The sequence below is a fragment of the Ensifer sp. NM-2 genome (genome assembly GCF_003024455.1).
Classification (GTDB): Bacteria; Pseudomonadota; Alphaproteobacteria; order Rhizobiales; family Rhizobiaceae; genus Ensifer; species Ensifer canadensis.
Genome location: NZ_PVZR01000012.1, coordinates 56,165 through 113,835 on the forward strand (window position 1 = coordinate 56,165; position 57,671 = coordinate 113,835).

The 57,671-nt window shown below is 62.3% G+C and carries 42 protein-coding genes, 1 tRNA gene and 1 pseudogene (2 of these 44 running past the window's edge); 16 read left to right on the forward strand and 28 right to left on the reverse strand.

The features are described 5' to 3' along the window. The 9 genes from glgA to C6558_RS22490 all read right to left on the reverse strand — a co-directional run. Positions 1–876: the 5' portion of a glycogen synthase GlgA gene (gene glgA, locus C6558_RS22450; protein WP_025424849.1), read on the reverse strand. The gene continues 567 nt to the left of window position 1, outside the view; the window shows 876 of its 1,443 coding nt (coding positions 1–876); its start codon is at positions 874–876; the stop codon falls past the left edge of the window. An 11-nt stretch (positions 877–887) separates the two neighbouring features. Next, on the reverse strand, positions 888–2,150 hold the full coding sequence (gene glgC / locus C6558_RS22455; protein ID WP_025424848.1) for a glucose-1-phosphate adenylyltransferase: 1,263 nt from the start codon (positions 2,148–2,150) through the stop codon (positions 888–890). 432 nt (positions 2,151–2,582) lie between these two features. Beyond that, positions 2,583–4,793, reverse strand: a complete 2,211-nt coding sequence (gene glgB / locus C6558_RS22460; protein WP_057217968.1) for a 1,4-alpha-glucan branching protein GlgB — start codon at positions 4,791–4,793, stop codon at positions 2,583–2,585. Next, the gene (locus tag C6558_RS22465; protein WP_107027701.1) at positions 4,790–7,255 is read right to left on the reverse strand and encodes a glycogen/starch/alpha-glucan phosphorylase; all 2,466 of its coding nucleotides are present in this window, start codon (positions 7,253–7,255) and stop codon (positions 4,790–4,792) included. The genes glgB and C6558_RS22465 overlap by 4 nt, the downstream gene beginning before the upstream one ends. A gap of 224 nt (positions 7,256–7,479) precedes the next feature. Next, positions 7,480–8,733, reverse strand: coding sequence for a TadE/TadG family type IV pilus assembly protein (locus tag C6558_RS22470; RefSeq protein ID WP_081788819.1), 1,254 nt, complete (start codon positions 8,731–8,733; stop codon positions 7,480–7,482). A gap of 176 nt (positions 8,734–8,909) precedes the next feature. Further along, the gene (locus C6558_RS22475; protein ID WP_025424844.1) at positions 8,910–9,788 is read right to left on the reverse strand and encodes a transglutaminase family protein; all 879 of its coding nucleotides are present in this window, start codon (positions 9,786–9,788) and stop codon (positions 8,910–8,912) included. A 16-nt stretch (positions 9,789–9,804) separates the two neighbouring features. After that, on the reverse strand, positions 9,805–12,213 hold the full coding sequence (locus tag C6558_RS22480; protein ID WP_057217966.1) for a circularly permuted type 2 ATP-grasp protein: 2,409 nt from the start codon (positions 12,211–12,213) through the stop codon (positions 9,805–9,807). Next, complete coding sequence (locus C6558_RS22485; protein ID WP_057217964.1) at positions 12,214–15,540, reverse strand: DUF2126 domain-containing protein; 3,327 nt, start codon at positions 15,538–15,540, stop codon at positions 12,214–12,216. It lies immediately after the preceding gene. 132 nt (positions 15,541–15,672) lie between these two features. Further along, positions 15,673–16,707: an aldo/keto reductase gene (locus C6558_RS22490; RefSeq protein ID WP_025424841.1), complete on the reverse strand. Its 1,035-nt coding sequence runs from the start codon at positions 16,705–16,707 to the stop codon at positions 15,673–15,675. A 110-nt stretch (positions 16,708–16,817) separates the two neighbouring features. Here C6558_RS22490 and C6558_RS22495 point away from each other — a divergent pair, with 110 nt between their 5' ends. Next, positions 16,818–17,726 (forward strand): LysR family transcriptional regulator, encoded by a 909-nt coding sequence (locus C6558_RS22495; RefSeq protein WP_025424840.1) that lies wholly within the window; start codon positions 16,818–16,820, stop codon positions 17,724–17,726. 28 nt (positions 17,727–17,754) lie between these two features. On the opposite strand, the gene C6558_RS22500 is transcribed toward C6558_RS22495, so the two are convergent. From C6558_RS22500 to C6558_RS22515, 4 genes and pseudogenes are all read right to left on the reverse strand, one after another. Further along, entirely contained in the window at positions 17,755–19,515 is a 1,761-nt protein-coding gene (locus C6558_RS22500) for a GGDEF domain-containing protein (RefSeq protein WP_025424839.1), read from the reverse strand. Between the two features lie 296 nt (positions 19,516–19,811). After that, positions 19,812–20,582, reverse strand: a complete 771-nt coding sequence (locus tag C6558_RS22505) for a VOC family protein (RefSeq protein WP_025424838.1) — start codon at positions 20,580–20,582, stop codon at positions 19,812–19,814. Positions 20,583–20,661: 79 nt separating this feature from the next. Next, positions 20,662–21,122: pseudogene (locus C6558_RS22510) on the reverse strand (DUF1579 domain-containing protein). Between the two features lie 123 nt (positions 21,123–21,245). Continuing rightward, positions 21,246–21,974, reverse strand: coding sequence for a thioredoxin family protein (locus tag C6558_RS22515; protein WP_025424837.1), 729 nt, complete (start codon positions 21,972–21,974; stop codon positions 21,246–21,248). A gap of 61 nt (positions 21,975–22,035) precedes the next feature. Here C6558_RS22515 and C6558_RS22520 point away from each other — a divergent pair, with 61 nt between their 5' ends. Next, positions 22,036–22,482, forward strand: coding sequence for a MarR family winged helix-turn-helix transcriptional regulator (locus C6558_RS22520; RefSeq protein ID WP_025424836.1), 447 nt, complete (start codon positions 22,036–22,038; stop codon positions 22,480–22,482). A 12-nt stretch (positions 22,483–22,494) separates the two neighbouring features. Here C6558_RS22520 and C6558_RS22525 read toward each other — a convergent pair whose 3' ends face one another. Then, on the reverse strand, positions 22,495–22,956 hold the full coding sequence (locus tag C6558_RS22525) for a MarR family winged helix-turn-helix transcriptional regulator (protein ID WP_025424835.1): 462 nt from the start codon (positions 22,954–22,956) through the stop codon (positions 22,495–22,497). Positions 22,957–23,335: 379 nt separating this feature from the next. Here C6558_RS22525 and C6558_RS22530 point away from each other — a divergent pair, with 379 nt between their 5' ends. Beyond that, positions 23,336–23,740 carry a GFA family protein gene (locus C6558_RS22530; protein ID WP_025424834.1) on the forward strand — a complete coding sequence of 135 codons (405 nt, stop codon included), beginning with the start codon at positions 23,336–23,338 and terminating at the stop codon, positions 23,738–23,740. Between the two features lie 59 nt (positions 23,741–23,799). On the opposite strand, the gene C6558_RS22535 is transcribed toward C6558_RS22530, so the two are convergent. After that, positions 23,800–24,228: a lipocalin-like domain-containing protein gene (locus tag C6558_RS22535; protein ID WP_025424833.1), complete on the reverse strand. Its 429-nt coding sequence runs from the start codon at positions 24,226–24,228 to the stop codon at positions 23,800–23,802. A gap of 162 nt (positions 24,229–24,390) precedes the next feature. After that, positions 24,391–26,229 carry a dihydroxy-acid dehydratase gene (gene ilvD / locus C6558_RS22540; RefSeq protein WP_057217962.1) on the reverse strand — a complete coding sequence of 613 codons (1,839 nt, stop codon included), beginning with the start codon at positions 26,227–26,229 and terminating at the stop codon, positions 24,391–24,393. Between the two features lie 301 nt (positions 26,230–26,530). On the opposite strand from ilvD, the gene C6558_RS22545 reads away from it, so the two are divergent. The 6 genes from C6558_RS22545 (at position 26,531) to C6558_RS22570 (ending at position 33,089) form a co-directional block, all read left to right on the forward strand. Next, positions 26,531–27,037 carry a hypothetical protein gene (locus C6558_RS22545; protein WP_057217960.1) on the forward strand — a complete coding sequence of 169 codons (507 nt, stop codon included), beginning with the start codon at positions 26,531–26,533 and terminating at the stop codon, positions 27,035–27,037. Between the two features lie 11 nt (positions 27,038–27,048). Then, positions 27,049–27,987 (forward strand): 4-hydroxy-tetrahydrodipicolinate synthase, encoded by a 939-nt coding sequence (gene dapA / locus C6558_RS22550; protein ID WP_057217958.1) that lies wholly within the window; start codon positions 27,049–27,051, stop codon positions 27,985–27,987. Positions 27,988–28,105: 118 nt separating this feature from the next. Continuing rightward, positions 28,106–28,288 (forward strand): hypothetical protein, encoded by a 183-nt coding sequence (locus C6558_RS22555; protein WP_025424829.1) that lies wholly within the window; start codon positions 28,106–28,108, stop codon positions 28,286–28,288. A 36-nt stretch (positions 28,289–28,324) separates the two neighbouring features. Beyond that, entirely contained in the window at positions 28,325–28,600 is a 276-nt protein-coding gene (locus C6558_RS22560; RefSeq protein WP_057217956.1) for a hypothetical protein, read from the forward strand. Between the two features lie 233 nt (positions 28,601–28,833). Further along, the gene (locus C6558_RS22565; RefSeq protein ID WP_057217954.1) at positions 28,834–32,112 is read left to right on the forward strand and encodes an adenylate/guanylate cyclase domain-containing protein; all 3,279 of its coding nucleotides are present in this window, start codon (positions 28,834–28,836) and stop codon (positions 32,110–32,112) included. A gap of 299 nt (positions 32,113–32,411) precedes the next feature. Further along, complete coding sequence (locus tag C6558_RS22570) at positions 32,412–33,089, forward strand: peroxiredoxin-like family protein (RefSeq protein ID WP_025424826.1); 678 nt, start codon at positions 32,412–32,414, stop codon at positions 33,087–33,089. 121 nt (positions 33,090–33,210) lie between these two features. Here C6558_RS22570 and C6558_RS22575 read toward each other — a convergent pair whose 3' ends face one another. The 4 genes from C6558_RS22575 to cpdR1 all read right to left on the reverse strand — a co-directional run bounded on the left by C6558_RS22575 (position 33,211) and on the right by cpdR1 (position 36,256). After that, a complete protein-coding gene (locus tag C6558_RS22575; RefSeq protein ID WP_057205636.1) occupies positions 33,211–33,903 on the reverse strand; it encodes an alpha/beta hydrolase in 693 nt (230 codons plus the stop codon). 415 nt (positions 33,904–34,318) lie between these two features. Then, a complete protein-coding gene (locus tag C6558_RS22585; protein ID WP_057205638.1) occupies positions 34,319–34,981 on the reverse strand; it encodes a lysozyme inhibitor LprI family protein in 663 nt (220 codons plus the stop codon). Between the two features lie 565 nt (positions 34,982–35,546). Beyond that, positions 35,547–35,621 (reverse strand) — tRNA-Val (locus tag C6558_RS22595). Positions 35,622–35,893: 272 nt separating this feature from the next. Beyond that, positions 35,894–36,256 carry a response regulator CpdR1 gene (gene cpdR1, locus C6558_RS22600; RefSeq protein WP_025424823.1) on the reverse strand — a complete coding sequence of 121 codons (363 nt, stop codon included), beginning with the start codon at positions 36,254–36,256 and terminating at the stop codon, positions 35,894–35,896. 195 nt (positions 36,257–36,451) lie between these two features. On the opposite strand from cpdR1, the gene C6558_RS22605 reads away from it, so the two are divergent. Together C6558_RS22605 and hisN are read left to right on the forward strand one after the other, a co-directional pair. Beyond that, the gene (locus C6558_RS22605) at positions 36,452–37,333 is read left to right on the forward strand and encodes an N-formylglutamate amidohydrolase (protein ID WP_025424822.1); all 882 of its coding nucleotides are present in this window, start codon (positions 36,452–36,454) and stop codon (positions 37,331–37,333) included. 419 nt (positions 37,334–37,752) lie between these two features. Beyond that, positions 37,753–38,526 (forward strand): histidinol-phosphatase, encoded by a 774-nt coding sequence (hisN, locus tag C6558_RS22610; protein ID WP_057205640.1) that lies wholly within the window; start codon positions 37,753–37,755, stop codon positions 38,524–38,526. A gap of 24 nt (positions 38,527–38,550) precedes the next feature. Here the strand turns inward: hisN and C6558_RS22615 are convergent, their stop codons facing one another. Continuing rightward, positions 38,551–39,516, reverse strand: a complete 966-nt coding sequence (locus C6558_RS22615) for an alpha/beta fold hydrolase (RefSeq protein WP_057217952.1) — start codon at positions 39,514–39,516, stop codon at positions 38,551–38,553. 394 nt (positions 39,517–39,910) lie between these two features. Here C6558_RS22615 and C6558_RS22620 point away from each other — a divergent pair, with 394 nt between their 5' ends. After that, the gene (locus C6558_RS22620) at positions 39,911–40,372 is read left to right on the forward strand and encodes an Hsp20 family protein (protein WP_025424819.1); all 462 of its coding nucleotides are present in this window, start codon (positions 39,911–39,913) and stop codon (positions 40,370–40,372) included. Positions 40,373–40,523: 151 nt separating this feature from the next. On the opposite strand, the gene C6558_RS22625 is transcribed toward C6558_RS22620, so the two are convergent. Then, a complete protein-coding gene (locus tag C6558_RS22625) occupies positions 40,524–41,513 on the reverse strand; it encodes a bile acid:sodium symporter family protein (RefSeq protein WP_025424818.1) in 990 nt (329 codons plus the stop codon). Positions 41,514–41,608: 95 nt separating this feature from the next. Here C6558_RS22625 and C6558_RS22630 point away from each other — a divergent pair, with 95 nt between their 5' ends. Then, a complete protein-coding gene (locus C6558_RS22630) occupies positions 41,609–42,466 on the forward strand; it encodes a LysR substrate-binding domain-containing protein (RefSeq protein ID WP_057217950.1) in 858 nt (285 codons plus the stop codon). A gap of 100 nt (positions 42,467–42,566) precedes the next feature. On the opposite strand, the gene C6558_RS22635 is transcribed toward C6558_RS22630, so the two are convergent. After that, positions 42,567–43,613: a low specificity L-threonine aldolase gene (locus tag C6558_RS22635; RefSeq protein WP_057205649.1), complete on the reverse strand. Its 1,047-nt coding sequence runs from the start codon at positions 43,611–43,613 to the stop codon at positions 42,567–42,569. A 557-nt stretch (positions 43,614–44,170) separates the two neighbouring features. Between C6558_RS22635 and gltB the strand changes: the two genes are divergently transcribed. Together gltB and C6558_RS22645 are read left to right on the forward strand one after the other, a co-directional pair. Then, positions 44,171–48,895, forward strand: a complete 4,725-nt coding sequence (gene gltB, locus C6558_RS22640; RefSeq protein ID WP_025424815.1) for a glutamate synthase large subunit — start codon at positions 44,171–44,173, stop codon at positions 48,893–48,895. A 104-nt stretch (positions 48,896–48,999) separates the two neighbouring features. Next, entirely contained in the window at positions 49,000–50,457 is a 1,458-nt protein-coding gene (locus C6558_RS22645; protein ID WP_025424814.1) for a glutamate synthase subunit beta, read from the forward strand. A 217-nt stretch (positions 50,458–50,674) separates the two neighbouring features. On the opposite strand, the gene C6558_RS22650 is transcribed toward C6558_RS22645, so the two are convergent. Both C6558_RS22650 and C6558_RS22655 read right to left on the reverse strand, forming a co-directional pair. Continuing rightward, entirely contained in the window at positions 50,675–51,895 is a 1,221-nt protein-coding gene (locus C6558_RS22650) for a DUF459 domain-containing protein (protein WP_234907903.1), read from the reverse strand. A gap of 101 nt (positions 51,896–51,996) precedes the next feature. Then, positions 51,997–53,217, reverse strand: a complete 1,221-nt coding sequence (locus tag C6558_RS22655) for a lytic murein transglycosylase (RefSeq protein ID WP_025424812.1) — start codon at positions 53,215–53,217, stop codon at positions 51,997–51,999. Between the two features lie 394 nt (positions 53,218–53,611). On the opposite strand from C6558_RS22655, the gene galU reads away from it, so the two are divergent. Next, the gene (gene galU, locus C6558_RS22660) at positions 53,612–54,499 is read left to right on the forward strand and encodes a UTP--glucose-1-phosphate uridylyltransferase GalU (protein WP_025424811.1); all 888 of its coding nucleotides are present in this window, start codon (positions 53,612–53,614) and stop codon (positions 54,497–54,499) included. Between the two features lie 114 nt (positions 54,500–54,613). Here the strand turns inward: galU and C6558_RS22665 are convergent, their stop codons facing one another. The 3 genes from C6558_RS22665 to C6558_RS22675 all read right to left on the reverse strand — a co-directional run. Then, entirely contained in the window at positions 54,614–56,059 is a 1,446-nt protein-coding gene (locus C6558_RS22665; RefSeq protein ID WP_025424810.1) for an outer membrane beta-barrel protein, read from the reverse strand. Between the two features lie 152 nt (positions 56,060–56,211). Beyond that, positions 56,212–56,670: an NfeD family protein gene (locus C6558_RS22670; protein WP_025424809.1), complete on the reverse strand. Its 459-nt coding sequence runs from the start codon at positions 56,668–56,670 to the stop codon at positions 56,212–56,214. A gap of 3 nt (positions 56,671–56,673) precedes the next feature. Continuing rightward, positions 56,674–57,671 carry the 3' portion of an SPFH domain-containing protein gene (locus C6558_RS22675; RefSeq protein ID WP_025424808.1) on the reverse strand. It continues 1 nt past the right edge of the window, so the window shows 998 of its 999 coding nt (coding positions 2–999); the start codon is cut by the window's right edge — 2 of its three bases fall inside, at positions 57,670–57,671; it ends in the stop codon at positions 56,674–56,676.

Genomic DNA, 57,671 nt, shown 5'->3' on the forward strand with positions numbered 1-57,671 from the left:
GCCGTTACCCTGTTCGAGCCCGAAGCGTTCCTCCAGCGCCCGGCGGTTGGCGGCGCGCTGCTTCAATGTCGTCGCGCTGAAATGCTGGGCGATAAAGGGGTCGCTGGCCGGATCCCAGACGTCGGCGTCGATGCCGTTGACGATGCCGGAGAGGTCGGAAACCCTGCTCTTGAGCAGGCCTTCAAAACCCATGCCGAAGTCCGGAGTCAGGATCTCCTGCGCATAGGATGGGCTGACGGTGGTGATCGCATTTGCGGTCTGCAGGCCACCTTTGAGGAAGCCGACATCGCCGTAATATTCGACGAACTGCGTCGAGAAGGCTTCGGGCGGAAGTGCCAACTCGGCGAAGATTTCCGGCCCAAATTGCCCCTGGAAGGCGATGTTGTGGATCGTCAACACTGTCGGCGTCGAGGCGGCGCGGCCAAAGCGCATATAGACCGGCGTCAGTGCCGTCTGCCAGTCGTGCACATGGACGATATCGGGCTTCCAGCCGGACACGACATCGCCGGCGGCGATTTCGGCCGCAGCCAGCGACAGGGCGGCGAAGCGGCGAAAGTTGTCGACATAATCGCGGCCGGTGGCGTCGACATAGGGGCCGCCGTCGCGCTCGTAGAGGGCAGGCAGATCGAGCACCAGCAGGTCGAGGCCGTCAAGATCGGCCGCGAGAACCGAGGCCGGGCTGCCGAACAGATTGGCAAAACTGCCGACCTTCTTTTTCTTCTTCAGTTTCTGCAGCACCGCGGGATAGCCGGGCACCAGGGTGCGGGTGCGGATGCCGTGCGGCGACAGTGCGGCCGGCAGGGCGCCGACGACATCGGCGAGCCCCCCGGTCTTGACCAGCGGATACACTTCGGACGCAACGGAGAGGATGTTCATCAGCGGCGGACCTACATTCCCAGTTTGTCGATCATTGTCTGGGTGATCAGGCAAACGCCGTTTTCCGAACGGCGGAAGCGCTTCGCATCCAGTTCCGGGTCTTCACCGACGACGAGGCCCTCCGGAATGACCACGCGGCTGTCGATCACCACGTTGCTGAGCAGCGCGCGGCGACCGATCTTCACATCGGGCAGTATGACGGCATTTTCCAGTCGCGAATATGAATTTACTCTGACGCCGGTGAAAAGCAGGCTGCGATTGAGGGCAGCGCCCGAGATGATGCAGTCGCCCGACACCAGCGACGAGGTCGCGGAGCCGCGGCGGTTCTCGTCGTCATGCACGAACTTTGCCGGCGGCTTGATCTCGGCGAAGGTCCAGATCGGCCAGGTGCTGTCGTAGATGTCGAGTTCGGGCGTTACATGCGTCAGGTCGATATTGGCCTGCCAATAGGCATCGATCGTGCCGACGTCGCGCCAGTAGGCTTCGCGTTCGAAGTCCGAGCGCACACAGGACTGGTTGAAGCGGTGGGCGACCGCCTTACCGTTGTCGACGATATACGGGATGATGTCCTTGCCGAAGTCGCGGCTCGACTTCGGATCGGCCGCGTCGCGGCGCAACAGATCCATCAGGAACTTGGTGTGGAACACGTAGATGCCCATCGAGGCGAGCGCCATCTCGGGATTGCCGGGAATGCCCGGCGGATCGGCCGGCTTCTCGACAAAGGCGATAATGCGATCCTTGTCGTCGACATGCATCACACCGAAGCCGGTCGCTTCCATGCGCGGCACTTCGAGGCAGCCGATGGTGACGTCGGCGCCGGAATCGACGTGCTGCTGCAGCATCAGTTCGTAGTCCATCTTGTAGATGTGGTCGCCCGCCAGGATGACCATGTATTCGACGCCGTGATCCTCGATGATGTCGATGTTCTGGTAGACCGCGTCGGCGGTGCCTTCGTACCACTGCGTTTCGGAAACGCGCTGGCTTGCCGGCAGGATATCGAAACTTTCGTTTCGCTCGGGGCGGAAGAAGTTCCAGCCGCGCTGCAGGTGGCGGATCAGCGAATGGGCCTTGTACTGCGTGGCGACGCCGATGCGACGGATGCCGGAGTTGAGGGCGTTCGAGAGTGCGAAGTCGATGATGCGGGCCTTGCCGCCGAAATAGACGGCCGGCTTTGCCCGTCGGTCGGTCAATTCCTTCAGGCGGCTGCCGCGGCCGCCAGCGAGAACATAGGCCATGGCATCACGGGCCAAGGGTTGCGTACGCTTTTCCACCATTTGTCCTCCCCAAAATCATTGTTCTTCGGGATCGTCACGGCGACCTTTGGCGACGCCTTGCGGCCCTCGAAATTTCTTCTTGCACTCCCGCCGTCCGGTTCACCCCGTCGGGCTGGAACACTCTGCAGCGCCGCGCGTCTTATTAGACTTAGACGCGCAAAGGTCGCTGTAGCACTTTGAATTGCTGCATGTTTTTATCCTTAAATCGAATAGGATTTAAGGAAACATGCAGCAGCATTTCCGATTTGAACCAAGTCGAAGAAACGCTCTATCCCTTTGTTTTTGCGCATTTCCTGACGGAAAACCGCTTCGCACTTCCTGGAAATGCTCTAGAGCGCCGTGCGTTCAGATGAACGCACAAAGGACGCTCTAGCACTTTGATTCTAGAGCATCTTATCCGCTTTCAGTGATTCCACTTGAAAGCGGGATGCTCTAGTCCTGCTCCAGCATCAGCGTTGCCAAAGGCGGCAAGGTGATGGTGGCTGCTATTGCTCCTGTCTGATCCTTTTGTGCCTGAACGGCGCCGCCGTTGCCCTTGCCACTCCCCCCATAGATTTCCGCATCGGTGTTCAATATTTCCTTCCAGCGACCCGCGACCGGAAGCGGGATCGTGTAGTTTTCCCGATAGACGGGCGTGAAATTGGTGATGACGGCGACGAGCTTTTCACCCGGCGCCTTGCGCAGCCACGCAAAGACCGAGTTGTCCCGGTCGTCTGCGAGCAGCCATTCGAATCCGTCGCCTTCGCAGTCGCGCGCATGCAGCGCCGGCTTCGAGCGATAGGTGCCGTTGAGATCGCGCACCAGTCGGCGCATGCCCTCATGCAGGTGATATTCCAGCAGGTTCCAGTCGAGCGCGCGCTCCTCCGACCATTCGCGCCACTGCGCAAACTCCTGCCCCATGAACAGGAGCTTCTTGCCGGGGTAGCCCCACATGAAGCCGTAGTAGGCGCGCAGGTTGGCGAACTTCTGCCAATCGTCGCCGGTCATCTTGGCAATGAGCGAACCTTTGCCGTGCACGACCTCGTCATGGGACAGCGGCAGCACGAAGTTTTCGCTGAAGGCGTAGAGCAGCCCGAACGTCAGGTCGTTGTGGTGGTGGCGACGGTGGATCGGCTCGCGCGACATGTATTGCAGCGTGTCGTGCATGAAGCCCATGTTCCACTTGAAGCCGAAGCCGAGACCGCCGGCATGGACCGGATGGGACACCTTGGGCCAGGACGTCGATTCCTCGGCGATCGTCAGGATGCCTTTGTGGACGCCGTAGATTTCGGTGTTCATCGTCTGAAGGAAGCGGACCGCCTCCAGGTTCTCGTTGCCGCCGTATTCGTTCGGCACCCATTCGCCGTGTTTGCGCGAATAGTCGAGGTAAAGCATCGAGGCGACGGCATCGACGCGCAGCCCGTCGACGTGGAATTTCTCCGCCCAATAGAGCGCGTTGTTGACGAGGAACGACAGCACTTCCTGCCGACCGAAATTGTAGATCGCCGTATTCCAGTCGGGGTGGAAACCCTGGCGCGGATCCTCATGCTCGTAGAGCGCGGTGCCGTCGAACCAGCGCAGCCCGTGCTCGTCGGTCGGGAAATGCGCGGGCACCCAGTCGAGGATGACGCCGAGGCCGACTTTGTGGCAGCCGTTGACGAAACGCGCAAACCCTTCCGGCTCGCCGAAGCGTGCCGTCGGCGCATAGAGGCCTGTCGTCTGGTAGCCCCAGGAGGGATCGTAGGGGAATTCGGAGATCGGCAGGAATTCGATATGGGTGAAACCCATGTCGACGCAGTAGGGGATCAGCCGGTCGGCGAGCTCATCCCAGGACAGCATGTCGCCATTGTCGCGGCGCTGCCACGAGCCGGCGTGGACCTCGTAGATCGAGATCGGCTGGCGGCGGGCGTCAGTCGATGCCCAATGGGCGCGGTGCGCCTCGTCTTCCCACACCTGTGCGATCTCAGGCGTCGTCACCGAGGCGGTGTTGGGCCGAAGCTCCGAACGGCGTGCGAAGGGATCCGCCTTCAGCGGCAGCAGCGTACCTTGGCGGTCAAGGATTTCGTATTTGTAGGCAAGGCCCGCCTCGACACCGGGGATGAAGATTTCCCAGATGCCGGTGTCGGTCCGCAGCCGCATGACATGGCGCCGCCCGTCCCAGCCGTTGAACTGGCCGACCACCGACACGCGCTTGGCGTTCGGGGCCCAGACGGCGAAATGGTAGCCTTGAGCGCCTTCATGGTCGGTCGGATGGGCGCCCATCTTGTCGAACAGCCGGAGATGCGAGCCCTCGCGGATGTAGTAGTCGTCCATCGGTCCGAGTACGGGGCCGAAGCTGTAGGGATCGACGACGATCCACTCGCCGCCATCGTTGCGGGCGCGATAACGCACCGGCTGGATCTTGCGCAGCGAGACCGGTCCCTCGAAGAAGCCGGCGTCGTCGCGCCGCTCGAGGGTTCCGAGTTCCTTGCCCGCCAGCGTTTCCGCAACGACGCTAGCGGCATCCGGGATGAAGCAGCGGGCGACGTAGTTTTTTCCCGCCGGATGCACGCCAAGAACGGCAAAGGGATCGTCGTGCGTGCCCGAAAGAATGGCCGCAATGGCCGGCATTGACAGCAGGGCTGCGGCTGCGGGTTCCGGGTCCTTGCCGGCCGAAGGGGTCATCCGGCTCTCCAAATTTCCCCGGCATATTGCCGGATGGTCCGATCGGACGAGAACCAGCCCATGCGCGCGGTGTTGCGTACGGCCTGCGAATACCACGCCGACGGCGTCGTCCACAGCTGGTCGATTTCACGCTGCGCCCGGGCATAGGCTTCGAAGTCGGCCGCGACCATGAACCAGTCGTGATTGTAGAGGCCATCGACGAGGCTGGTGAAGCGGTTGCGGTCATCGGGCGAAAACACACCCGAAGCGATCGCCTGCAACGCCTGCGACAGCTCGCGCGACCCTTCGATGATGGCGCGCGGATTGTGGCCTTCGGCGCGGGCGTTGGTGACTTCCTCGGCCGTCAGGCCGAAGATCTTGATGTTTTCCTCGCCGACCCAGTCGCGCATTTCGACATTGGCGCCGTCGAGCGTGCCGATCGTCAGCGCACCGTTCAGCGCAAACTTCATGTTGCCGGTGCCGGAGGCCTCCATGCCGGCCGTCGAGATCTGCTCGGACAGGTCGGCTGCGGGGACCATGATCTCGGCCAGCGAGACGTTGTAGTTCGGTACGAAGACGATCTTCAGAAGACCGCGCACCGCCGGGTCGTTGTTGACCACGCGGGCGACGTCGTTGGCCAGTTTGATGATCAGCTTGGCGTTGTGGTAGCTCGGCGCCGCCTTGCCCGCGAACAGCTTGACGCGCGGCACCCAGTCGAGCTCGGGATGCGAGCGGATCTGGTCGTAGAGCGCCACCGCCTCGATGATATTGAGGAGCTGGCGCTTGTACTCATGGATGCGCTTGATCTGGATGTCGAACATCGCCGACGGGTCGAGCCTGAGGCCGAGGCGGCTTTGCACAAGCTGCGCCAGCTTCACCTTGTTGGCGCGCTTGACCGCGGCAAAACGCTCCTGGAAATCCGGTTTGTCGGCGAAGGCATCGAGTGCCTGCAGCGCCTCGGTATTGTCCATGAATTCGTCGCCGATCGCCTCGCGGATCAGGCTGAACAGGCCGGGATTGCACTGCATCAGCCAGCGGCGGGGGGTGATGCCGTTGGTCTTGTTGTTGATGCGATCTGGATAGAGCCTGTGCAGGTCGGCAAAGACCGTTTCCTTCATCAGCTCGGTGTGCAGCGCCGACACGCCGTTGATCGAATGGGAGCCGACAAACGCAAGGTTGCCCATGCGCACCCGGCGGTCGCCGCTTTCGTCGATCAGCGAGATGTTGCGGATTTCCTGGTCGGTGGCGCCCTTCTGCTTGCGCGCCTCGATCAGGATCTTGGCGTTGATCGCATAGACGATCTGCATGTGGCGCGGTAGCAGACGTTCGAAGAGCGGCACGGGCCAGCTTTCGAGCGCTTCGGGCAAAAGCGTGTGGTTAGTGTAGGAAATGGTCCGGCGGGTGATCTCCCAGGCCTGTTCGAAATCTAGGCCGTGCAGATCCGTCAGCAGCCGGATCAGTTCGGCAATCGAGACCGCCGGATGCGTATCGTTGAGCTGGATCGCGACGGCATCGGGCAGCGAGGTGAAGTCGGGATACTGCTGCAGGTGGCGGCGCAGGATGTCCTGCAGAGACGCGGACGAGAAGAAATATTCCTGGCGCAGGCGAAGCTCCTGGCCGGCGGGCGTCGCGTCGGCGGGGTAGAGCACGCGGGTCAGGCTTTCGGCCTTGTTGCTTTCGCGCAGCGCGCCGATGTGGTCGCCGGCATTGAAGGCATCGAGCAGGATCGGGTCGATCGGCTGCGCCGTCCAGAGCCTGAGCGTATTGACGCGCTTGGCGCGCCAGCCGACGGCAGGCGTGTCGAAAGCGGTGGCGATCACACGCTCGGCCGGCTTCCACACGAAGCGCTGGATCTCCTCGTCGACATTGGCGGTTTCGACAACGCCGCCGAAGCCGATCTCATAGGAGCTTTCGCGCCGCTCGAACTCCCAGGGATTGCCATGGGCAAGCCAGGTCTCCGGCAGCTCTACCTGCCAGCCATCGGCCATCTGCTGGCGGAACAGGCCGTGCATGTAGCGGATGCCGTAGCCATAGGCTGGAACGTCCACCGTCGCCATCGATTCCATGAAACAGGCTGCAAGACGGCCGAGACCACCATTGCCGAGTGCTGCGTCGGGCTCGAGCAGGGCGATGACATCGATATCGACACCGAGCGAGGCGAGCGCATCGCGCATCTCCTCCATCAGGCCGATATTGGTCATGGCATCGCGCATCAGGCGGCCGATAAGGAACTCCAGCGACAGATAATAGACGCGCTTGGCACCGGTCGCGTAGGTCTGGCGGGTCGAATCCATCCACTTGTCGGTGATGCGGTCGCGCACCACGAGGATAGCCGCGGTCAGCCAGTCATGCGGCTTGGCGACCTTCGGATCCTTACCGATACGATACTTCAGGCGTTCGAGAATTTCGACGGCAAGCTGATCGGGTTCGGAAGAACGAAGTGCGGGCTGCGGCAGTTCGTTGGCGGAAATCTTGTTCATCATCAGAACTGTCTTACCCTTTTGCGTTGGGAGGTCGCAGGCCGGAACCGACCGGGGATGGGCAATTTATGCATCGATCCGAAGCGCTTGCAACAGCTGTTTTTAAAAGGATTAGAATTGCCTGAATAGAAGGGATACGCGACGAAGAGCCATGGGCTTGACGATTGCGCGAACGAAAAATGCCGCCCGGCGGGACCGGGCGGCACAGTGGTGCGCGCTTTTGTTGTTTACTTGGTCAGGCGGGTCGCCATGGCCGAAGCCTTCTCGCCGATCGCCTTGAAGGCCGCGATCAGGTCGGCGGCTTCTTCCGCCTGGAAGTAGTTGGCGGTGGTGGTGGCGCAGGACTTGAGCAGTGCTTTGCCGCGGTCCGGTGCCATGAAGGCGACGGTATAGACCTGGATGTTGTTCTTGCGTGCCGTATCGCACCACGTCAGTGTCGTCGTGTCGTCGCTCGTGTTGTTGTTGTCGCCGTCGGTCATGAACACGATGTATTTTGTCGGTACCTGACCGTTCTTGGCCTTGTGCGCGGTATTTTCCGTCGCGGCAGTGACCTTGTTGTATGCGGTCTTAAAGGCATTGCCCGATGCTGTGCCGCCGGTTGCAACGAGGGCGTTGACATAGGTTGCCGTTCCCGTCGTGCCCCAATCGAGATTACCGGCCGTATCCTGCGCCGAATTGTAGGAAACGGCTGCCGTGCGGACATAGAGATCCTTCGGGTCGGCAATCTTCAACTGCGCGAGCAGATCCTTGACCGCGGTCTTGAGCGCATCGACCTTGGTGACGTAGCAGGGCTTGGTCGCCTTCAGGTTCGGATACTTGCTCCAGTTGTCCTCGGTGTAGTTGGCGCACGACGTTTTCGTCGTGTCCAACGCGTTGGTCTTCCAGGCCATCGAGCCGGAGCGATCGAGCACGAGATACATCGACAGCGCGTTCTTGGTTTCGGTTGCGCTGTCCGCGGTGGCCCGGGTTTCGAGCTGGGTCCATTTCCGCCCGAGCAGGCGGGTCATCGCGTTGAATTCGATCGTGTGCTTGTTGACGATCGAGACTTTGAAGGTCTTGCCCGTCGCGCCGTTGCTGCCCTCGATGATGTCGACGGTTGCCTCATCGACGGGCGGCTTGTCTTCTGCGGCCGGATCGGCGGCGGATTTGAACGATGCCGCAGTTCCGCCATTCTCGCCCCAGCCGTCAGTGGCACTGCCTGCGGCCGTGGACTGAGCCTTCAGGAAGTTCAATGCGATTTCCTTGGCCTCTTCCGGCGTAGGCGGAGTTTTCGACACCAGTGCAGACGCTGCGGCCAACGCTGCGGCGTCGGCCGCATCTTGCATCTGGTTCTTCATCGTCACCATGTTCGCCAGGTCGATGGCGACGCCACCGGCCGCAAGTATCAATGGCGTTGCCAAAGCCGCCATCATGCCGAAATTGCCGCCGCGGTCCTTCAGCATAGCCATGAAGGACCGGTTGATCGTGGATCGTTTTCCCATCTCTGCACACCCCAAGGAACGCGTTGCAAGCTTGAGGGGGACATTAGCGGGGGTGACTTACGATATCGTTCAGGCGATCGATTCAATTTTAGCGGAATGCAGGAAAACCAGTGGTTACAGCGGGTTCACGCGACACGGAGGCGTGCGAAAACGGGAACGTCGTGTCTCAAATCGGGTCAGGTGACCGGAATGACGTCAACGGCCTGTTCGGTCTTCTGCCCGCCATAGCTCTTCAGCACGCCGATGACGGGTGCAACGTCGCCGTAGTCGCGACCATGACCGACGACGATATGGTCGGTTCCAGCAGGGATATTGTTGGTCGGATCGAGTTCAAGCCAACCAGCGGTGGTGCCACACCAGATACGAACCCATGCGTGCATGGCGTCAGCCCCTTCCAGGCGCTCCTTGCCGGCGGGAGGAATCGTTCTCAAGAATCCGCTAACATACCCAGCGGGAATGCCGAGGCTCCTGAGCGCCACGATCATCACATGGGTGAAATCCTGGCAGACACCGCGTTTGAGTTCGAATGCTTCCGCCGGTGTGGTGCTTACCGTCGTCGCCTCGGCGTCGTAGACGAAGTCCCGGTGGATGCGGGCGCAGATTGCCGTTGCGATCTGGCGGATCGTCATCCCGGGAGTGACCACGGCTTGTGCGTAGGCCGCAATCTCCGGGACCTCCGTCAGAAGCGGACTGGGGCCGATGAAATGATGCGGCGCTTCCGGGTCGACGGACCACGAGGCGGCGAGCTCCGTCGGCAGGCGCGACAGATCGGCCGAAAAGTCGGCCGTCAGCGGCAACGGCTCCACCTGCACCCGCGCCTGCATGCGGATCACGAGGTCGTCATGGGCGGAGCGAAACAGGATCGCGGTGAAGGGATTGGCGAAGAAATCGACGCTTTCGGAGCGTTCCGCCGGCATCGGGTGACAACTGAGCGAGCCGACGACGAGCCGCTGCCGGCCGGGCAGCGTCGCCGGCATGACGCGCACGAGGTGGCGCCCGCCGGACACCGGCACTTCGTAGCCGTAGGTGATCTTCAGGCTGATATCATAGAGCATGGGTGTATCCTGCCGGTCAGCCGAGATAGGTGTTGGCGAGAATATTGGAGAGCGCTTCCAGGTCCCGCTCCAGCCTGTTGTAGACGCCGAGGTTCATCGCCTCCGGCGTCATGACCGCAAGGCCGGAATGCAGGCGCATCGCCTCGCGGTAGAAGGGCGACATCTGGCCGTTGACATAGGCGTTCGGCAGAAGCTCCACCTCGGTCTTGATCTCGTTCAGCTGGTAGAGCACCGAGCGTGGGTTGAGCGGGTCGAGCGCCAGCAGGTCGGTCACGGTGAGTGCCGCGGTGTTGACGTTGTAGCGCCGGCGGTGGGTCATGACGCTGTCGCCGATCTCAAGCAGCATGTCGTAGGCGCCATCGGGGGCGTCGGGGCCGGACATATGACCAAGCAGCCGCGTCATGTGCAGCCCACGTTCGATGTAGCGGCCGATCGACAGAAAGCGCCAGCCGGTAAAGCGATACATGTTTTCGTGCACGAGACCGGCAAACCCAGCGAGCTTGCGCAAAAGCACGGTCATGGCGCGGGTGGCATCGTCGCCCGACTGCACGGTCGCATGAAACTTTCGTGCCGTCTGCGACAGATCGTTGAGCGCCAGCCAGCCGTCCGGCGAGAAGCGGTCGCGGATGTTGCCGGCGCTGAAGAGCGCGCTTGCGATATTGGCCAGCAGGCTGTCGGGCACCGCCTGGCGGGTATCGATATCGAGGGCGGCAAGATAATCGGTGACGTCCTGAAGCAGCGGCAGGCTCGGGTCGGCAGTCTCGGCAAACCGGCCGTGCCAGGCGCGCAGGATGCGCAACGCCCCTTCCGCGCGCTCGATATAGCGGCCAAGCCAGAACAGGTTGTCGGCCGCCCGGCTCGGCAGGCTTCCCGGCATGTTGCGGGTGAAGCTTTCCTCGGCCGGCAGCAAGGTGGTGCGTTCGACCGGCCGGTCGCTGACGATCCAGACGTCGGCCGCCGTGCCGCCGGCCTGCATGGCGATCGCGGCAACATCGTCGCCGGATCCGATGCGGGCAAAGCCGCCGGGCATGATCTGCCAGCCATCGCGGGTGCGGGCGGCAAAAACGCGCAGGCTCATCGGGCGCGGCGTCAGGCGGCCGCGCACCCAGGCCGGCGTGGTCGACAGCGTGACCGCCTCCTGGCCGACAAGTTTTCCGGCCTCGGCATCGAGCCAATCGGAGATCGACGCCTTGTCCTTTTCGCCCAGTGACGCTCCGAGCACCGACTGGCCGTTGTCGTCGAAGAACGGGCGCGTCGCATAGGCCGGGCCGATGACCATGCGCTCGATATTGGCGGCGACCTGCGCACGCTCGGATGTCTGGCCGCACCACCAGGTGGCGATCGATGGCAGCTTCTGTTCCTCGCCGAGTAGATGCCGGCAGATGGCCGGCAGGAAGGCGAGGAAGGCGCGCGTTTCGACGATGCCGGAGCCGAGCGCGTTGACGATCGCGACGGAACCGGCCCGCAGAGCCTCGACGATGCCGGGGGTGCCGATGTGCGACGACTGGTTCAATTCCAGCGGATCGGCGAAGGCGGCGTCGAGGCGGCGCCAGAGCACGCCGACCGGCTTCAGCCCGGCGACCGTGCGCACCATCACCCGTCCGCCGACAACAGTCAGGTCTTCGCCTTCCAGAAGCATGAAGCCGAGATAGCGGGCGATATAGGCGTGCTCGAAATAGGTCTCGTTGGCGATCCCGGGCGAGAGCACGGCGATGCGATCGTCCGGATGCAGCTTGCGCGCCTGCAGCGTGTCGCGGAAGGCGCCGAAGAAGCCGGCGAGGCGATGCACATGCGTTTCGGCATAGAGATTGGAGAAGGCACGCGTGGTGGCGACCCGGTTTTCCAGCGCGAAGCCGGCACCGGACGGCGCCTCTGTGCGATCCGAGAGGACCCACCAGTTACCATCAGGCCCACGGCCGATCTCGAAGGAGATGAATTGCAGGAAATGGCCATCGGCCGGTTTGACGCTGACGAGCGGTCGGAGAAAATCGGGGTTGGAGGCGATCAATGCCGGCGGCAGCAGGCCTTCGCGCACCAGGCGGTTTTCGCCGTAGACGTCTGCGACGACCTTCTCCAGAAGTTCGGCACGCTGGACGAGGCCTTGCGAGACCGTCGCCCATTCGTGCTCGTCGATCAGGACCGGGATATGCGACAGCGGCCAGCTTCTCTCCGAGCTGTCCTTGCCGCCATAGACCCGATAGAAGACGCCGGCGTCGCGCAGATAGCGGTCGGCGCGTGCGAAGCGATTGACAAGGTCCGTTTCGTCGAGGCGGCCGAGCGTCGAAAGCAGCCGCTGCCAGACGGGCCGGACATTGCCGTGCGCGTCGAGCATTTCGTCGGCGATGCCTGGAAGTGCACGGTAGCCGAAGACCGGATCGTCATCGATGCCCAGCCGGCCTGCCGCTGCTGTCTGCTTCTTCGCCATTTACGCTCCTGGCGGACGCCTGAGATCAAGCGTCATCGGAAATTCCATCGACGGGCTTTCCGGATGAAGCAGGTAGCCTCCCGGGGTGTGGCCCCAGGGCTCGAACCGCGCCAGTCGCCGCGCTTCTGCCTCGTTGCCGTTGACCGGAAATGTCTCGTAACTGCGCCCGCCCGGATGGGCGACATGGTAGACGCATCCGCCAATCGCCCGATTCGACCATGTATCATAGATATCGAATGTAAGGGGAGTGTTCACGGGCAAAACCGGGTGAAGGCCAGCGGCCGGTTGCCAGGCCTTGTAGCGAACGCCGGCAACGGCGCTGCCATTGACACCCGTCTTGGCGAGAGGCACGGGACGGCCGTTGCAGGTGACGGTGTAGCGCTCGGGATTTGGCGTGTCGAGCCTGACCTGCAGCCGCTCGACGGAGCTGTCGACATAGCGCACGGTGCCGCCGATCGCCCCCTGTTCGCCCATGACATGCCAAGGCTCCAGTGCCTGACGGATTTCCAGCCTGCCGCCTTCGTATTCGACCTCTCCGCAGAAGGGGAAGCGGAATTCGAGCTGGGCCTCGAACCATTCCGGCCGAAGATCGAACCCATGGGCGCGCAGGTCGGCGAGCACTTCGAGGAAATCCTGCCAGACGTGATGCGGCAGCATGAAGCGGTCATGAAGTGCCGTGCCCCAGCGCACGAAGCGGCCGTCGAGTGGGTGCTTCCAGAAACGGGCGATGAGTGCGCGCACCAGCAGCTGCTGGGCAAGCGACATACGGGCATTGGGCGGCATCTCGAAGCCGCGGAATTCGACGAGGCCGAGGCGACCGGTCGGCCCGTCCGGCGAAAACAATTTGTCGATGCAGATTTCGGCACGGTGGGTGTTGCCGGTGACGTCTACGAGCAGGTTGCGGAACAGCCGGTCGACCAGCCAGGGCAGGGGCGGCGGTGTTGCGGAACCCGGCAGCGGGACCTGCGCGAGCGCAATCTCCAGCTCGTAGAGCTGATCGTGCCGAGCCTCGTCGATGCGCGGGGCCTGACTGGTCGGCCCAATGAACATGCCGGAGAACAGGTAGGAGAGCGACGGATGGCGCTGCCAATAGAGGACAATGCTCTTCAACAGGTCGGGCCGGCGCAGGAACGGGCTGTCATTGGGATTGGCGCCGCCGACGACGACGTGATTGCCGCCGCCAGTGCCGGTGTGGCGGCCGTCGATCATGAACTTGTCGGCGCCGAGCCGGCTTTGACGTGCCTCTTCGTAGATCGCGGTGGTGATATCGACGCACTCCTGCCAGCTGGCGGCCGGATGGATGTTGACCTCGATGACACCGGGATCGGGTGCCACGCGGATGACATTGATGCGCTCGTCGTGTGGCGGCGCGTAACCTTCTATGTGAAGCGGCAGGCCGAGTGCGGCGGCGGCCCGTTCGGTCGAAGCGATCAGGTCGAGATATTCCTCGATGCTCGTCGTCGGCGGCATGAAGACGCAGAGCCTGCCGTCGCGCGGCTCGACACTGATCGCCGTGCGCACCAGCCCGGCGATCTCGTCGCGTGGCTGGGGTTGCGGGGTTTCAGGCGCTTCCGAGGCCTGGAAGCGCGAATGCTGCGGGCGGGCGCTGGTTTCGGCGAAATCGGGCAGATCGTCGCGCGGAACGGTCGGGTCGACCGGATGGATATAGGGATAGGCGGACGGAGCGACATAGGGCAGGGCGCCGAGCGGCAGGCGATAGCCGACGGGGCTGTCGCCTGGAACGAGGAAGATGCGGCCGCGGCGGGTCTGCCACTTCTCGCTCATCCACCGCACGCCGGTGGCACGCGCATTCCAGGCCTGCACCGGCAGCACGTAGCCGGTCGGTGCCGTCAGGCCGCGCTCGAACACGCGGGCCATGCGGCTGCGTTCCTCTGGATCCTTCAGCTTGGAATTGGCCGGATCGACGTTGTCGGGAAGGTTTGCTTCCTTGAGCAGCCAATCGGCCGGGTCTTCGAAAGCCGGCACGACCATCTCAGTCGGCACGCTCAATTCGGCTGCCACCACATGCAGCAGGCGTTCGGCATCTTCTGCCGTCACGTCATGCTGGCCGTTCTCCTCGGCAATGAGATCGGCCTGACGCCAGATCGGCACGCCGTCCTTTCGCCAGTAGAGCGAGAAGGTCCAGCGCGGCAGGCTTTCGCCCGGATACCACTTGCCCTGGCCGTAATGCAGAAAACCGCCGGGCGCGAAGCGTTCGCGCAGCCGACGGATGAGGATATCCGCCTTCTCGCGCTTGGTCGGCCCGACAGCTTCGGTGTTCCATTCCTCTGCTTCGAAATCGTCGATCGATACGAAGGTCGGCTCGCCGCCCATCGTCAGGCGCACGTCGTTTTCGGACAGCACCTGGTCGACTTGCTCGCCGAGCGCGTTGAGGGCCTGCCAGCTTTCATCGGAGAACGGCTTGGTGATGCGCGGATGCTCGGCGACGCGCGAGACCTTCATGTCGAAGGCAAAGTCGGTACGAGTTTCAAGATCGCCGAAGAAGCCGCCGGAAATCGGGGCGGCGTTGCGGTAATGCGGCGTGGCGGCGAGCGGAATATGGCTTTCGCCGGTCAGAAGGCCGGAGGTCGGGTCAAGCCCGACCCAGCCGGCGCCGGGCAGATAAACCTCGGCCCAGGCATGCAGGTCGGTAAAATCGTGTTCGGTGCCGGACGGGCCGTCGAGCGCCTTGAGATCGGGCGCCAGCTGGATGAGGTAGCCCGAGACGAAGCGGGCGGCATAACCCAGATTGCGCAGGATCTGGACGAACAGCCAGCTCGAATCGCGGCACGACCCTCTGGCCGACGTCAGCGTTTCCTCCGGCGGCTGGACACCCGGCTCCATGCGGATGACGTAGCCGACGTCCTGCTGGAGCCGGGCATTGAGGCCGACGACCATGTCGATGGTCCGTTGCCTTGAGCGGTCGACGGTCGCCATGAACGCGGACACAGCCGGCCCCATCGGTTCCGGCGTCATGTAGATCTTCAGGTCGTCGATCAGGTCCTCAGGATAGGCGAAGGGCCAGTGCTCGGACTCTTCCTCGATGAAGAAGTCGAAGGGGTTGTAGACGGTCATGTCGGCGACGAGATCGACTTCGACCTTCAGTTCGGTCACCGGATCCGGAAAGACGTAACGGGCGAGATAGTTACCGTAGGGGTCCTGCTGCAGATTGACGAAGTGGTTGGCAGGCGAAACTTTCAGCGAGTGGCTGATGACCTTGGTCTTGGAGTGGGCCGCCGGTTTCAACCGGATGATCTGCGGTGAAAGCCTGATCGGGCGGTCATAGGTATAGTGGGTCAGGTGGTAGATACTTGCCTTGATCGACATACCGGATTTTGTCCCCTTGATGGCAAGTCTAGCGCCGCCATTCAAAGGAAGTTTGTGCAATGCGAAGGGAGAAAGCAAGCGCGAAAGACAGCGCCGGATTTCTCCGGCGCGTCGATCGGCGGGCGGAGGCGTTCACACTGCCGGCGGGTTCAGGCGGGCGAAGCCTTCCTGGAGGTGATAGGGGAAGTGCGGGTAGGTGGGCGTCTTCTGACTGGCCTTGTCGAGCCGTGCAATCTGGTCAGGTGTCAGCGACCAGCCGACGGCACCCAGGTTCTGGCGCAACTGCTCTTCATTGCGGGCGCCGATGATGACGCTCGACACCGTCGGGCGCTGCAGCAGCCAGTTGATGGCGATCTGCGGGATGGTCTTGCCGGTCTCAGCCGCCAGCTCGTCGAGCACGTCGACGATATCGTAGAGCTTGTCGTCATCGACCGGCGGGCCGAAGGAGGCGGTATCGTGCAGGCGGCTTCCTTCCGGCCAGGGCTGGCCACGTCTGATCTTGCCGGTCAGGCGGCCCCAACCGAGCGGGCTCCAGACGAGTGCGCCGACGCCCTGGTCGAGCCCAAGCGGCATCAGTTCCCATTCATAGTCGCGTCCGACCAGCGAGTAATAGACCTGATGGGCGACGTAGCGCGGATATCCTTGTTTTTCCGCCGCGGCGAGCGACTTCATAAGCTGCCACCCGGCGAAATTGGAAACGCCGACGTAGCGCAGCTTGCCGGCGCGCACCAAGGTATCGAGCGTCGAAAGCACCTCTTCGACCGGCGTGCCGGCATCGAAGGCGTGCAATTGCATCAGGTCGATGGTGTCGGTGCCGAGGCGGCGCAGGGCATCGTCGATCCCCTTGATCAACCGCGAGCGCGACGAACCGGCATCGTTCGGACCGTCGCCCATCGGCAGTGACATCTTGGTGGAGATCAGCACGTCGTTGCGCCGTCCCTTGATGGCTGCGCCGAGCACCTCTTCGGAGGCACCGTCGGAATAGACGTCTGCCGTGTCGAAAAGATTGACGCCGGCCTCGATGCAGATGTCGACAAGACGGCGTGCCTCGGCATTGTCGCTGTTGCCCCAGGCGCTGAAAAGCGGGCCCTTGCCGCCGAAGGTGCCGGCGCCGAAACTGAGCGCTGGAACCTTCAATCCTGATGAGCCAAGCCGTCTGTATTCCATCATTCTAACTCCTCGTTGCGTTCGTGCCTGCATTGGCAGGAGGAAGGTGGTGTCTCTGGCATTTGAGAGGTAGACCGTCTGCAGGAACATCATTTGTGAGTTGAAGTCACATGTCGCGAAATTCGATCAACCGATCCGGCGAAATGGCCGTCTTCGTCAGGGCTGTCGAGCTCGGCGGCTTCTCGGCGGCGGCACGCGAATGCTGCATGACGCCATCGGCGGTGAGCAAGCTGGTGCAGCGGCTGGAAGAAAGGCTCGGCGTTCGGCTGATCAACCGGTCGACGCGGCAACTGCAATTGACGCCGGAGGGCTGCGCCTTCCACGAGCGAGCGGCCCGCATTCTCGCCGATATCGATGACGCGGAGAGACAGGCGGCTGCTGGCGATGCACCGGCGGGCCGCGTTCGTCTCAACGCCAGCGCATCGTTTGCCACGCATGTGCTGATGCCGCTGCTGCCGGAATTTCTGAGCGCCTATCCGGAGCTTTCGGTTGACATCATCCAGACCGATGCCGTCGTCGACCTCATGGCGGAGCGCGTCGACATCGCAATCCGCGCCGGTCCGCTCAAAGCCTCGAGGCTGATTGCACGCAAGCTCGGCAGCACGTCGATGACCATCGTTGGGGCGCCGTCCTATCTCGAGCGCTGCGGCAGGCCCGAGAGCCTTGACGCGCTGATGGCGCACAATCGCCTAAGCCTCAGCTATATCAGGTCCGTCGACGGCTGGCCGCTATTGTCCAATGGCGAAGCGATATTGCTGCCGCCGAGCGAGAAGCTGCGCGTGAGCGACGGGGAGGGGTTGCGCCGGCTGGTGCTTGCCGGCGTTGGACTGGCACGGATGGCGACCTTTACCGTTAGGGATGACATCGATGCCGGCCGGCTGGTGCCGCTGGTCGAGCATCTCAATCCGGGGGACCGCGAGACCTTTCACGCCGTGTTTCAGGGCCAGGGCGGGGCGCTTCCGTCCCGCGTCAGGGTGATGCTCGATTTTCTGGCAGCGCGAGCACGGTTGTCCGGGTGACGAGGAGACGGGGTGTCCGGCTGTCGGGTCAGCCGCAGACGCGATTGCGTCCTTCGGATTTCGCGCGGTAGAGCTCGGTGTCGGCGCTTTCGATCAGGCCTTTCCAGCCCGGATTGGCGTCGGCCCCGGCGACGCCGAAGCTTGCGGTGACGTTCAGCTCCTTGCCGTCGGCAAAGGTGATTGGCGCGCGCGCAAGATTGGACCTGATGCGTTCGGCAAGGGCGCGCGCTGCCTCGAGATCGTCGCCTGGGGTAATGACGGCGAATTCCTCGCCGCCGAAACGCGCGACGAGATCGGACGAGCGCACGGAATAGCGGATGATGCGGGCGGTTTCCTTCAGCACGATGTCGCCGACAAGATGGCCGTGGGTGTCGTTGATCTGCTTGAAGTGATCGATGTCCATGAGGATCAGGCAGGCGTTCTTGTCGTTACCCGCCGCATCCTCGGCGCCGCCGATGAGTTCCAGCGCGCGACGGTTGAGCAGACCGGTCAGTTCGTCGGTCTCGGCCTGGCGTTCGAGGTGCTTCATCAGGAGCGTGCGCTCGTCGAGCCTCTGACGCAGCACGTCGATCGCATCGAACAGCCGTCCCATTTCGCCTTCGCCGCCCTTGCCGCTCAATCGGGCGATCGGGCGGTCATGGGCAAGCTCGATGATGCTGTGGCGCGCAAGCAGCAGCGGCTCGAAGACCAGCGATCGCGCGCGGCGCATGAGAACGAGAAGAACGATGAACAGGGCGAAGGTTGCGGTGGTGGCGATCGCCAGCTTGACCGAAGCCTGCGTCTTGCTGCTGGCGAGCCTCTCGACCGTGGCATCCATGAAATCGCGGCGAAGGATCTCGAGTGGCTTCATCTTCGGAACGTAGCGGTCGGTGAATTGCTCCGCTGTCATCGGGTAATGCCCGGTATGCCTGCCGACCGAAACGACGCTGTCGACGATGGCAAAACCTTCGCCGAAGAACTGGTGCTCGATCGCAGCGATATCGGCGATGTTCTTCGGCTTCAGCCCGGGCAATGCGCCCGGCTTGCCGACGACGGACCAGATTTCCTGCAGGCGACCGCGGGTTCGCTCGCTGTCGGCGATGTTCTTGGCTTCCAGCGGTCTTCCGACCGCGACCGGAGCCATGACCTGGGACGCGAGCCGACCGCCATCCTCGCGCAGATTGGCGAGCATATGGGCGGCGATGGCGATGCCCGCCAGATCTGGATCGGTGTTGGTCAAGCGCTGGATGTTCCAGTCGAAGGCGGGGCGCATTGCGTCGATCACCGCAAACATGCCTTCGATCGCCATCTGGATTTCCTTGAGGTCGCGGCGTTCCGGCGGCAGGGCGGCGATGCGATCGATCTCGGCACGGCCGAGCTGAAGGCGACGCTGGACTTCGGCAAGAATGGGAGAAAGTGCCGTCGCCGGCTCCGACCGGCTGCCATCGGTCGCGCCGGCGACGATCTCGGCAAGGGCTGCGTCGCTGCGCGCCCGAAACTCGACAAGGCGCGCCTGAACCGGAGAACCCGGGCCGACGCCGATGCCCATCACCCCATTCGACGGCCCACGCTCGGCCGAGAGATAGGTTGCCGTGTTCAGAACACGACAGAACGCGATGACTTCCGCAAGGTTGCGTCGAGCAACAACGAAGTCGGAATAGGACGCGGCGATGATTTCGGTGGCAAGCACACCCGTACAGGCGACCACGATGGCGATCAGCCACTGCAGTTTGCGGCGCAGCATCTTCGCTGAGCGAAGGTTGCGACCGTTCTCGCCGCGCTGGAGCTCATTGTTGGTGTGATTGGTCATTTGCGCGAAGTTGGTCCACCAATGCTACCGGCTATCGTGCCGGAGTCGCGACAATTTCTTGTCGCGGAGAAGGAATGCTTTCCGCGATCAGTGATACATGCCGCATGTACTATCGCATAAGGTGTTAAATATCCCTGAAATACCCTAAAATACCATGGGTTAAACCGCAACTGAGGGATGCGTGCGGCGCACGCCGGGCGCCGATTGCAGGGCGCCTGCCAGATGAGCGGTGATCATCGGCCTGCCTGGAGCCCATCGATGGACGTCAGGCAGGTCCGTTTCGATCGCGATTGCGTTCAGCCTCTCTGGCCGGCAAGAGCGAAGAGTGCGCCTTGCGGGTCGAGCGCCTGGATGATCCAGGCTCCGCCCGGTACTTCCAAGGGCTCAAGGACGATCTTGCCACCACCGGATTTGATACGCTCTATGGCCGTGTCGAGCGCTGCGACGTTGATGTAATAGAGCCAATAGGGGGACGGGATGTCCTTCGGCTTGGTCATCATGCCCCCGGCCTGCACGCCGTCGATTGCAAAGATCTGATAGGTGCCCATTTCCCCCATATCCATGGCGTGATCCTTGGTCCAGCCGAAGACCTCGGCATAGAAGGGGAAGGCCGTGTCGAGGTCGCCGGACATCAGTTCATGCCAGCCGATCTGGCCCGGCATCATTGGGTCAACGGCGGGCGGCGGGTCGCCGATGCCGGTAAACAGGGCGAAAACCGCGCCATGCGGGTCGGTGGCGATGGCGAAGCGGCCGATGCCGGGGATGTCGTCGGGCGCACGGTGGATCTTGCCGCCCTTGGCAGCAACCGTTGCCGCCGCCGCATCGACATCTTCGACACCGATATAGCCGAGCCATGCGGGGGGCACGTTCATCTCGAGCGCGCCTTCGGGCATGGTCATCAGGCCCGCGACTTGCCGCTCACCTTTCGTAAACAGGGTATAGCTGACGCCGGGCATGCCGGCGTCGCGGGCGTCCCACCCCACGACGTCCTTGTAGAAGGTTTCTGCCGCCTTGGTGTCCGTCGTCATCAGTTCGTACCAGACGAATTTGCCGTGATGGCCTGCCATCTTATGTCCTCCGGTTGCGATGTTGGAAGCCGGCGCCGAACGAGGCCGGCGAGGCCAAGCGATGTGTTTTAAATCCCCGTCAGAGGCGGCTGTACTCCGCCGTCATCAGTTCCTTCCAGGCCCCCTCAACCGTCCTGACATGGGCCGTCAACAGGCGCCGGGATTGGCCATGGTTATGGCGTCGCGATACCTGGCCTTCCTTCCTGGAGCGTCGAAGTCCGGGCCATCGCAATAGAGCGACAGCGTCAGCCCGTCAGGTTCGAGTTCGCCGTCATAGATCCACATGTGGGTCATCATCGAGCCGACCCAGGTTCCAACGAAGCGTCCGGTTTCGGGGCTGTAGCCAAGTGTCATCAAGGTCTGGCCGAAGCTGCCGTCTGGCATCGTGCCCTGGCCTTCGCAGACCGCCCAGAGCCCCTGAAGGCTGCGAACATGCTCTGTCCATGGGGTGCCTGTTTCCGGCGCGCCGGATGTGCGCACCTGCCAATCGCCGAGCAGTTGCTCGAGCCAGCGATGCGCTTCTTCCGGTTCTGCCTTCACCGAAGCTTCCTCTCCCCGGGACGCGTGAAAATCGATCAGAGATACGAGTGGATCAGAGATACAAGCGAAAAGAAACGCGCCCGGTGCCGAAAGGTTCCGTTCCGGGCGCAGTTGCCGGGAGGCTTAGCCGGCTTTGCGTCTGGGCATATCGCCATATTCGTCATGGCGGCGCACGAAACCCTGTGTGCCCTCCTCGTTTCGTCCCTTCGGCGCGCGGTCGAGAAGCATCAGCGTGCCGACCATTTCCTCAAGCCCGCGGGCATAGGTGGAATAGGTGTGGTAGACGGTGCCGTCGTCGGTCTTCTGAAAGGCGCTGAGGCCGGGCAGTTCCTCGTGTGCGTTGGCACTTTCCGTCTCGGTGAAGTTGTAGACGACCTTGCCCTGAGCGAGTTCGGCCGGCGTGAAGGCGACGTGAAAGTCGCTGTTGAAGCCGTTGCCCTCGGCCGAAGCCCAGGGGAAACGCCAGCCCATGCGTTTCTTGTAGGCTTCGAGCTTCGAGAGGGGCGCGTTGGAGACGGCGGTCAACGTCACGTCGTGGTGATTGAGGTGCGGCAGCATGCCGTCGAAATGGTCGACGAGGAACGAGCAGCCGGGGCAGCCGGCCTCCCAGGTCGGGCCGAACATGAAGTGATAGACGACGAGCTGGCTGCGCCCGTCGAAGAGTTCGGCCAGGGACTTCTGGCCATCAGGCGTGTCGAAGACGTAGGATTTTTCCATCTTCACCCAGGGCAAGGCGAGGCGTGCCGCGTTGACCTTGTCTCTGAGGTGGGTGTGTTCTTTTTCCAGATCCAGAAGCGCTTTTCGCGCTTTCAGCCATTCCTGCGACGATACGACTGCATGATCCTGTCTCATGCCCGCTCCTCCTTCCAACGTTGCACTTGACTAATTACGTTGATATCAACATTAATCAGTCATGTCAAAAGTACCCGTCATTCCGTTCGAGACCACATTGTTCGTGAAGGACACCTGCCTGTGCCTGCATGTCCAGCGCGCGGCCCGTGCGATCGCCCGCCAGTTCGACGATGCCTTGCGGCCGCTCGACATTACCAACGGCCAGTTTTCCCTGCTGATGTCGCTCAATCGTCCGGCGCCGCCGAACATGGGCGCGGTAGCGTCGCTGCTTGCCATGGATCGCACGACGCTGACGGCAGCGCTGAAGCCGCTGGAGCGGCGCAGGCTCGTCGAGATTTTCGCTGACGAAGAGGACCGACGGTCGCGTCGGCTGCGGTTGACGCCGGAGGGCGAGCGCCTGCTGGCACGGGCTGTCCCGATCTGGAAGGCGACCCACGCGATCGTGGGCGTGAGGCTCGGTGAGGGCGGGCCGGAGCGTCTGCGCTCCGATCTCCTGCAGTTTGCCTGATCGATCCTGCTTCTAGCCCGTCGCCTGGCGATCCCGCAGCAGGCCGATGGCTTCACCGATCAATGCGGTTGCTCGCTGCAACTGCTCCTCTCCGAGTTCCGCGCCAACGGCATTCGCCCAGACGGCCTGCCTGGCCTTGATTTCATCCAACACCTCCTCGCCGCGCGGCGTCGGTACCATCAGCTTTGCCCGCTGGTGTGCCGGATTGTCGCCATAGGCGATCAAGCCCTCTTCTTCGAGCAGGTCGGCGATGCGCTGTACGCCCTGTCGCGCAAGGCCAAGCGCGCGGGCGGCATCGGCAACTGACATCGGTGCGTGGCTTGCAGCCGCCAACACCTGCCAACGCGCACTGGTCTGGCCCGAGGGTTTGGCGAGCGTGTCGCCCGCCGCCGTCAACGGACCGGCCAGGCGAAGCACCGAGATGGCGAACTGGGCGAAGGCGTCGCCGGCAGGGGTGCGAACAGGGTCATTCATGTTGGAAGAGACTACCATTGCGCGATGGTGAATAATGACAGCATGTTGTCATGGAGGCGTCCTCGTCGCAAGCGTTTTGATAGTACGAAGGGAATCTTGCCTGCCCTGACGACCTCGACCCTTCGGCGCCGGCGGGGGCTCCCGTCGTCTATACGGACGGACGCAACGACAACTGGGCCAGTGCCCCTTCGGGGATCCGGCGTCTCTAAATTCGGTGCATCGTTTGAGTATCGTGCTCGGTCCGTCTGCTTTCCCTACTTTCAGCATTCCATCGTAGAGCGCAATTGACAATATGTTGTCATTGTGGGAGGGGTAAATGACAGTAAGTTGTCATGTTGGCGCCTTGAGAAGGCGCTGTTTTGGTCTGGGAGTATAGTCAATGAAAATGACCTATCGGGGAAGCTGCCATTGCGGAAAGATCCGCTATGAGGCCGACATCGATCTCGACGCCGGTACGGGCAAGTGCAACTGCTCGATCTGCTGGAAGAAGCGTTACTGGGGCGCGATCGTGAAGCCGGATGCGTTCCGGCTGCAGGCCGAAGAAGTCGATATCGCCGACTACCAGTTCGGCAGCGACAGCGTGCATCACCGCTTCTGCAAGACCTGCGGCATTGCTGCCTACGGGCATGGCTATATCGAGGAAATCGGCGGCGCCTACTATTCCGTCAATGTTGCAACGCTCGATGATCTCGATCCCGCCGTGCTTGCCGAAGCGCCGGTGAAGTACATGGACGGCCGCAACAACAACTGGTTCCACCCGCCGGCCGAGACACGCCACCTCTAGGCTGCTGCATCGGGCGTCATGCAATGCTCCTGCATCGATGGGCCCTGGTGGAACGGTCTTCAAACCTTGCGGAACTCAAGGTGATAGGTGACCTCTTCGCCGGTTGTTGGGTCGACGCCCGGCGCGCTGTGGATCACTAGCCGGTCGCCGTCCAGCATGAACGGCCGGATCAGGTCCGAAACGCCCCAGGCCGGGTTCCAGCTCGCCTCGACATGATGGATGACCTTGCCGTCCTCGAGCGTATAGGAGCCGGCATAGGCAAGCATCGAATCGAACAGTGCGACCTTTTCCTCGTCGGTGGGGGTTGCGCCGTTCGGCACGGGTCGATTGCGCTTGACCACGACCGCGGTCATGCGGCCATCCGGCTGGTAGGAGAGATAGCCGATGGGGTCCGGACCCATGGCATCGCTGATTTCGCCCGATACCACCGCCTTGCGGGTCCAGGAGAGCATTTTCCAGGTGCCGAGCAGGTTCGCCGCGTTTGTCATCGTCCACCCCTACAAAAATTAGATCAATCTAAAATAGCAGGTGAATTGTGTGCGTAACAGGCCGGCTGAGCCTGGTAGCGGCGCGTGTGGTCGCAAGGTCGCGACGCGCATGAAAAAGGCCCCCGCGAGCGGGAGCCTTCCGTCTCGTTAACCGTCGTCGGCTCAGAGATCGCCGAGGTCGCGAACAGCACCGCGGTCTGCGGAGGTGGCAAAGGCGGCGTAGGCCTTGAGGGCCGTCGTCACCTTGCGCTTGCGCACCTCGGTCGGCTTCCAGCCCTTGGCGTCCTGTTCGGCGCGGCGGCTGGCGAGTTCCGCCTCGTCGACGCGCAGGCTGATCGTGCGGTTGGGGATGTCGATGTCGATCATGTCGCCTTCGCGCACCAGGCCGATCATGCCGCCGTTCGCCGCTTCCGGCGAGACGTGGCCGATCGAAAGGCCCGAGGTGCCGCCGGAGAAGCGGCCGTCGGTGATCAGCGCGCAGGCTTTGCCAAGGCCCTTCGACTTCAGATAGCTCGTCGGATAGAGCATTTCCTGCATGCCCGGGCCGCCCTTCGGACCTTCGTAGCGGATGACGACGACGTCGCCGGCCTTGATCTCGTTGGCGAGAATGGCCTTGACCGATGCGTCCTGGCTTTCGAACACCCGTGCCGGACCGGAGAACTTCAGGATGCTCTCATCGACGCCGGCGGTCTTCACGATGCAGCCGTCGAGCGCAATGTTGCCCTTGAGCACGGCAAGGCCGCCGTCCTTGGAGAAGGGATGTTCGACCGAGCGGATGACGCCCTTTTCGCGGTCGGTGTCGAGCTCATCCCAGCGGGCTTCCTGGCTGAAGGCGACCTGGGTCGGAATGCCACCGGGGGCCGCGCGGAAGAAGTTGCGCACGGTTTCGCTCGTCGTGCGCGTGATGTCCCAGCGGTCGATGGCGTGGCCGAGGGTCTCGCTGTGCACCGTCGGGCAATCGCGGTTGATCAGCCCGCCTTTTTCTAGTTCGCCGAGGATCGACATGATGCCGCCGGCACGGTGCACGTCTTCCATGTGCACGTCGCTCTTGGCCGGAGCCACCTTGGACAGGCAGGGAACCTTGCGCGACAGCCGGTCGATGTCGGCCATGGTGAAATCGACCTCGCCTTCATGGGCGGCGGCGAGAATGTGCAGAACGGTGTTGGTCGAGCCACCCATGGCGATATCGAGCGCCATGGCGTTTTCAAAGGCCTGCTTCGAGGCGACGTTGCGCGGCAGCACACTGTCGTCATCCTGCTCGTAATGGCGGCGGGCGATGTCGACGATCAGGTGGCCAGCCTCGACGAACAGGCGCTTGCGGTCGGCATGCGTTGCGAGCGTCGAGCCGTTGCCCGGCAACGACAGGCCGAGCGCTTCCGTCAGACAGTTCATCGAATTGGCGGTGAACATGCCGGAACAGGAACCGCAGGTCGGGCAGGCCGAGCGCTCGATGACCTTGACGTCCTCGTCGGAGATGTTGTCGTCGGCGGCAGCGACCATGGCGTCGACCAGGTCGAGCGCATGCGTCTTGCCGTGCAGGACGACCTTGCCGGCCTCCATCGGGCCGCCGGACACGAAGACGGACGGGATGTTGAGGCGCAGTGCCGCCATCAGCATGCCGGGCGTGATCTTGTCGCAGTTGGAGATGCAGACCATGGCGTCGGCACAGTGGGCGTTGACCATGTATTCGACGCTGTCGGCGATGATCTCGCGCGACGGCAGCGAATAGAGCATGCCGTCATGGCCCATGGCGATGCCGTCATCGACGGCGATGGTGTTGAATTCCTTGGCGACGCCGCCGGCCGCTTCGATTTCGCGGGCGACGAGCTGGCCGAGGTCCTTGAGGTGGACGTGGCCCGGCACGAACTGCGTGAAGGAGTTGACCACCGCGATAATCGGCTTGCCGAAGTCGCCATCCTTCATGCCCGTCGCGCGCCAAAGGCCGCGGGCGCCGGCCATGTTGCGGCCGTGGGTGGTGGTGCGGGAGCGATAGGCAGGCATGGACGTTTTCCTTCAAGGACGAAATGTCATTGGCTGATGTGGCGGTCATCGACCGCCAGTGCAGGGGCTACCTAGCGCAAAATTGCGTGCACGTCATCTTTTGCGTCAGATTATTTCGACGCGACAATGCCTGCATTTCGGCCGGATATCGACCCCTTGCGCCAATCTAGCGCTGTACTCTTGCCTTGGACACCCGCCACGTGATCCCCTTATGAAAATCTTATGCCGGCCGATGCAAGTCGCAATCGAAACCGGACGCGGGGCAGGGGTAGCCTCCACTCATCGACAACGGGTGAGCATCATGACCCTTTACGATTTCAGCCTTCGCCATCGTTCCGATACGCCGGATCGCCAGCCCGGCATCAGCCCCTTTGAGGGAGCGGATCGCGCCGACGGCGGGCCGGATGCCTTGAAGCTCCTGCTTCTGCGCATCGCGGTGGTGCGCCGTCTGCGTGAACATCACGTCTGGGAGGCGGTACGGCTGCTCCGCGACAGGACTGAACTGGTCGCTGAAGACTGGCCGTCGCGCCGCTTCCGCAAACTCATGGCCGCTGATGCATTGGTCGATGCCGTGATCCAACTGACGACTTCGACCGAAGCCAAGCTCTGCCTGCGTACCCTCAGCCATGAATGCGGGGTGTGGACCTGCGCGCTTCGCTATGCGCCTGAGGGTGCCGGACGCGTGACATTCAGGGTGCGCCACGCCGATCTGGCGTCGGCGATCCTTTCGGCCTTCTTGCAATGCTGCCGCTTCCATCAGCTTTCCATCGAAGGCGACAGCACCCGCCGCGGCCATCTTCCAACCTGAAGGACATTTCCATGAGCGATCATTGGCTTCGCCTCGAAGGGGCGATCACGGCGTTGGTTACGCCATTCAAGGACGACAAGGTCGATACCGTCGGCCTGATGTCGCTGGTCGAATGGCAAATCCGCCACGGCATTTCCGGCATCGTCGCCTGCGGAACGACCGGCGAAGCGGCGACGCTTTCCCGCACTGAGCGTAGAGTAGTCATCGAACGGTGCGTCGAGGTCACTGAGCGGAAGATCCCTGTAATCGCCGGCACGGGTACGAACTCTACCGAAACGACGATCGAACTGACCGCGGAAGCTAAGGCGCTCGGCGCCGACACAGCCCTCATCGTTGCGCCCTACTATAGCAGGCCCTCCCAGGACGGGATCTATCGCCACTACGAGGCGGTGGTCCGGGCGGTCGATCTGCCTGTCATCGTCTACAACGTGCCCTCACGCACCGGCGTCGATATCGCGCCGCGCACGCTCGAGCGATTGGCGCAGTTGCCTGGGGTCGTCGGCATCAAGGACGCGACGGGAGACGTCGGCCGCTTTCTCGCATCGTCGCCATCGATCAAGGCGCAGCTCTGCCACTTCTCGGGCAACGACCAGACGGCGCTGCCGTTCAACCTTTGTGGCGGGCACGGCACGATTTCGGTGGCCGCAAATGTCGTGCCGAGGCTGATGGTGTCGTTGCATCATGCGATCACAACGGGCAACGCCCAAGCGGCTGTCGCCATCCATCAGCGGCTCCAACCTCTGTTTATCGCGCTCGAGCGCGAAACCAACCCGGGGCCGATCAAATACGCCTTGCATCTGGCACGAGGCTTAAGCCCCGACGTGCGGCTGCCGCTGACGACGGTGTCGCCGGAGACGGCAGCCGAGATCCGTTCAGCGCTCGAACCGCTGGCCGAGGTTCGCAGCGCCTCCCATGCCAGCCCGAGCTTGCCACTGGCGCTTGCGAGCTGAGGCCGCGTCGCGGCGATCAACGGACTTTTCCATATCATCGCAGATCGGACGGCTTTTGCCGCTGTGCGCGGCCGACACGGCGCGCGCTACACATCAAACACATCAAAGGAGACAGACCATGTCACGCTTTCCCCATCTTGCCGCGCAGGCGGAACAAAGACGCCGGTCGGAGGGCAGCGATAACTATGCCACCTCCAACAGTGTGGTTCGCGACGCCTTTCTCGGCATCGGCATCCGCCTCGGTATCGTGCTTGGGCTCGCCTATGCCATCCAGATGGTCATCCCCTGGTTTGTCGGCTGAGTCGCCGCACTCTTCATCAACGAGGACCATTCGATCATGGGCAGTATGCAGCAGGTACGGTGTGGCTTCCTGGCGCGCGCGCGTTTCGTCGTCGGGCGCGATAGTCATGGATGGTGGGTTGTCTCCGACCGCAAGGGACTGGTCGGAGGGCTCTTCACCAATGAGGCGGCGGCGATCCATTTCGCCATCGAAGCAAGCGATCGGCACCCCGAAGAGGTTTGCCGGGCGCCGGACGGCGCCGCCATCGATCTCGGTACCTTTGCGGGCAGGTCGTGCGTGCGCAGGCCGTCCCGCCGCCGCGCCCACCCCTGATTTCGAGGTCTTTGTTTCCGTCGGCCAAGGGCTCGCTTGGTCGACGGAGAGGAATGCAGAATGCCTCCCAAGGGCGCCATGGCGCGTCCTGTTCGTAACCTGTCAGTCTTTGAAATCTTAATTAGCGATTGCTTGCAAAGCCTTGCCGGCGGGTTCATTGTTTTGTGCACATTTTGTCCAAACGGCTCTGGATAGCATGCGGAGCACGGGGCCTCTTCGAAGGTTCGCCATTAATGAATTGTCGTGAGTGCGGTTGCGAGATCGAGGGGCGTTTTTCGTTTTGCCCGAGCTGCGGAGCCAAACAGCAGAGCCTGTGTCCGGGCTGTGGCGCGGACTGTCTGCCAGGTTTCGCCTTCTGCCCGAATTGTGGGACGCCGGTGGACAAGCCGACGGCGGCAAAGGTCCTGGCGTCCGGGCACACTGCCGTGATGCCCCAGCCTAGAGCGGTGCGGGACTCATCCCTGACGGTATCGAGCGACAACGAAAATGCCGACCGCCGCACGGCAACCATTCTTTTTGCCGATCTGTGCGGGTTTACCAGCCTTGGCGAACATATGGATCCGGAGATCCTGCAAACGTTTCAGAACGAACTTTTTGCAGAGCTCACCGAGGCGGTCGAAACCTATGGCGGCTTCGTCGACAAATTCATCGGCGATGCGCTGCTCGCGCTGTTTGGCGCCCCGGTGGCGCATGAGGATGATGCCGAGCGGGCCCTGCGTGCAGCGATCGACATGATCGCGCGCGGCAGCCTTGTCGGTGAGCGCTGGCAGGATCGCATCGGTGCGCCGGTCAGCCTGCATATCGGCTTGAATACCGGAACCGTGGTTGCCGGCGCCCTGGGCGCTGGAGACAGCAGATCCTATTCGGTCACTGGCGATGCCGTGAACACCGCGCAGCGCCTGCAGTCCATGGCAGGACCCGGCGAAATTCTCGTTGGACCGGTGACACACCGCGTGACCCGGCATGCCTTCGCCTACGAGGCGCTGGGTGCAACCGCATTGCGCGGCAAGGCCGGCATCATCGAGGTTTACCGTCTGATCAAGGTTCTTGACGCCCCTAGTGCCGCACGAGGTCTGGAGGCGTTGGGTCTGACTTCACCATTGGTCGGGCGCGATGCGGAAATGAAGCGACTGCTCGATTGCCTGGAACTCGCCTGTAACGGGGCGGCGCAACTGGTGCGTCTGTCCGGGGAGGCGGGGATGGGAAAATCGCGCCTCGTCGATACATTTCTTGCGCTGGTCGCCGTCGATCCGCGCTTCGGGCACGTTGTCGTTCGTCGCGCTAGCTCTTCTCCGCTCGGAGAACCTTCCTACGGTGTTCTGGCATCTGTTTTGCGCGGCGCCTATGGCATCTCGACCTTCGATACATTGGAGCGGACGACAGAGTTGCTCACAGCGGGGCTTGCCGAGATCGGCTTTGCGCCCGAAAAGCTTGAACAGCTCGTGCCGCTTTTCCTTCGCATCCTGGGGATGGGAACGCACGACGAAACCTTGCGCCATGTCGAGCCGGAACAGATGCGTCGCCAGCTCTTTGCGGCCGTGCGAGCCATCTTCGAGCGGCGCCTGTCGCGAACGCCGCTGCTGCTGGTGATCGAGGATCTGCATTGGGCCGATGCCGCGTCCCTCGATGCCATCGCCTTTATCCTCGACCGGATGGAGGGCAGTCCATTGATGATGCTGACGACGCAGCGCCCGGACGCGGCGGTCGATCGGCTGAAGCCTGGCCGAACGAGCCTCACGGCGTTGCGGCTCGCGCCGCTCACCGAGACCGAAGGGCGCAGGCTGCTTTCGGCCTTCTTCGGTACCGATGGCCTGCATCGGGGGCTGGCGGGCCGAATACTGGCGCGCGCCAGCGGAAATCCGCTGTTCATCGAGGAAATCGTACGTGGCCTGATCGAAGTCGATGCGCTGAAGCATTTCGGGGCCGCCTGGCGCGTGGTCGAGCGCGAGGCCACCGTCGATATTCCCGTAACCATCGAAGCCATGCTTTTGGGCAGGATCGACCGACTGCAACCGCGGTCGCGCAGACTGCTTCACCATGCGGCAGTCATCGGCCCGCGGTTTGATGTCGACTTGCTGCGTGTCGTTGCCGGCGATGAAGCCACGATCGATGCGGCGCTGGACAATCTGTGTGATGCCGAAATTATCGAGGAGACGCGGGAGGGACGCTTACAGGGCGCGCAGACCTACCGCTTCACCCAGACGCTGCTGCAGGAGGTGGTCTACAACAACCTGCTCCTGCGTCGGCGTGCGGAGATACATGCCGTTGTCGCCGACCAGCTTGAGCGCCGCTATGGAGCACAGACGACAAGGCTGGAGGAGATGGCGTTGCTTGGCCACCATTTCAGCCAGTCGGAGGATAGGTCGAAGGGCGCGCGCTATCTCATGGCGGCAGGAGAACGCGCGCAGGCGATCTATGCGAATGATGATGCCATACGGTTCTACAAGCAGGCCATGGCCGCCTGGGCGGCCGCTGGCGAGGAGGGGACCGAATGGCTTGCTGCCCGCGAGCGCGTTGCCGATCTGCTCGGCCCTTCCGGGCGGCGCGACGCGGCTGCTGGGCACTACGCTTCCCTGCTCGACGTCTATCATGCCACTGACGACCGGGTCTCAGCGGCCCGCATCCAGCGCAAGTACGGACATCTCCTGTGGGAGGCGGCCCGGCGCGACGAGGCGCTGGTGGCATTCGCGAACGCGGCCCAGCTTCTGGAAGACGCGGATGCGCCGATCGAAAGCGCCCATCTCTCCCAGGAACGGGGCCACCTTGCCTTTCGCATGGGCAACTATGCCGACGCTATCGTCTGGGCCGACGATGCCCTGAAGCGTGTCGGGGCGCTGGTGCCGCAAGCACCGGACGCTCGGCGCGAAATGGATCGGGTGACGGCGGAAGCCCTCAATACCAAAGGGGTGGCGCTGGCGCGCCTCAACCGCGGCACTGAGGCGATCGCAACGATCGAGCGCAGCGTCTCGGTCGCGGAGGCTGCCGACCTGCTCAATGCGGCCTGCCGGGGGTACACCAATCTTGCCGTCCTCTACACGATCATCGAGCCACGGCGGGCCATCGAGGTCTGCAAGTTCGGCTTCGGCATGGCCCACCGTATCGGCGACCTCAGCTTCCAGGCGCGGCTGCTTTCCAATCTGGCGGTGGCCTACTGCACCTTCACCGACCGCTGTGCTGCCGACGGCATTCCGGCTGCCGAACGGGCGATCGCGATCGACCGCGAGCTCGATCAGCGCGATCATCTGCCGGTGTCGTTGCTGGTGCTGGGACAGATCGATCAGTGCCACGGTCGCCCGGATGTCGCGCGCCGTCTGTATGAGGAGGCTCTCGAACTCGCTTTCGAAACGCGAGAGGCACAGCTGTTGTTTCCGTGCTATGATGGCTTGGCGACGCTCTGCCTTGATGCTGGTGACCTCGATGGTGCGGAAAGGCACTTCGCTTCGGCTCGCGACATATGCACACGGCACGGTCTTGATCCCGAAGCGTTGATGATACTGCCATTCCTCGACTAGGGGCGCTGCAGGGCAGGTCCGTCGAAGGTAAACACGACGATTCGGGTTCTACTGCATGTTTCCTTAGATCCTATTCGATTTAAGGATAAAAACATGCAGCCATTCAAAGTGCTACAGCGACCTTTGCGCGTCTAACAAGACGCGCGGCGCTGTAGGATTGGCCGCGAAAGGGCGCCCGAAATGTAGGCTTGTGTCGCCAAACCGGCTCTGCGTTCGACGCGATGGTCGCGTTTAGCGCACCGCGCGAGACGCGCTCCCCACATCTCCGTGACCCACGGTCGGCATAAGGAGAAAAGATTATGGTTGAACAGCACAATGGACCGTTGCAACCCGGTGACCGGGCACCGAACGTGGTTCTCGACGCCATCACCCAGGACGGTCAGATTTCCATCGACGATTTTCGCGGTCGCAAGCCGGTGCTGGTCGGCCTGTTCCGCGGTCTGCACTGCCCCTTCTGCCGACGCCAGATCGCGGCGATGGCGCAGCTCGACGAGGCACTGCGCGAAAAAGGTGTCGAGAGCCTGACGGTCGTCAACACGCCGATCGACCGGGCGCGCCTTTATTTCCGCTACCATCCGCTGCCACATCTGCTGGCGGCGTCCGATCCGGAACGGGTTTCTCACCGCGCGTTCGGCTTACCCAATCTTCAGTTCACCGAGGATGAGGACGATTGGCCTCACAAACTTGCCAAGAAAACCGTCATGGCAATGCTGGTTGACATGCCGGGCGAGCTGCCGGCCGCTATGGATCCTTGGGCGGCCTCGTCGTTTCTCGACAAGGCGGACGGCTATGAAATCACACATGACGACGAACGCATGATCGCGACGGGCGAAGGGCAACTCGTCGGCGAGTTCCTGCTCGATCGGGATGGCATCGTGCGATGGAGCTTTACCGAGGCCACGGCTGACGGACACAACATGTTCGGCGTGCCTCGCCGAGAGGAGCTGATGTCGGCCGCGTCGAACGTCGCCCATTGACCGCCGCCCGTGGACGATAGACGGCGGCACGTTTGGCCGGCGCCGGTGTTCGTCCCGCGAAGACGATGCTGCCCCGAAATGAAAATGTCGTTCGGGGCAGCCGGTGGCGCGACGCCCGACGTCAGGCGAGCGAGGCGACCGCTTCTTCGATCAGAGCGACGACCTCCGGGGCACGCGAGGCCAGCGACGCGTGGCTCGCGTCAAGCGTGATCGTCTTCTTCGCCTTGATGCGCTCCGCCATCCACTGTTCGGTTTCCGGCGGAATCATGTTGTCGCGGCTCGACACCTGATACCAACTGGGCTTCACCTTCCAGGCCGGCGGGCCGGACTTGTCTTCAAAGCAGCGTCCTGCAATCGGCTTCTGCGCGACGGCCATGACCAGCGCTTCGGTCTCGCCGAGATCCTGGCCGAAGCTCTGGCGGAACGTCGCCTGGTCGAGCCAGAGGAAACCATCCTTATCAGGCCGGATACTGCCGGCACCGGAAGGGGCGTCGCGGCGGGCGAAGATGCTGCCGAGACTGTCACCTTCGTCGGGCGCGAAAGCGGCGATATAGACCAAGCCGGCAACGTTCGGCGCGTGGCCGGCGCCGGTGATCACGGCACCGCCATAGGAATGGCCGACCAGCAATGTCGGCCCGTCCTGTGCGGCCACAAGTTTCGATGTCCGGTCGATGTCGTCGGCAAGTGACGTCAGCGGGTTCTGGACCGCTGCGACATTGTAGCCCTTGGCGTGCAGCGGCGGTATCACGTGGCGCCAATGCGAGGCGTCACCCCAGGCGCCATGGACCAGGACGATGTTCTTGATGGCTGGCATTGTCCGTTCCTTTCCTTCCCACTTCAGCGCCGCGCGTCTTATTAGACGCGCAAAGGTCGCTGTAACACTTTGAATTGCTGTATGTTTTATCCTTAGATCGAATACAGTCTAACGAAACATGCGGTAGGGCTCTCGAATCCTCGGCACTTTGCCGTCGACATGGCGCGTGCCTCCTGCCGGGCGGATGCGTTCAGGTCGCGAGAGCAAAGTAGGGCGGCGAGGCTGGCCGATCCATGAGCTACCCCGAATATTCCGCGCAGTGGCGGCCGCTGCGGTCGATGCCGTCACTCGGTGGCTTGCACGGCAATGCCGTCACGGTGGGCCGGTTGATCAGATCACAGGTAGGCAGACGATCGGCTTCATCGAAGCACGATCGCCGTTCCTCTCATCTATCGATCAAGTTCTCGATCGTGCCTTACTGTTTCTTGTAGGCGCCGTCGAACGAGGCAGAGTTGCCGCAGAAAACGCGGCAATCCTTGGGAGTGACATCGATCTGGGAACCTGTGATCTTCAAGTCGACCGTGCACTGACCGTCGGCGCCGATTTCCTCAGGCGTGAAAACGTGCTGCACCGCCTCCCCTTCAAGCGGGGCACGGAAGGTTACCGAGCAGGAGTCGTAGGAGGGAGCGCCGACATCGGTCGAGATGTTGACCAAGAGGTTGCCATCGGGAAACAACACGCTGTCGAGCACGCCGCGCGCGTTCCCGTACGTGCCTGTGAGATGTTTTTGGTCATAGGCGGAGCTGAGTTCGGCATAGCGGCCACGATAGCTGTCGATCAGGCAATTCATCACCTTCTCGTCCGAACCCTTGCAATGGTCTCGCTTTGCAAGCCAGGCGCGCTGGCTCGATTCCAGTGTGGCGGCATCCGCGCCTGGCGCAGCGCGGACGGCCTTGTACAGGTCGGCCATGGTCTGATCGATCCACCCCATTCCGGAATCTCCGCCGGAGCAAAGAACTTTTTCGACCTGGCTCTTGGCCTTTGAACAATCAAAGCTCGGCTCCTCCTGCGCCTGGACCAGAGATGGTGCAGTCGACATTGAGAAAAGACCAAGACCGAAAACGAAAAATCTGTTCATTGTACCGTCTCCTCGTGTGGCGTTGGACAACCCGTGAGAACTGTGCGTGCCGTTGGTTTCACAAATTCGATGGCAAGGGTCAGGGCCTGTTAAATTCATCCACTCTGTTCAGGACCATGGGATCGGATGGAAGGAAACAGGCGCAAGGCAAGACCCGAAGGTCTTGTCGAGCACTGTTTTCGATCAGACTGCCCATAGTCCTGATCACGAAGGGCGAGGCCGATTTTGCGCGTGGCTGCGTCGGAAGGATTTGAAAATGTTGGTGTATATCCTGCCGCTGTAGTGTGTGTGCAACAACGTAACGCTGCTTGAAATTAAGTTGTATCCTATTGAATACTGCAATCTTTGCGATTTTGCGTCAAGGTAAACGAGTAGCGATTCATGCCGCTTTCCATTTAGCGCAATCCGCAGTGTGCCGATGATCCGGCACGGATCGTCCCATGCTGTTCTGATCCTCTCCAATATCGCGCTTAGGCGTCATCGGCCGCAGGTTCGATGAACCTTGGAAGCAAAACGTAAAAAGGGCTTCCGGTTTCCCGAAAGCCCTTTTTATCAGAAACTTGGATGGTGGGCGTGACAGGGATTGAACCTGTGACCCCTACGATGTCAACGTAGTGCTCTCCCGCTGAGCTACACGCCCATCCGATGAGGCGCATAGACCATAGAACCCGCTCTCGCGTCAATAGGGTTTTCGAAGGTTTTTTGACTGAAATTTTGCTGGCGGTTTTCCGTCATCGTCTGCCGCCTGTGGCGGCTTGCCGGAAGTCCGAATTTCCGGGCTTTGCGCGTAAGTCACTGAAATAAAAAGACCGCCGGAGATCCCTGTGGATCGCGGCGGTCGATCTGAAGTCTGCGCCGATCCGGTCCAAGTGTCACGGACGGCGGCGGCAGCTGTGGAAAAAATGTCTGGCCTCAGGCGGCCAGCATCTTGTTGACCTCGTCGACCAGGTCGCGAAGGTGGAAGGGCTTCGACAGGACCTTGGCGTCCTTCGGAGCTTTCGAATCCGGGTTCAGCGCGACCGCGGCAAAGCCGGTGATAAACATCACCTTGAGATCCGGATCGAGTTCGGTCGCCCGACGGGCAAGCTCGATGCCGTCCATCTCGGGCATGACGATATCGGTCAGGAGAAGCGAGAAGGGCTCTTCGCGAAGGCGGTCGTAGGCGCTGGCGCCGTTGTCATAGGACATGACCTTGTAGCCAGCCTTTTCGAGCGCCTTCACAAGGAAGCGGCGCATATCGTTGTCGTCTTCGGCAAGAAGGATTTTCACAGTCATGAACTCGGCCGTTGCTTCTCTTTATTCATTGCGTATGGATTGCGGCGTTCTATCCAAACCGCAACGGGGTAAATATCTCGTGAACGCGACGCGTCAACTCCCCAGAAACCGGAGTGGGCGCACTATGGACACAGAGCCGACCAACTGGCAACATGATGGCAACAGCAAGAACCGCACATGGTAAAAAGGGTTCCGATGGGGGAGATGACGGAGAGGGAGCTGTTTGAGGTTCTGGAACCTGCAAGTCAGCGGATTCCCTTCGTATTCAACTCGCCGCATAGCGGCCGCTCTTATCCACAGGCCTTTCTCGATCAGTCCCGCCTCGATGCGCTGGCGATCCGTCGTTCCGAAGATCACTATGTCGACGAGCTGTTCCAGAACGCGACGTTCCTCGGCGCGCCGATGCTGCTGGCGCATTTCCCGCGGGCCTTCCTCGACGTCAACCGCGAGCCTTACGAACTCGACCCGCGCATGTTCGACGGGCCGGTGCCGCCGCATGCCAATATCAGTTCGATGCGGGTGGCAGGCGGCCTTGGAACCGTGCCGCGGCTTGTCGCCGAGAACATGGAAATCTATCGCGGCCGCTTCCCCGTCGAAGACGCGCTGGCGCGCATCGAGACGATCTACAAGCCCTACCACGCCACCTTGCGCAAGCTCATCGCCCGCACGCATGTCCAGTTCGGCCTGTCGGTCTTGATCGATTGCCACTCGATGCCCGGCAATGTGCATCTGCCGGGCAGCGCCCAGCGGCCGGACTTCATCATCGGCGATCGTTACGGCACCAGTGCCGCGGCGGAACTGTCGAGGATGGCCGTCGATCTGTTGGCTGAGCTCGGCTATACCGTCGCGCGCAACAAGCCCTATGCCGGCGGTTTCATCACCGAACATTACGGCCGACCGAGCCGCGGCCTGCATGCGCTGCAGATCGAGATCAATCGCGGGCTCTATGTCGATGAGACGACGCTGGTCCGCAAGCCCGGTTTCGGCGCGCTGGTCGCCGATCTCACCAGCTTCATCGCGTCGCTCGCGCGTCATGTCGAGGATTATGGCGCCTATCTGCCGCTTGCTGCGGAGTAGCGTCGGTTCCCTATGGCATGTTCCTTAAATCCTATTCGATTTAAGGATAAAAACATGCAGCAATTCAAAGCGCTACAGCGACCTTTGCGCGTCCAATAAGCCGCGCGGCGCTGTAGTAGACCTCAAAAAGAACCGCGCCGGTGGCGCGGTTAAGTCTAGGGAGGAAACACCCAAGGAGGGTATTTACAGTCACAAGTGACTGCACAAAAACCCTAATATTGCACTGCACAATTGTCAAGTTGAGAGAGTGAAAACTTTTGCAGTGCGGCAAAGGAATTTCACCGGATCGACGGCGCTGAAACGATCGGAACGGCCCACCGTCTTGGATCGCTGACAGCCGGTCGCTTGGCCGTTTGCCTTTCTGCAGATTTCGTCTATGCAGATTGGACCTTCCTGCTTCTTTCCCTAAAGAGAGTGACATGCTGCCCGACCGCTCCTTTTTCGATCGTCTCGCCGATGCCGCCAAGGCGGAAACCTTGCCGCGCTTTCGCATCGGCACGAGCGTCGTCAACAAGCTCGAGGGCGGTTTCGATCCGGTGACCGAGGCCGATCAGTCGGCTGAGGCCGCGATCCGCGCTCTGATCGAGGAGAATTTCCCCGGTCACGGTATCCTCGGCGAGGAGCATGGCAATGTCGGGCTCGATCGCGAATATGTCTGGGTGATCGATCCGATCGATGGCACGCGCGCCTTCATCTCCGGCCTGCCGGTCTGGGGCACGCTGATCGGTCTTTATCGCAACGGCGATGCGGTGATGGGCCTGATGGATCAGCCATTTACCGGCGAACGCTTCTTTGCCGACGGCAAGCAGGCGCTCTACCGTGGACCCGACGGCGACAAGGTGCTGTCGACCCGCACTTGCGACGCGCTTTCAGATGCCGTGCTGTTTACGACCTCGCCGCATCTCTACACCGGCGACAACAAGACCCGCTTCGAGGCGCTGCAGGACAAGGTGCGGCTGTTCCGCTACGGTTGTGATTGCTATGCCTTCGCGCTGCTTGCGGCCGGTCATGTCGACCTGGTCATCGAGTGCGGGCTCAAGCCCTATGACGTCGGCGGCCTTATCCCGTTGATCGAGCAGGCTGGCGGCATCGTCACCAACTGGCAGGGCGGCCCGGCGGAAATGGGTGGCGAAGTCATCGCTGCCGGCAGCGCCGAACTGCATGCGCAGGCGCTGGAAATTCTCAAAGGCTGAATTTTCTCAAAAGACTGAATTGTCTCAGGCCGCTTCGCCTTCGTCCTTGTCGTCCTTATCGGGAATGACGAAAGCAAGAATGGCCGCCATGGCCTGGGCGCGATAACGATCGGCCTCGTGCAGCAGTTCGTGGCGCGCACCGTCGATCGGGATCATGTGGGCGGCGCGGAAATTGCGCGCCAGCCACTCGACGGCGACATGCGGCACCAGCCGGTCTGCTGTCGGCGCCAGGATGATCGTCGGCAGGGTGATGCGGGTCAGATGTTCCCGTCGGGCGACGCGGCGCATTGCACGAAACGCTTCGGTCAACCAGCGCGCCGACGGCGGCCCAAGTCGCAATTCCGGATAGGCTTCGGTCAAGGCCAGGTTGCGCGCAAAGCGCCGGCGGTCGGCGGTCAGCACGTTGTTTTCAAAGGGGCGATTGCCTTTGTCGGCATGCAATGGCAGCCGCCCGAGACCGACCCAGCGCATCACCGTTGCCATGCTGGCGATGCTGCGTTCGCCAATTATCTGGCCACCGAGGCCGACAAAGGGGGCAAGCACCACCAGGCGATCAATGCGGCTCGAAAGCATGGGCGCGAGCGACAGCGCGACCAGCGCGCCCATGGAGTGGGCGACAATCGAAAACGGCAGCCGGGTATCCGGCAGCACGATCTGTTCGAGGAAGGTGGTCAGATCGCGCTCGTAATAGGAGAAGCGCTCGACATGGCCGCGCCCGGCCTCGGGCAAGAGCCGCTCCGAGCCCGCCTGGCCGCGCCAGTCGAAGGTTGCGACCCAGAGGCCGGCGGCGTTGAGTTCGGCGATGGTCTCGAAGTATTTCTCGATCGATTCGTTGCGGCCCTGCAGCAGCACCACGGTGCCGCGCGCAACCGGCGTCCTGGTCTTGAAGATGGCGTAGCGGATCTTGCGGCCACCGGCTCCATCGAAGAAGCCCGCCACGTGATTGTCCGGTAACGGATTATCCGGTGTGGAGCGGAGGATCGTGGTCATGACGGACGAAACCAGGCTGAAGACGCGTTGATCGGTATCATCAGGGATAGGCGGCGGGCTTGGCGCCGTCAAAGAAAAAAGCCGGAAACGGTGGGTGAAATCCGGACGATCACCGTTTCCGGCCGCTGAAGGGGAAGGGACATGTCACTTCAGCCCCAGGAGATTTCCTCCCAGTGTGGCCTTTGTAACGCCCCTGATCTGAACCACGGCCGAACCTGTCATTCATCCGCCATTCACCTCTTGGGAATCTTGAGGCGGCATGCCTTGAACTGACGAAATCGCATTCCCATCTCTTGCTCACGGACGCCGATAACGGGTCCGTTCACCGGTCGCGCCGCTGCCTGGATGGGGTGGCAGACCAGACATCGCAAACAGTTGCTCCCAGGAGGACACCATGCGTCACGTTGATTTTTCCCCCCTCTATCGCTCCACCGTCGGCTTCGACCGCCTCTTCACGATGCTCGACAGCCTCGGCCAGCCTGACCAGGCTCAGACCTATCCGCCCTATAACATCGAGCGCACCGGCGAAAACGCCTACCGCATCACCATGGCGGTTGCCGGCTTCGACGAAACCGAACTGTCGATCGAAGCGCGCGAACATACGCTGACAATCAAGGGCGAAAAGAGCGAGGACAAGGCCGAAGAAAACCAGTTCCTGCATCGCGGTATTGCCAAGCGCGCCTTCGAACGTCGCTTCCAGCTTGCCGACCATGTGGAGATCAAGTCCGCTTCGCTGAAGAATGGCCTGCTGCACATCGACCTCACCCGCGAGATCCCGGAAGCAGCCAAGCCGCGCCGGATCGACATTACGTCGGTCGCATCGCAGCCGAAGCAGATCGAGGCCCAGAACCTCTAATCCCTCCCTCCCAAGCTTGAAGAGGCGGCGCCCGAAAGGACGCCGCCTTTTTTTGGGATCGTTGTTTTCGCGTCTTCCCGGACAGGTTCTAGATCATTGAAATAACGCAATGCCGGACGGAAAACCGTTTCACACTTTTCCTGGAATTGCTTTAGGGGCGGACGGGTTCGGCGATGGCGTCCAGCTCTTTGCGGGCGGCGTAACGCTGGGCAATCACCGCGCAGGCCATCAGCTGGATCTGGTGGAAGAGCATGACCGGCAGCACGATCGCACCGATGTTCTGGCCGGCGAAGATGGCGCTTGCCATCGGGATGCCGCTCGCAAGGCTCTTCTTCGAGCCGCAGAAGGTAATGGCGATCTCGTCGGCGCGGTTGAAACCGAAGAGGCGGCTGCCGAACATGGTGACGGCGAGTACCAGCGCCAGCATGACGATCTCGATCGCGACCAGCACCCCGAGATCGGCAAGCGAAAAGGTCTGCCATAGCCCCGATGTGACGGCCTGGCTGAAGGCCAGATAGACGACCATGAGGATCGAACCGCGGTCGACGGGCGCAAGCAGGCCCTTGCGCGCCCGGATCCAGCCGCCGATCCACGGCTGCAACAATTGACCGGCGATGAACGGTGCCAGCAGCTGCAGCAGGATCTGCTCAAGGGCATCCAGCGACACACCGCCATGGCCGCCGGCGGAAAATAGGAGACCGACGAGAAGCGGCGTCAGGAACATGCCGAAGATGTTGGAGGCGGACGCTGAGCAGATTGCTGCCGGGACATTGCCGCCGGCAACCGACGTGAAGGCGATCGACGATTGCACGGTCGAGGGCAGGACGCAGAGGAAGAGGATGCCGGTATAGAGCGCCGGCGGCAGGACCGATGACGGTACGAAGCCGACGACGAGGCCGATCAGCGGGAACAGCACGAAGGTCGATGCCAGGATCGCCAGATGCAGCCGCCAATGCAGGAAGCCGGCGACGACGACATCGCGCGACAATCTTGCGCCATGCAGGAAGAAGACCAGGCCGACCGCCACCTTCGTTGCCATGGCGAACCAGGCCGTCGCCTCGCCATGGATCGGCAGCATCGATGCCAGAAGCACGGTGAGAAGCAGGAGCAGGGTGAAGGTGTCGGGAAGATAGCGGCCCATGTCTGTCACTGGCTCGATTGAGAAACGTCTTGCCGAGAAATGTCATTATGAAGCAGGATGCAAGGAATAACAGTTATCGCGAAATTGGATAATGCATGCTCGACCTCGTGCAACTGCGCAGCTTCGTTGCGCTCGAACAGATGGGCAGCTTCACCCTCGCGGCCGAGAGACTGGCGCTTGGCCAGTCGACGGTCAGTCAACATATTCAAAGGCTTGAGGCGTCGCTCGGGCGCAAGCTCGTTGCCCGCGACACGCACCGGGTCTCGTTGACGACGGATGGTCAGGCCCTGCTTGCCCATGCGCGTTCGATGCTGGCGATCGACGACGAGGTCAAGGCGCTGTTTGCCGAAAGCAGTCTGCGCGGACGATTACGGCTGGGCATGTCGGAGGATTTCGTCACCAGCCGGTTGCCGGGCGTGCTCGAAGATTTCGTTCGCGCCCATCCGTCGGTGGAGCTCGAATTGACGGTAGCACTCAGCGGCGTGCTCTACCATATGCAGGATGGTGGCGAGATCGATCTGGTGCTGGCAAAGCGGCGGCTGGGCGATCCGCGCGGCGAACTGGTCTATCGCGAGCCGCTGGTCTGGTTGGCGCGTGATCCCGAGCGTGTGAAGCGTGACAGGGTGCTGCCGTTGATCGCCTTTCCGCCGCCGAGCATCACGCGCAGCGTGGCGCTCGAGGTGCTCGACCGGCATCGGCTGCCATGGCGGATCGTCTGCACCTGCGGCAGCCTCAGCGGGCTGACGGCCGCCGCCCAAGCGGGCATGGGCGTGCTCGTCCAGCCGCGCAGTATGGCGCCGCAGGGCCTGCGGGAAATACCCACCGGCACCTTGCCGCCGCTGGAGGATGTCGAGTTCGTACTGGTTCCCAGCAAGGGCGCCGACCAGAAGCTGATCGCGGCGCTCTCGACCGAGATTTTGTCGAAGGTGAGGACGTTACAGGGCCAGGCGTGAGCCACAACACCGCGCGTGGCACGCGGTATTGTGGCTCTTTGAATTTGCTGCATAATTTTCTCCTCGGATCTATCCTGATCCAAGGAATTATGCAGTCGCCTCAGCAGGCTGCGACGAAGCGATCGACGTCGTCCATCTTGGTCGCAAAGCTCGTCACCAGGCGATAGAGGCCCTCGTCGGCCGCGAGGCTTCCGGCGAGTTCGTGCGGAACCGGCCAGTCGTAGAAAACGGCGCCTTGCTCCTGCAGTTTCGTCGCCACGTCCTTTTTCAGGATGACGAAGACCTCGTTGGCTTCGACCGGCCAACCGAGCCGGCTGTTGCGCGAAGCGGCGATGCCGTTGGCAAGACGCCGGGCCATGGCGTTGGAATGCCGGGCGAGGTCGAGCCAGAGACCGCCTTCGAGGTAGGCGTCGAACTGGGCCGAGACGAAGCGCGATTTCGAGAACAACTGAGCCGAGCGCTTGCGCAGGAAATGCATCTCGTGCGCCTTCGAAAGATCAAAGAGGACAAGGGCCTCGGCGCACCAGCAGCCGTTCTTCGTGCCGCCGAAGGAAACGAGATCGACGCCACGCTTCCAGGTCATCTCGGCCGGTGTGGCATCGAGGCTGACCAGCGCATTGGCAAAGCGGGCGCCGTCCATGTGCAGCGGCAGCTTGTGTGCATTGGCGACCGCGGCAATCGCCTCGATCTCATCGAGTGCGTAGACGGTGCCGCTTTCGGTCGCTTGCGTCAGCGTGACCGCCATCGGCTGACCGCCATGGACATTGTCGAGCGGGTAGCGGCGAATTTCCGCCTCAAGGCGCGATGCGTCCATCTTGCCATGTTTGCCGTCGACGGGCTTCAACCTCGATCCATGGGTGAAGAATTCCGGAGCGCCGCACTCGTCGGCCGTCACGTGCGCTTCGCGGTGGCAGAACGCGACGCCGCCGGCGCGGCTGGTGCTGGCGAGCGCCAGCGAATTGGCGGCCGTTCCCGTGCCGACGAAGAAGACTGCGACATCGCGCTCGAAAACCTCCGACAGTTTCCTCTCCACCTTCCGGTCGAGCTCACTGGTGCCGTAGGCGGAGGCGTAGCCGTCGGCATGGGTCACGAGGCTCTGGGCGATGGCAGGGTGGGCGCCAGCCCAGTTGTCAGAGGAAAAAATCATCACATATCGTCCTGTTTCACGGTCATATCGACGTCGTTCGGGCGACCATAACCCACCTGCCGGCCGGATCAATCACGGTCGCTGCTATGGAGGCCAACAGGATACCAGTTTGAAACCAAAATGAAGAAAACGTCCGTTTGTCGTAATTAAATTATAAAACCGGGAAATTTTCGGCAATGTTCGGCAAAATCCCTTCTATTATTTGCTCATATGCCCCTTGCGGAGGGGGGCGGTTTCTGGCATAGAGCGCATGAAATAGGACAGTCTTGCTGTCCTATTTCGGTCTAGGGACCGGAACAATCGCCGCAAGTGCCCAAAAAATCGGCAATCGGCGTGTGGCGCAGGGGGATCCGCCGGATTTCATCCGGTTGTTAACGCCTGCCATCAGGATGGTCACTGACATCAATGCCTGATGATGCCGTGCATTATTTGCGACCTGATCAGGATCATGAGACGATGAATGCCCCGGCTTTGGCGGCACGTGAATGCGTGCGACGAGAAGCCATGCGCGGGCGCAGGTATGCCCGGACATGCCGGGTTCAACAGGAGGGAAGACGATGACGGATCACACGCCATCACAGCAATCTGGGCTCAACCTCGCACACACTGTTGCGACGGCTGAAAAAACGCCCACATTCCCGTCCGGCCTGCCGCGAAAACAGGGTCTCTATGATCCGCGCAACGAACACGATGCCTGCGGCGTCGGCTTCGTCGCGCATCTGAAGGGTGAGAAGTCGCACCAGATCGTGCGCGACGGCCTCTTCATGCTCGAAAACCTGACGCACCGCGGTGCCGTCGGCGCCGACCCGCTGATGGGTGACGGCGCTGGCATCCTCGTGCAGATCCCCGACCGCTTCTTCCGCGAGGAAATGGCCAAGCAGGGCGTTACCCTGCCGAAGGCCGGCGAATATGGCGTCGGCTACCTCTTCATGCCGCGCGACGAAAAGCTGATTGCCCATTTCAAGGACGTGATCAGCGAAGTGGTCGCCGAGGAAGGCCAGCACGTGCTTGGCTTCCGCGACGTGCCGGTCGACAATTCGTCGCTTTCCAAGGCTCCTGATATCGCTGCGACCGAACCGCACCATGTGCAGGTGTTCATCGGTGCCGGCCGCGATGCCGCGACCAACGCCGAATTCGAGCGTCGCCTGTTCACGCTGCGCAAGGTGATCTCCAACCGCATCTATGCGGAAGCGGAAGGCGGCGATCTCGGCTTCTACGTCGTGTCGCTGTCGACGCAGACGATCGTCTACAAGGGCATGTTCCTGGCCTATCAGGTCGGCGCCTACTACAAGGACCTGGAGGACGAGCGCTTCCAGTCGGCCGTCGCCCTGGTTCACCAGCGCTTCTCGACCAACACGTTTCCGTCCTGGAAGCTCGCGCACCCCTATCGCATGGTCGCCCACAACGGCGAAATCAACACGCTGCGCGGCAACGTCAACTGGATGGCGGCGCGCCAGGCTTCCGTGTCCTCGCCGCTCTTCGGCGACGACATCTCCAAGCTCTGGCCGATCTCCTACGAGGGTCAGTCGGACACCGCCTGTTTCGACAACGCGCTCGAATTCCTGGTGCAGGGCGGTTACTCGCTTTCGCATGCGGTGATGATGCTGATCCCCGAAGCCTGGGCCGGCAACCAGCTGATGTCGCCCGAGCGCAAGGCGTTCTACGAATACCACGCAGCGCTGATGGAGCCGTGGGACGGACCGGCAGCCGTGGCCTTCACCGACGGCCGCCAGATCGGCGCGACGCTCGACCGCAACGGTCTGCGTCCGGCCCGCTATATCGTCACATCTGATGATCGCGTCATCCTCGCGTCTGAAGCCGGCGTGCTTCCGGTCGACGAAGAAAAGATCGTCAAGAAGTGGCGCCTGCAGCCGGGCAAGATGCTGCTCATCGACATGGAGCAGGGTCGCATCATCTCCGACGAGGAGGTGAAGTCTTCGCTCGCCGACAAGCATCCTTACCGCAAGTGGCTCGACGATACCCAGCTCATCCTCGAAGAGTTGAAGCCGGTCGAGCCGCGTGCGCTGCGCCGCGACGTTTCCCTGATCGACCGCCAGCAGGCCTTCGGCTACACGCTCGAAGACACCAAGATCCTGATGTCGCCAATGGCCACCACCGGCCAGGAAGCCATCGGCTCGATGGGCACCGACACGCCGATCTCGGCAATGTCCGACAAGCGCAAGCTGCTCTATACCTACTTCAAGCAGAACTTCGCGCAGGTCACCAACCCGCCGATCGACCCGATCCGCGAAGAGCTGGTGATGAGCCTCGTCTCGTTCATCGGCCCGCGCCCGAACCTGCTCGATCATGCCGGCATGGCGCATGCCAAGCGGCTGGAAGTGCGCCAGCCGATCCTGACCAACGGCGATCTGGAAAAGATCCGCTCGATCGGCCATACCGAGGACCGGTTCGACACCAAGACGCTCGACTTCACCTACGACATTTCGCGCGATGCCGAAGGCATGCCGGAAATGCTCGATCGCCTCTGCGAACGTGCGGAAGCGGCGGTCAAGGGTGGCTACAACATCATCGTGCTTTCCGACCGCCAGGTCGGTCCGGACCGCGTCGCGATCCCGGCGCTGCTGGCAACGGCCGCCGTGCACCACCACCTGATCCGCAAGGGCCTGCGCACCTCGGTCGGCATCGTGCTGGAATCCGGCGAACCGCGTGAAGTGCATCACTTCTGCCTGCTCGCCGGCTACGGCGCCGAAGCGATCAACCCGTATCTTGCCTTCGATACGCTGACCGACATGCACAAGCGCGGCGATTTCCCCAAGGAAGTCGACGGCAGCGAAGTGGTCTACCGCTATATCAAGGCGGTGGGTAAGGGCATCCTCAAGGTGATGTCCAAGATGGGCATCTCGACCTACCAGTCCTATTGCGGCGCGCAGATCTTCGATGCTGTCGGCCTGTCGTCGAAGCTGGTCGACCAGTTCTTCTTCGGGACTGCGACGACGATCGAAGGCATCGGCCTTGAAGAGATCGCGGCCGAAACCGTCGCCCGCCACAAGGCAGCCTTCGGTGCCGATCCGGTGCTTGCCAACACGCTCGATATCGGTGGCGAATATGCCTACCGCATGCGCGGCGAAAGCCACGCCTGGACGCCGGATGCGATCGCCTCGCTGCAGCATGCCGTGCGCGGCAATGCAGAGGATCGCTATCGCGAATTTGCCGAGATGGTGAACAACTCGGCGCTCAGGATGAACACGATCCGTGGCCTGTTCACCGTCAAGAGTGCGGAGGCTGCCGGCCGCAAGCCGATCTCCGTCGACGAGGTCGAGCCGGCCACCGACATCGTCAAGCGCTTCTCGACGGGCGCCATGTCCTTCGGCTCGATCAGCCGCGAGGCGCATACGACGCTGGCAATCGCCATGAACCGGATCGGCGGCAAGTCGAACACCGGCGAAGGCGGCGAGGAAAGCGACCGCTACCTGCCGCTGCCCGATGGCTCGACCAACCCGGAACGGTCGGCGATCAAGCAGATCGCCTCCGGCCGCTTCGGCGTGACCACCGAGTATCTTGTTAATGCCGACATGCTGCAGATCAAGGTGGCCCAGGGCGCCAAGCCCGGCGAGGGCGGGCAGCTGCCCGGCCATAAGGTGGATGCGACCGTCGCCAAGACCCGGCATTCGACGCCGGGCGTCGGCCTGATTTCGCCGCCGCCGCACCACGACATCTACTCGATCGAAGATCTGGCGCAGCTGATCTACGACCTGAAGAACGTCAACCCTGAAGCCGATGTTTCGGTCAAGCTGGTCTCGGAAGTGGGCGTCGGCACGGTTGCTGCCGGTGTCGCCAAGGCGCGCGCCGACCACATCACCGTTTCCGGTTTCGACGGCGGCACCGGCGCATCGCCGCTGACGTCGTTGAAACACGCCGGCAGCCCCTGGGAAATCGGCCTTGCCGAAACTCAGCAGACGCTGGTGCTGAACGGCCTTCGGTCGCGCGTTGCCCTTCAGGTCGATGGTGGCCTGAAGACCGGCCGCGACGTGATCATCGGCGCGCTTCTCGGCGCCGACGAGTTCGGTTTTGCCACCGCGCCGCTGATTGCGGCCGGCTGCATCATGATGCGCAAGTGCCACCTCAACACCTGTCCTGTCGGTGTCGCGACCCAGGATCCGGTGCTGCGCAAGCGCTTCAAGGGCACGGCCGAGCACGTCATCAACTACTTCTTCTTCGTTGCAGAGGAAGTGCGCGAGATCCTCGCCTCGCTCGGCGTGCGCAGGCTCGATGAAATCATCGGTGCTTCCGAACTCTTGGAGAAGGACGGCGCGCTCGCCCACTGGAAGGCCAACGGTCTCGATTTCTCGAAGATCTTCCACAAGGTCGACGCTCCGAAGGCGGAGACCTACTGGACCAGCCGCCAGAAGCACCCGATCGACGACGTGCTCGACCGAACGCTGATCGAGAAGGCCAAGATCGCCTTGGAAACCAAGGCGCCCGTCGCCTTCGAAGCCAAGATCAAGAACGTCGACCGGTCGGCCGGCGCCATGCTTTCGGGTGTGCTTGCCAAGCGCTGGGGCCACAAGGGCCTGAAGGACGATACGATCCACGTCACCCTCAAGGGTACGGCGGGCCAATCCTTCGCCGCCTTCCTGGCGCGCGGCATCACCTTCGACCTGGTGGGCGACGGCAACGACTATGTCGGCAAGGGGCTTTCCGGTGGCCGTATCATCGTCCGGCCGCCTGAAAACACCAAAATCGTGCCCGAAAACTCGATCATCGTCGGCAACACCGTGCTTTACGGCGCGATCTCCGGCGAATGCTACTTCAACGGTGTTGCCGGCGAACGCTTCGCCGTGCGCAATTCCGGTGCCATTGCGGTCGTCGAAGGCGTGGGCGACCACGGCTGCGAATACATGACCGGCGGTGTCGTCGTCGTTCTCGGCGCGACGGGCCGCAACTTCGCGGCCGGCATGTCCGGCGGTGTTGCCTATGTGCTGGACGAGGAAGGCGATTTCGCCCGCCGCTGCAACATGGCGATGGTCGAACTGCAGCCGGTGCCCGAAGAAGACGACATGCTCGAGAAGCTGCATCATCACGGCGGCGACATCATGCACAAGGGCATGGTCGACGTGTCCGGCGATATGACGCGCCACGACGAGGAGCGGCTCTATCAGCTGATCTCCAGCCACCTGCACCATACGGGCTCGCCCCGGGCAAAGGCGATCCTCGACCATTGGGCAGACTACCGGCCGAAATTCCGCAAGGTCATGCCGGTCGAATATCGTCGTGCGCTCGAAGACATGGAACGCATGAAAATGGCAGAGGCGGCCGAATAGAGGCCCCGGTGAAAAGGGCTCCCGGTTCCGAAAAGGGTTCGGGGGTTCATCACGCGCGCTTGTCTCAAGCGCCTGTTCAGACGCATAGCTATCAGGATGATACGATGGGTAAGGTAACTGGTTTTCTCGAGATCGACCGGCAAGTGGCAAAGTACCAGCCGGCGTCCGACCGCATCCGCCATTTCCGTGAATTCACCATTCCGATGTCGGAACCGGAGGTGCAGAAGCAGGCGGCACGCTGCATGGATTGCGGCATCCCCTACTGCCATGGGCCGACCGGGTGTCCGGTGCACAACCAGATCCCCGACTGGAACGATCTGGTCTACAACGGCAACTGGGAAGAGGCGATCCGCAACCTGCATTCGACCAACAACTTCCCGGAATTCACCGGCCGCGTCTGCCCCGCGCCGTGCGAGGAAGCGTGCACGCTGAACCTCGAGGATGCGCCGGTCGCGATCAAGACCGTCGAGCAGGCGATCGCCGACAAGGCCTATGAAATGGGTTACATCGTGCCGCAGCCGGCTGTTACCAAGACCGGCAAGAAGGTCGCCGTCATTGGTTCGGGTCCGGCCGGCATGGCCGCCGCCCAGCAGATGGCGCGCGCCGGTCACGAGGTTCACGTCTACGAGCGCGAGAGCAAGCCCGGCGGCCTGCTGCGCTACGGCATCCCCGACTTCAAGATGGAGAAGAACTTCATTGATCGCCGCGTCGAGCAGATGAAGGGCGAAGGCGTCACCTTCCATTGCGGCGTCAATGTCGGCGTCGACCTGCCGGCCGAGCAACTGATCGATCGCCACGATGCCGTGCTCTATTGCGGCGGCTCCGAAACGCCGCGCAATGCCGGCATCCCCGGTGTCGAATTCGCCGGCGTGCATGACGCCATGCCCTATCTCGTGCAGCAGAACCGCCGGGTCGGGCGTGAGAACATCGACAGCACCGGCTGGCCGTCAGCGCCTATCCTTGCCGGCGGCAAGCACATCGTCGTCGTCGGCGGTGGCGACACCGCCTCCGACTGCGTCGGCACGGCCTTCCGCCAGGGTGCCGTCAAGGTCACCCAGCTCGACATCCGCCCGCAGCCGCCGGAAAAGGAAGACAAGCTTGCCGTCTGGCCGTTCTGGGCGACCAAGATGCGCACCTCGTCCAGCCAGGCCGAAGGCGCGATCCGCGAGTTCCAGGTCGCGACGTTGGAGTTTGTCGGCGACGAGGACGGCAACCTCATCGGCGTCAAGTGCTGCCAGGTGGACGATCGCCGCAAGCCGATTGCCGGCACGGAGTTCATCATCAAGGCCGATCTCGCCTTCATCGCCATCGGCTTCAGCGGCCCGTTCACCGATAGCGTACTGAAGGATCTCGGCGACAAGCTGACGCTCAACACCGATCGTCGTGGCTCGACCAACGTCGTTGCCAACGACCGCGACTACAAGACTTCGGTCGACAAGTTCTGGACGGCCGGCGACGTTCGCCGCGGCCAGTCGCTCGTCGTCTGGGCGATCCGCGAAGGCCGCCAGGCGGCCCGCGCGATCGACGAGGCGCTGATGGGATCGTCGATCCTGCCGCGCTGACATCATTGCTCCCAAGTGCAAAAAGGGCTCCGCCGGTTCATCGTGGGGCCCCTTTTGCTTTAGGGAATTTCCAGGAAAAGTGCGAAGCGGCTTTCCGTCAGGAAATGCGTAAAAACAAAGAGATAGAGCATCTGTGCGCTTCCGTCCAAATCGGAAACGCTCTAGGCGAAGCGATCGCCGTGACGATGGTTGTCGCACGCAGCCGCTCGAAAAAGTGTTAGTTCCGGATCACCGGATTGCTGATGACCGTACTAGGCTTGGCGAGGCGGAAATCGTCGACACGGCCGGCAGGTGCCGCGGCAACATCCCCCTTGTCGACCAGTCGGTCGCGCGGGCTCTTGCCTGTGCCCTTGTTGGGTGCGGCATCGCCGAGCAGTGCTGCAGCGCCGTCGAGATCCGGATCGGTGAGGCCGATCGGCTGCGTCTTGACGATGTCCTCGTTGGCAAGCGGCGCGGTAACCACAAGGTCCTTCAGCCCATCGGCGCCCGGCACGTCCTTGTCGGTCGCCGCGGCATCCCCGAGCAGGCGGCGAATGTCCTTTTCCACGTAGAAGGCGAGCTTGCGTTTACCGGCTTTGGTCAGGTTGATCCCGTCGGCGCCGCGCAATCGAACCTGCTGGCCGTTGATGTCGGAGCCGGTCAGCACGAACTTGCCGCCTTCGTCGACGAAACCGTCCCAAATGTCGACGAACTGGCCACCGACCTTTTCGACTTCCTCGCGGTAGATGCCGTTGAACGTCACCATGTCGGCGGTCATCGCGGCGGACTGGAACGGCGGCATGCCGACCCACAGGACCGGCAGTTTTTCCTTGTGTGCCAACTCTGCTAGCGCATGGACACGTTTGCGGTATTCCTCGGTCCAAAGATCGGTGCGGTACTTTTCCTTGGTGCTGCCGATCTGCATCTGCTGACGATCGTTGGCGCCGAGGCTGATGATGATGACGGAAGGCTTGATCTCGCCCACATAGCTCGGCAGCGTCACCGGCCAGTTGAAATAGTCCTCGCGCACCAGCCCGGACGAGCCGCTTGCGCGCGTCTCGATGGTGATGCCGGGCGTCATCTCGAATGCGGTCTTCAGGCCATCGCCGAGGCTGCCGGCCATGAAGTCGCCGACGACCAGAACCTTCTTGGAGTCCGGCGCCTTTTCAACCGGCTGCGGCACCGGCGCCGCATCGGCAATGGCGGGCTTTGCCTTTTGCTGGCCCGGAGCCTTCTGTCGTTGCGGGGTTTGGCTTTGGCGGGCGCGCCTCGGGCGCGGCTGTTGCGGAAACTCGTACCGCTCGTCGATTACGCGGCGTTCGCGCGTGAGGCCGCCGAACAGCATCTGGAAGAGATTGCGTCGCTGCACCCTCTGCTGGGCTTCCGCATAACTTGCGGCAAAGCCGACGAACAGCATCGCGGCTGCGGCGATGATCATCGTCGCCGTCCTCCAGGGCATTGCGCCCCCTGTCATCCGGGCCTTGGTTTTCGCATGCATATCTGATCATCCATCGAACGGACGGCGGCCGCAAGGCCGCCGTCGCGTTTCGGGCGTGCGCGTCAGTTGCGCAGGGCGCGCAGCAGATGTTGTGTCGGCTCGCCGTCCGGCGCCAGGCCGTTCTTCGATTGGAACTCCTGGATCGCAGCCTTGGAGCCGGATCCGAAATTGCCGTCGACTTCGCCGCTGTAATAACCCAGTTCCTTCAGGCGGTTCTGCAATTCGAACTTCTCGCTGATATCGAGCGAACCGTCCGGTCGCGGCCAGCGCTGCTGCATTCCGGCATAACCGGCGATCTGGTCGGCAAGAAGACCGACGCCGAGCGCGTAACTGTCCGACGCGTTGTAGCGCTTGATGACGAAGAAGTTCTTGGTCATCAGGAAGCCTGGACCGTTACCGCCGCTCGGCAGCTTCAGTTCGGCCCGCGAATTGCCGTTGCGGAAGCCCTTGCCGTTCGGGCGGAGGAAACCGAGTGCTGCCCACTGGGCAAGCGTCTTCGTCTGTCCGGAATATTTCGCGGCGTTGGCCGGTGGTGCGACTTCGTAGCCCCAGGTCTCGCCCGCTTGCCAGCCGTTCTTCTTCAAAAGGTTGGCGGCGGTCGCAAGCGCGTCGGGCACCGAATTCCAGATGTCACGATGGCCGTTACCATCAGCGTCGACCGCGTAGAGCAGATAGCTGGTCGGGATGAATTGCGTGTGTCCCATGGCGCCGGCCCAGGAGCCGGTCAGTTCGCGCGGGGTGATGTCGCCGCTCTGCAGGATCTTGAGTGCGGCAATCAGCTGGGTCTTGGCGAATTTCGCGCGCTTGGGATCGGCATAGGCAAGGGTTGCGAGCGCCCGCGGCACGTAGTGCAGGCGGTCGTCCTTTTCGAGAACGGCGCCGTAGTTCGATTCCATCGACCAGATCGCCAGCAGGATCGTCTTGTCGACGCCGAAGTGCTTTTCGATCGAATTCAGCGTGCGGGCGTGCTTGGCGGCCATCTCCTGGCCGACGCGCTTGGTGTAGGGGTTGACGCGGGAATCGATGTATTCCCAGATCTTGTGCTTGAACTCAGGCTGGTAATTGGCCTTTTCGATCACGGTGGCGTCGGGTGTCTTCACGCCGGCAAAGGCCTTGCGATAGGTCGCCTGGGTGATGCCGCTCTTTGCAGCCGTGGCATAGAAGTTGTTGATCCAATTCTGGAATCCGGCATCGGCGCGCGCGGGGGAGGTGCCAAGCGCGACGGCGGATAGGACGAAGGCGGCTGCGATATGACGGAAAAACGTCCTGCGGTTTCTGATCATCAGCTGTCGGTTCCGTTTCTCTGCGGAGCCTCAGCCGTCATAGCCGGGACATTTCCGCATGGTGGCAGTCTGGAGCCAGCCTTGCGGTTCGGCGACCGCCGGCGGTTCCTGTTCTCGGATCCGGCCGCAGTCGATGCAGCGCCGGATTAAGGCGAATCTACAGAAACGTGGTCAACAAACCCTTTACCATGAAAAGGCCATTGCGTCTTCCGTGGAAGAAAATGCGAGTACCGTCCGTATCTGCATTTTTTTCGTCCCGGTTCAGCGTGCGTTCACATCGTTGCGTAGAGATTGCCGCCGCACTGCAAAGCGCTGCACGATTCCTTAAATTGATTTTGATTTAAGGATTTTAACAGCAACACTCAGGATTGAAATCCGAATGAAGGAGGTACCGATGACCGACAAGCGTAAAGTCCGCAAAGCCGTGTTCCCGGTCGCTGGTCTGGGCACGCGTTTCCTGCCGGCCACCAAGGCCGTGCCGAAGGAAATGCTGACGGTGGTGGACAAGCCGGTCATTCAATATGTGGTCGACGAGGCGATGGAAGCTGGTATCGAGCACCTGATCTTTGTCACCGGCCGCAGCAAGGCCGTGATCGAGGACTATTTCGATATCCAGGTCGAACTCGACCAGACCCTGCGCGAGCGCAACAAGAAGATCGAGATCGAGCTTCTCGACACCATTCTGCCGAAGGCCGGCACGACGAGCTTCACCCGCCAGCAGGCGCCGCTCGGCCTTGGCCATGCCGTGTGGTGCGCCCGCGAGCTGGTCGGCAACGAGCCTTTCGCGCTGTTGCTGCCCGACATGATCATGAAGGGCGAGAAGGGCTGCCTGAAGGGCATGGTCGAGCTCTACGAACAGAGCGGCGGCAACGTCATAGCAGTCGAGGAATGCGCACCGGACCAGGCCCACAAATACGGGATCGTCGGTGTCGGCGACAAGGTCGGCGACGGCTTCAAGATCACCAAGATGGTCGAGAAGCCCGCACCGGGAACGGCGCCGTCGAACTTCTTCATCAACGGCCGCTACATCCTGCAGCCGGAAATCTTCCCGATCCTGGAGAAACAGGAGCGTGGCGCCGGCAACGAGATCCAGTTGACCGACGGGATGCTGAAGCTTTCGGAGGTCCAGCAGTTCGCCGCCTATCATTTCCGCGGCGAGACCTACGACTGTGGCGCCAAGGATGGCTTCATCCTCGCCAACGTCGCCTTCGCGCTGGAGCGCGCCGATATCCGCCCGATCGTGGAGGGCCCGCTGAAGGCGCTTTTGAGCAGCTTGAAGTAATCCCGGTTCAACCGAAACGAAAAGGCCGCGTCCCCCACGGGCGCGGCCTTTTTCTTTGTATGGAAATGCGCATTGCCGCCCGGCCTTTATGCATGGCGGCCTCTCTGCTTTTACTCAACGCCGCAGCACAAGACCGACGCCGACGCGGGTGATGTCGGTCGTATCGCCGACGTCGGGCGTGGTGCGCTCATAGCTGACATCGCCGATTAGTGCGAGGTAACGGTTCATATCCCAGGTGAGGCCTGCGCCGGTGCGCCAGGTTGTCTCGTCGAGGGAACTGGAGTCTGACGGATATTTGCGGATGATCAGGGTGTTGGACAGTCGTGCAACCAGATCGGAGCGCATCTCGTGGGTGATGATGTTGGTCAAGGCATAGTCCATCGATCCGGAAACGCCCGCTGTCGTCGACGGGTCGAGACCGGTCGATAGCCCGAAGAGCACATCCGTACCGCGTTGCGGCGACCAGTTGAGGCGGCCGTCGACGGACAGGCCGCTGACGTCGCTGAGCCGGTCATCTTCGAAACGATAGGTCTCGTAGCCAAGGGCGATCTCGCCGTAGAGCTTCTCGCCAAGGTCGACCTCCAGACCGCCACGTGTCGCGTAGCTCTGGTAGGAGCGCTCGAAGCCGAGCGTGTCCTGGCGAAGATCGTAGATCGACCCGCCGACCGCGGCCTCGATGAACGGGATCAGTGCCGGTGACATTTCATAGCCGACGCGCGCCGTCAGGGTTCCGTTGTTGCGGTTTCGGTCTTCGACCGACATCGTCGTGCCGTTTTCCAGCTCGACGTCGCCATAGGTCTGCCGTTCGAATTCGAGCCCGACCGATCCGCGGATGAGGCCGAAGTCGCGCTCGATGGCAGCGCCGAGCCGATAGGTGTTGACGCCCGATTGTGTCTTGGCATTCGAGATCGCGTTCGGATCGTCGGCGTCCTCACGGTCGAAGCTGTAGCCTGCCCGAAGACGCGCAACGGTTTCATCTGAGAGATCGAGGCGCAGTTCCGCGTCGATGTCAGCGCGAGGCTCTTCCTCGCCCTCGCCGGAGATGTTGTTCTGCAACACGCCAGCGCCGATAACCGTCAGTTCGTGGCGGGACCAATCCGACGTCAGGGTGCCGCGGATGCCGGTTTCCAGATAACCGCGGTTCTGCTTGTTGTTGTTGCCGTTGTTGCGCCATTCATGGTTGATCGTCTCGCCGATTTCCGGCCGCAGCGTGAATGTGCCGATGCGAACGCCGGGTGCGCGGTCGTCTTCCGGCTCTATTCGCGTCCGCAATCCATCGATCGTTGGTTCGCGGCGGTTGAGACGGATGAGGTCTTCGTCCGAGGCCGGAGACAGATCGTCGGTGCTGACGGCGCCCGTCGTTTGCGGATCGGCGATCGCCGGTGCTGCGGTTGCTGTGCCGGGGGCAACGATGCCAGGGGTCGTCGGCACGGCGGCGTTCGTCACCGTTTGGGCATGCGCCGAAAGCGGAGCGGCCATCGCGGTGCCGGCCAGCAGCAACGCCACCAGCGTCAAACGCCGCGCGTCTCTTCCGATCGAGCGAGTGTTGTCTGGCACCATCTGCCGTTTGTCCGCGAGCCTGATTGCAATCCTTTCGCAATCGTAAAGCCGCGTGGTTAACCAATCGTTTCCAAACGGCAAAAACGCGTTAACGACATGCGCAAAAACAAGAGCTTAAAGCGCAGCACGCGCATCTGAACGGTCGCGGCGCTTTAGGCGCTCTCGACCGTCAGGTTGCGCCCGTGGCTGGCAACGATGCGAACGCGCGTACCGGCGGGCAGATCGGGCCCCTCGACGATCCAGATCGTATCGTCCAGACGCACGCGGCCGTGGCCCTCGGCAATCGGCTTTTCAAGCACGGCGGTTCGGCCGACGAGGCTTTGGGCCCGTTGGTTGAGCAGCGGTTCGTCCGTCTCCCTGGAAGACGAGGAGATGAAGTGCCGCCCAAGGAGAACGGCGACGATGGACAGAAGCGCGAAGACGACGAACTGAACCTGCCAGCCCCAGACGACAGTGTCCCACAGCAAGAGCGACAGAACGCCGGTGATGAGCGCGGCAATGGCGATCCAGACGAGGAAAACGCCGGGTGCGACGACTTCGGCCGCCAGCAGTGCAAGACCGAGAACCCACCAGCTCCAGGGGCCGAGTTCAAGGATGATGCGCTGGACCATCGCCTATTGTCCCTGAGGTTCAAACGGATCGGACGCCGGGCCGGTGCGCGGTGTCGTCGATTGGCGCTGCCGGGGGGCTGGCGCCTGGTTGTCGCCGAACACTTCCCTGGCAATTGCGCCAATGCCGCCGAGCGAGCCGATCAGCGCGGACGCTTCCATAGGCATCAGTATGATCTTCTGGTTGTTGGCAGTGCCGATCGCAGCAAGCGCTTCGGTGTATTTCTGGGCGACGAAGTAGTTGATCGCCTGGACGTCACCGGCAGCGATCGCCGCCGACACCATCTGTGTCGCTTTGGCCTCGGCCTCGGCCAGACGTTCGCGCGCCTCGGCGTCGCGGAAGGCGGCCTCGCGCTGGCCTTCGGCCTGCAGGATGGCCGACTGCTTGGCACCTTCGGCACGCAGGATCTGCGCGTTTCTCGACCCTTCCGCTTCCAGCACCTGGGCGCGCTTCTCGCGCTCGGCCTTCATCTGCCGAGCCATGGCGTCGACGAGATCCTTCGGCGGTGCGATGTCCTTGAGTTCGACGCGGGTGATCTTGATGCCCCAGGGGTTGGCGGCGTCATCGACCACGCGCAACAGCTTGTCGTTGATGGTGTCGCGGTTCGACAAAAGTTCGTCGAGGTCCATCGACCCCATGACCGAGCGGATGTTGGTCATGGTCAGGTTGAGAATGGCGTTTTGAAGATCGGACACCTGGTAGGCAGCCTGGGCGGCGTTGAGCACCTGGTAGAACGCGACGGCATCGGCCGACACGCTGGCGTTGTCCTTGGTGATGACTTCCTGGGTCGGAACGTCGAGGACCTGCTCCATCACGTTCATCCTGGCGCCGATCCGGTCGATGAACGGAATGATGATGTTGAGACCCGGTTCCATCGTCTTGGTGTAGCGGCCGAAGCGCTCCACCGTATAGCGATAGCCCTGCGGCACCGTCTTGACCATGGTGATGATCACAAAGATCACCAAGACCACCAATGCGATGACCGCAATATCAAATCCGCCCA

Bases quoted from the DNA above. Each gene is read 5' to 3' on its own strand.
- glgC (WP_025424848.1), bottom strand. From the start codon at position 2,150: ATGGTGGAAAAGCGTACGCAACCCTTGGCCCGTGATGCCATGGCCTAT.
- glgB (WP_057217968.1), bottom strand. From the start codon at position 4,793: ATGACCCCTTCGGCCGGCAAGGACCCGGAACCCGCAGCCGCAGCCCTG.
- C6558_RS22465 (WP_107027701.1), bottom strand. From the start codon at position 7,255: ATGATGAACAAGATTTCCGCCAACGAACTGCCGCAGCCCGCACTTCGT.
- C6558_RS22470 (WP_081788819.1), bottom strand. From the start codon at position 8,733: ATGGGAAAACGATCCACGATCAACCGGTCCTTCATGGCTATGCTGAAG.
- C6558_RS22475 (WP_025424844.1), bottom strand. From the start codon at position 9,788: ATGCTCTATGATATCAGCCTGAAGATCACCTACGGCTACGAAGTGCCG.
- C6558_RS22480 (WP_057217966.1), bottom strand. From the start codon at position 12,213: ATGGCGAAGAAGCAGACAGCAGCGGCAGGCCGGCTGGGCATCGATGAC.
- C6558_RS22485 (WP_057217964.1), bottom strand. From the start codon at position 15,540: ATGTCGATCAAGGCAAGTATCTACCACCTGACCCACTATACCTATGAC.
- C6558_RS22490 (WP_025424841.1), bottom strand. From the start codon at position 16,707: ATGGAATACAGACGGCTTGGCTCATCAGGATTGAAGGTTCCAGCGCTC.
- C6558_RS22495 (WP_025424840.1), top strand. From the start codon at position 16,818: ATGTCGCGAAATTCGATCAACCGATCCGGCGAAATGGCCGTCTTCGTC.
- C6558_RS22500 (WP_025424839.1), bottom strand. From the start codon at position 19,515: ATGACCAATCACACCAACAATGAGCTCCAGCGCGGCGAGAACGGTCGC.
- C6558_RS22505 (WP_025424838.1), bottom strand. From the start codon at position 20,582: ATGGCAGGCCATCACGGCAAATTCGTCTGGTACGAACTGATGACGACG.
- C6558_RS22515 (WP_025424837.1), bottom strand. From the start codon at position 21,974: ATGAGACAGGATCATGCAGTCGTATCGTCGCAGGAATGGCTGAAAGCG.
- C6558_RS22520 (WP_025424836.1), top strand. From the start codon at position 22,036: ATGTCAAAAGTACCCGTCATTCCGTTCGAGACCACATTGTTCGTGAAG.
- C6558_RS22525 (WP_025424835.1), bottom strand. From the start codon at position 22,956: ATGAATGACCCTGTTCGCACCCCTGCCGGCGACGCCTTCGCCCAGTTC.
- C6558_RS22530 (WP_025424834.1), top strand. From the start codon at position 23,336: ATGAAAATGACCTATCGGGGAAGCTGCCATTGCGGAAAGATCCGCTAT.
- C6558_RS22535 (WP_025424833.1), bottom strand. From the start codon at position 24,228: ATGACAAACGCGGCGAACCTGCTCGGCACCTGGAAAATGCTCTCCTGG.
- ilvD (WP_057217962.1), bottom strand. From the start codon at position 26,229: ATGCCTGCCTATCGCTCCCGCACCACCACCCACGGCCGCAACATGGCC.
- C6558_RS22545 (WP_057217960.1), top strand. From the start codon at position 26,531: ATGACCCTTTACGATTTCAGCCTTCGCCATCGTTCCGATACGCCGGAT.
- dapA (WP_057217958.1), top strand. From the start codon at position 27,049: ATGAGCGATCATTGGCTTCGCCTCGAAGGGGCGATCACGGCGTTGGTT.
- C6558_RS22555 (WP_025424829.1), top strand. From the start codon at position 28,106: ATGTCACGCTTTCCCCATCTTGCCGCGCAGGCGGAACAAAGACGCCGG.
- C6558_RS22560 (WP_057217956.1), top strand. From the start codon at position 28,325: ATGGGCAGTATGCAGCAGGTACGGTGTGGCTTCCTGGCGCGCGCGCGT.
- C6558_RS22565 (WP_057217954.1), top strand. From the start codon at position 28,834: ATGAATTGTCGTGAGTGCGGTTGCGAGATCGAGGGGCGTTTTTCGTTT.
- C6558_RS22570 (WP_025424826.1), top strand. From the start codon at position 32,412: ATGGTTGAACAGCACAATGGACCGTTGCAACCCGGTGACCGGGCACCG.
- C6558_RS22575 (WP_057205636.1), bottom strand. From the start codon at position 33,903: ATGCCAGCCATCAAGAACATCGTCCTGGTCCATGGCGCCTGGGGTGAC.
- C6558_RS22585 (WP_057205638.1), bottom strand. From the start codon at position 34,981: ATGAACAGATTTTTCGTTTTCGGTCTTGGTCTTTTCTCAATGTCGACT.
- cpdR1 (WP_025424823.1), bottom strand. From the start codon at position 36,256: ATGACTGTGAAAATCCTTCTTGCCGAAGACGACAACGATATGCGCCGC.
- C6558_RS22605 (WP_025424822.1), top strand. From the start codon at position 36,452: ATGGGGGAGATGACGGAGAGGGAGCTGTTTGAGGTTCTGGAACCTGCA.
- hisN (WP_057205640.1), top strand. From the start codon at position 37,753: ATGCTGCCCGACCGCTCCTTTTTCGATCGTCTCGCCGATGCCGCCAAG.
- C6558_RS22615 (WP_057217952.1), bottom strand. From the start codon at position 39,516: ATGACCACGATCCTCCGCTCCACACCGGATAATCCGTTACCGGACAAT.
- C6558_RS22620 (WP_025424819.1), top strand. From the start codon at position 39,911: ATGCGTCACGTTGATTTTTCCCCCCTCTATCGCTCCACCGTCGGCTTC.
- C6558_RS22625 (WP_025424818.1), bottom strand. From the start codon at position 41,513: ATGGGCCGCTATCTTCCCGACACCTTCACCCTGCTCCTGCTTCTCACC.
- C6558_RS22630 (WP_057217950.1), top strand. From the start codon at position 41,609: ATGCTCGACCTCGTGCAACTGCGCAGCTTCGTTGCGCTCGAACAGATG.
- C6558_RS22635 (WP_057205649.1), bottom strand. From the start codon at position 43,613: ATGATTTTTTCCTCTGACAACTGGGCTGGCGCCCACCCTGCCATCGCC.
- gltB (WP_025424815.1), top strand. From the start codon at position 44,171: ATGACGGATCACACGCCATCACAGCAATCTGGGCTCAACCTCGCACAC.
- C6558_RS22645 (WP_025424814.1), top strand. From the start codon at position 49,000: ATGGGTAAGGTAACTGGTTTTCTCGAGATCGACCGGCAAGTGGCAAAG.
- C6558_RS22650 (WP_234907903.1), bottom strand. From the start codon at position 51,895: ATGCCCTGGAGGACGGCGACGATGATCATCGCCGCAGCCGCGATGCTG.
- C6558_RS22655 (WP_025424812.1), bottom strand. From the start codon at position 53,217: ATGATCAGAAACCGCAGGACGTTTTTCCGTCATATCGCAGCCGCCTTC.
- galU (WP_025424811.1), top strand. From the start codon at position 53,612: ATGACCGACAAGCGTAAAGTCCGCAAAGCCGTGTTCCCGGTCGCTGGT.
- C6558_RS22665 (WP_025424810.1), bottom strand. From the start codon at position 56,059: ATGGTGCCAGACAACACTCGCTCGATCGGAAGAGACGCGCGGCGTTTG.
- C6558_RS22670 (WP_025424809.1), bottom strand. From the start codon at position 56,670: ATGGTCCAGCGCATCATCCTTGAACTCGGCCCCTGGAGCTGGTGGGTT.